Annotated in this window: 48 protein-coding genes and 2 tRNA genes (1 of these 50 running past the window's edge); 16 read left to right on the forward strand and 34 right to left on the reverse strand. The window is 43.1% G+C overall.

Annotated features, from left to right (window positions below; translation table 11 throughout):
- The coding region (locus PR799_RS16660; protein ID WP_272522883.1) for a DUF4116 domain-containing protein at positions 1–1,792 on the reverse strand (1,792 nt) is incomplete at its 3' end.
- Between the two features lie 345 nt (positions 1,793–2,137).
- On the opposite strand from PR799_RS16660, the gene ettA reads away from it, so the two are divergent.
- Entirely contained in the window at positions 2,138–3,805 is a 1,668-nt protein-coding gene (ettA, locus tag PR799_RS16665; RefSeq protein WP_154628348.1) for an energy-dependent translational throttle protein EttA, read from the forward strand.
- 43 nt (positions 3,806–3,848) lie between these two features.
- On the opposite strand, the gene nadR is transcribed toward ettA, so the two are convergent.
- From nadR to serB, 3 genes are all read right to left on the reverse strand, one after another.
- Entirely contained in the window at positions 3,849–5,093 is a 1,245-nt protein-coding gene (gene nadR, locus PR799_RS16670) for a multifunctional transcriptional regulator/nicotinamide-nucleotide adenylyltransferase/ribosylnicotinamide kinase NadR (protein ID WP_272522885.1), read from the reverse strand.
- A 132-nt stretch (positions 5,094–5,225) separates the two neighbouring features.
- Positions 5,226–6,608, reverse strand: coding sequence for a DNA repair protein RadA (gene radA / locus PR799_RS16675; RefSeq protein ID WP_272522887.1), 1,383 nt, complete (start codon positions 6,606–6,608; stop codon positions 5,226–5,228).
- 355 nt (positions 6,609–6,963) lie between these two features.
- Positions 6,964–7,941, reverse strand: coding sequence for a phosphoserine phosphatase (serB, locus tag PR799_RS16680; RefSeq protein ID WP_036950248.1), 978 nt, complete (start codon positions 7,939–7,941; stop codon positions 6,964–6,966).
- Between the two features lie 140 nt (positions 7,942–8,081).
- Between serB and PR799_RS16685 the strand changes: the two genes are divergently transcribed.
- Positions 8,082–8,843 (forward strand): AhpA/YtjB family protein, encoded by a 762-nt coding sequence (locus PR799_RS16685; protein WP_154628350.1) that lies wholly within the window; start codon positions 8,082–8,084, stop codon positions 8,841–8,843.
- Positions 8,844–8,856: 13 nt separating this feature from the next.
- Here PR799_RS16685 and PR799_RS16690 read toward each other — a convergent pair whose 3' ends face one another.
- Entirely contained in the window at positions 8,857–9,639 is a 783-nt protein-coding gene (locus tag PR799_RS16690) for an energy transducer TonB (RefSeq protein ID WP_272522889.1), read from the reverse strand.
- 165 nt (positions 9,640–9,804) lie between these two features.
- Between PR799_RS16690 and PR799_RS16695 the strand changes: the two genes are divergently transcribed.
- From PR799_RS16695 to PR799_RS16715, 5 genes are all read left to right on the forward strand, one after another.
- Positions 9,805–10,341, forward strand: coding sequence for an RNA polymerase sigma factor (locus PR799_RS16695; RefSeq protein WP_272522891.1), 537 nt, complete (start codon positions 9,805–9,807; stop codon positions 10,339–10,341).
- Entirely contained in the window at positions 10,341–11,342 is a 1,002-nt protein-coding gene (locus PR799_RS16700; RefSeq protein ID WP_272522893.1) for a FecR family protein, read from the forward strand. Before PR799_RS16695 ends, PR799_RS16700 begins: the two co-directional genes overlap by 1 nt.
- A gap of 118 nt (positions 11,343–11,460) precedes the next feature.
- Positions 11,461–14,235, forward strand: a complete 2,775-nt coding sequence (locus PR799_RS16705; protein ID WP_272522895.1) for a secretin and TonB N-terminal domain-containing protein — start codon at positions 11,461–11,463, stop codon at positions 14,233–14,235.
- 46 nt (positions 14,236–14,281) lie between these two features.
- Complete coding sequence (locus PR799_RS16710; RefSeq protein WP_272522897.1) at positions 14,282–15,988, forward strand: ABC transporter ATP-binding protein/permease; 1,707 nt, start codon at positions 14,282–14,284, stop codon at positions 15,986–15,988.
- Positions 15,978–18,767 carry a M16 family metallopeptidase gene (locus tag PR799_RS16715; protein ID WP_272522899.1) on the forward strand — a complete coding sequence of 930 codons (2,790 nt, stop codon included), beginning with the start codon at positions 15,978–15,980 and terminating at the stop codon, positions 18,765–18,767. The genes PR799_RS16710 and PR799_RS16715 overlap by 11 nt, the downstream gene beginning before the upstream one ends.
- A gap of 82 nt (positions 18,768–18,849) precedes the next feature.
- Here PR799_RS16715 and PR799_RS16720 read toward each other — a convergent pair whose 3' ends face one another.
- The 3 genes from PR799_RS16720 to PR799_RS16730 form a co-directional block, all read right to left on the reverse strand.
- Positions 18,850–20,109 (reverse strand): hypothetical protein, encoded by a 1,260-nt coding sequence (locus PR799_RS16720; RefSeq protein WP_272522901.1) that lies wholly within the window; start codon positions 20,107–20,109, stop codon positions 18,850–18,852.
- Positions 20,110–20,218: 109 nt separating this feature from the next.
- Positions 20,219–20,854 carry a hypothetical protein gene (locus PR799_RS16725; RefSeq protein ID WP_272522903.1) on the reverse strand — a complete coding sequence of 212 codons (636 nt, stop codon included), beginning with the start codon at positions 20,852–20,854 and terminating at the stop codon, positions 20,219–20,221.
- Between the two features lie 4 nt (positions 20,855–20,858).
- Positions 20,859–21,014, reverse strand: coding sequence for a hypothetical protein (locus PR799_RS16730; RefSeq protein ID WP_272522905.1), 156 nt, complete (start codon positions 21,012–21,014; stop codon positions 20,859–20,861).
- 223 nt (positions 21,015–21,237) lie between these two features.
- On the opposite strand from PR799_RS16730, the gene PR799_RS16735 reads away from it, so the two are divergent.
- Complete coding sequence (locus PR799_RS16735) at positions 21,238–21,738, forward strand: GNAT family N-acetyltransferase (protein ID WP_272522907.1); 501 nt, start codon at positions 21,238–21,240, stop codon at positions 21,736–21,738.
- 71 nt (positions 21,739–21,809) lie between these two features.
- Here PR799_RS16735 and deoD read toward each other — a convergent pair whose 3' ends face one another.
- The 11 genes from deoD to PR799_RS16795 form a co-directional block, all read right to left on the reverse strand.
- Positions 21,810–22,526, reverse strand: a complete 717-nt coding sequence (gene deoD, locus PR799_RS16740; RefSeq protein WP_006657106.1) for a purine-nucleoside phosphorylase — start codon at positions 22,524–22,526, stop codon at positions 21,810–21,812.
- Between the two features lie 83 nt (positions 22,527–22,609).
- The gene (gene deoB, locus PR799_RS16745; RefSeq protein ID WP_132496126.1) at positions 22,610–23,833 is read right to left on the reverse strand and encodes a phosphopentomutase; all 1,224 of its coding nucleotides are present in this window, start codon (positions 23,831–23,833) and stop codon (positions 22,610–22,612) included.
- A gap of 80 nt (positions 23,834–23,913) precedes the next feature.
- Positions 23,914–25,236 carry a thymidine phosphorylase gene (deoA, locus tag PR799_RS16750; protein ID WP_224060129.1) on the reverse strand — a complete coding sequence of 441 codons (1,323 nt, stop codon included), beginning with the start codon at positions 25,234–25,236 and terminating at the stop codon, positions 23,914–23,916.
- A gap of 101 nt (positions 25,237–25,337) precedes the next feature.
- Positions 25,338–26,117, reverse strand: a complete 780-nt coding sequence (gene deoC / locus PR799_RS16755) for a deoxyribose-phosphate aldolase (RefSeq protein ID WP_154602795.1) — start codon at positions 26,115–26,117, stop codon at positions 25,338–25,340.
- 458 nt (positions 26,118–26,575) lie between these two features.
- Positions 26,576–27,871, reverse strand: a complete 1,296-nt coding sequence (locus tag PR799_RS16760) for a NupC/NupG family nucleoside CNT transporter (RefSeq protein WP_154602796.1) — start codon at positions 27,869–27,871, stop codon at positions 26,576–26,578.
- Positions 27,872–28,166: 295 nt separating this feature from the next.
- Entirely contained in the window at positions 28,167–28,952 is a 786-nt protein-coding gene (locus tag PR799_RS16765; protein WP_154628360.1) for a TatD family hydrolase, read from the reverse strand.
- Positions 28,945–30,021, reverse strand: coding sequence for a patatin-like phospholipase family protein (locus PR799_RS16770; protein ID WP_272522913.1), 1,077 nt, complete (start codon positions 30,019–30,021; stop codon positions 28,945–28,947). Before PR799_RS16770 ends, PR799_RS16765 begins: the two co-directional genes overlap by 8 nt.
- A 142-nt stretch (positions 30,022–30,163) precedes the next feature.
- Positions 30,164–30,577 carry a BON domain-containing protein gene (locus PR799_RS16775; RefSeq protein ID WP_036950212.1) on the reverse strand — a complete coding sequence of 138 codons (414 nt, stop codon included), beginning with the start codon at positions 30,575–30,577 and terminating at the stop codon, positions 30,164–30,166.
- A 267-nt stretch (positions 30,578–30,844) separates the two neighbouring features.
- The gene (locus PR799_RS16780) at positions 30,845–30,988 is read right to left on the reverse strand and encodes a Hok/Gef family protein (protein WP_272522916.1); all 144 of its coding nucleotides are present in this window, start codon (positions 30,986–30,988) and stop codon (positions 30,845–30,847) included.
- A 761-nt stretch (positions 30,989–31,749) separates the two neighbouring features.
- A complete protein-coding gene (prfC, locus tag PR799_RS16790) occupies positions 31,750–33,339 on the reverse strand; it encodes a peptide chain release factor 3 (protein WP_036950211.1) in 1,590 nt (529 codons plus the stop codon).
- A gap of 185 nt (positions 33,340–33,524) precedes the next feature.
- Positions 33,525–34,595 (reverse strand): tartrate dehydrogenase, encoded by a 1,071-nt coding sequence (locus PR799_RS16795; RefSeq protein WP_272522921.1) that lies wholly within the window; start codon positions 34,593–34,595, stop codon positions 33,525–33,527.
- 96 nt (positions 34,596–34,691) lie between these two features.
- On the opposite strand from PR799_RS16795, the gene PR799_RS16800 reads away from it, so the two are divergent.
- Together PR799_RS16800 and PR799_RS16805 are read left to right on the forward strand one after the other, a co-directional pair.
- Positions 34,692–35,636, forward strand: a complete 945-nt coding sequence (locus PR799_RS16800) for a LysR substrate-binding domain-containing protein (protein ID WP_154627274.1) — start codon at positions 34,692–34,694, stop codon at positions 35,634–35,636.
- Positions 35,636–36,541 carry a helix-turn-helix domain-containing protein gene (locus PR799_RS16805; RefSeq protein WP_272522923.1) on the forward strand — a complete coding sequence of 302 codons (906 nt, stop codon included), beginning with the start codon at positions 35,636–35,638 and terminating at the stop codon, positions 36,539–36,541. Before PR799_RS16800 ends, PR799_RS16805 begins: the two co-directional genes overlap by 1 nt.
- A gap of 64 nt (positions 36,542–36,605) precedes the next feature.
- On the opposite strand, the gene PR799_RS16810 is transcribed toward PR799_RS16805, so the two are convergent.
- From PR799_RS16810 to PR799_RS16820, 3 genes are read right to left on the reverse strand one after another with little or no spacing between them, the layout of a single operon-like run.
- Entirely contained in the window at positions 36,606–37,559 is a 954-nt protein-coding gene (locus PR799_RS16810; protein ID WP_272522925.1) for a PDR/VanB family oxidoreductase, read from the reverse strand.
- Between the two features lie 17 nt (positions 37,560–37,576).
- Positions 37,577–39,025: an NAD-dependent succinate-semialdehyde dehydrogenase gene (locus tag PR799_RS16815; RefSeq protein ID WP_272522928.1), complete on the reverse strand. Its 1,449-nt coding sequence runs from the start codon at positions 39,023–39,025 to the stop codon at positions 37,577–37,579.
- 24 nt (positions 39,026–39,049) lie between these two features.
- Positions 39,050–40,177: an aromatic ring-hydroxylating oxygenase subunit alpha gene (locus tag PR799_RS16820; RefSeq protein WP_272522929.1), complete on the reverse strand. Its 1,128-nt coding sequence runs from the start codon at positions 40,175–40,177 to the stop codon at positions 39,050–39,052.
- A 291-nt stretch (positions 40,178–40,468) separates the two neighbouring features.
- On the opposite strand from PR799_RS16820, the gene PR799_RS16825 reads away from it, so the two are divergent.
- Positions 40,469–42,031 carry a BCCT family transporter gene (locus PR799_RS16825; RefSeq protein WP_154637941.1) on the forward strand — a complete coding sequence of 521 codons (1,563 nt, stop codon included), beginning with the start codon at positions 40,469–40,471 and terminating at the stop codon, positions 42,029–42,031.
- 74 nt (positions 42,032–42,105) lie between these two features.
- Here the strand turns inward: PR799_RS16825 and rimI are convergent, their stop codons facing one another.
- Both rimI and PR799_RS16835 read right to left on the reverse strand, forming a co-directional pair.
- The gene (gene rimI / locus PR799_RS16830; RefSeq protein WP_154627273.1) at positions 42,106–42,576 is read right to left on the reverse strand and encodes a ribosomal protein S18-alanine N-acetyltransferase; all 471 of its coding nucleotides are present in this window, start codon (positions 42,574–42,576) and stop codon (positions 42,106–42,108) included.
- Positions 42,545–42,955: a DNA polymerase III subunit psi gene (locus tag PR799_RS16835; protein WP_272522932.1), complete on the reverse strand. Its 411-nt coding sequence runs from the start codon at positions 42,953–42,955 to the stop codon at positions 42,545–42,547. The genes rimI and PR799_RS16835 overlap by 32 nt, the downstream gene beginning before the upstream one ends.
- A 134-nt stretch (positions 42,956–43,089) precedes the next feature.
- Between PR799_RS16835 and rsmC the strand changes: the two genes are divergently transcribed.
- The 3 genes from rsmC to PR799_RS16850 all read left to right on the forward strand — a co-directional run bounded on the left by rsmC (position 43,090) and on the right by PR799_RS16850 (position 44,658).
- Entirely contained in the window at positions 43,090–44,103 is a 1,014-nt protein-coding gene (rsmC, locus tag PR799_RS16840) for a 16S rRNA (guanine(1207)-N(2))-methyltransferase RsmC (RefSeq protein ID WP_154627271.1), read from the forward strand.
- 174 nt (positions 44,104–44,277) lie between these two features.
- Positions 44,278–44,363 (forward strand) — tRNA-Leu (locus tag PR799_RS16845).
- A 209-nt stretch (positions 44,364–44,572) separates the two neighbouring features.
- Positions 44,573–44,658, forward strand: a tRNA-Leu gene (locus tag PR799_RS16850).
- Between the two features lie 106 nt (positions 44,659–44,764).
- On the opposite strand, the gene PR799_RS16855 is transcribed toward PR799_RS16850, so the two are convergent.
- The 5 genes from PR799_RS16855 to PR799_RS16875 form a co-directional block, all read right to left on the reverse strand.
- Complete coding sequence (locus tag PR799_RS16855; protein WP_154627270.1) at positions 44,765–45,019, reverse strand: DUF1435 family protein; 255 nt, start codon at positions 45,017–45,019, stop codon at positions 44,765–44,767.
- Between the two features lie 152 nt (positions 45,020–45,171).
- Complete coding sequence (locus PR799_RS16860) at positions 45,172–45,702, reverse strand: GNAT family N-acetyltransferase (RefSeq protein WP_154627269.1); 531 nt, start codon at positions 45,700–45,702, stop codon at positions 45,172–45,174.
- A gap of 188 nt (positions 45,703–45,890) precedes the next feature.
- Positions 45,891–47,330 carry an alkaline phosphatase gene (gene phoA, locus PR799_RS16865; RefSeq protein ID WP_272522935.1) on the reverse strand — a complete coding sequence of 480 codons (1,440 nt, stop codon included), beginning with the start codon at positions 47,328–47,330 and terminating at the stop codon, positions 45,891–45,893.
- 196 nt (positions 47,331–47,526) lie between these two features.
- On the reverse strand, positions 47,527–48,132 hold the full coding sequence (locus tag PR799_RS16870) for a DUF3156 family protein (RefSeq protein ID WP_272522937.1): 606 nt from the start codon (positions 48,130–48,132) through the stop codon (positions 47,527–47,529).
- Positions 48,107–49,600, reverse strand: coding sequence for an APC family permease (locus PR799_RS16875; RefSeq protein ID WP_272522939.1), 1,494 nt, complete (start codon positions 49,598–49,600; stop codon positions 48,107–48,109). The genes PR799_RS16870 and PR799_RS16875 overlap by 26 nt, the downstream gene beginning before the upstream one ends.
- Before the next feature lie 397 nt (positions 49,601–49,997).
- Between PR799_RS16875 and PR799_RS16880 the strand changes: the two genes are divergently transcribed.
- The gene (locus PR799_RS16880) at positions 49,998–50,666 is read left to right on the forward strand and encodes a helix-turn-helix transcriptional regulator (RefSeq protein WP_154627277.1); all 669 of its coding nucleotides are present in this window, start codon (positions 49,998–50,000) and stop codon (positions 50,664–50,666) included.
- Between the two features lie 63 nt (positions 50,667–50,729).
- Here the strand turns inward: PR799_RS16880 and PR799_RS16885 are convergent, their stop codons facing one another.
- The 5 genes from PR799_RS16885 to PR799_RS16905 form a co-directional block, all read right to left on the reverse strand.
- Complete coding sequence (locus PR799_RS16885; RefSeq protein ID WP_272522942.1) at positions 50,730–52,223, reverse strand: aldehyde dehydrogenase family protein; 1,494 nt, start codon at positions 52,221–52,223, stop codon at positions 50,730–50,732.
- Between the two features lie 29 nt (positions 52,224–52,252).
- Positions 52,253–52,621, reverse strand: a complete 369-nt coding sequence (locus PR799_RS16890) for a cupin domain-containing protein (RefSeq protein WP_154627266.1) — start codon at positions 52,619–52,621, stop codon at positions 52,253–52,255.
- Between the two features lie 57 nt (positions 52,622–52,678).
- Positions 52,679–53,980, reverse strand: a complete 1,302-nt coding sequence (locus tag PR799_RS16895) for an NAD(P)/FAD-dependent oxidoreductase (protein WP_036950176.1) — start codon at positions 53,978–53,980, stop codon at positions 52,679–52,681.
- A gap of 348 nt (positions 53,981–54,328) precedes the next feature.
- Positions 54,329–55,075: a helix-turn-helix transcriptional regulator gene (locus PR799_RS16900; protein WP_154627265.1), complete on the reverse strand. Its 747-nt coding sequence runs from the start codon at positions 55,073–55,075 to the stop codon at positions 54,329–54,331.
- A gap of 255 nt (positions 55,076–55,330) precedes the next feature.
- Positions 55,331–56,317, reverse strand: coding sequence for a glycosyltransferase (locus PR799_RS16905; RefSeq protein ID WP_154602817.1), 987 nt, complete (start codon positions 56,315–56,317; stop codon positions 55,331–55,333).
- A 199-nt stretch (positions 56,318–56,516) separates the two neighbouring features.
- Between PR799_RS16905 and narX the strand changes: the two genes are divergently transcribed.
- A protein-coding gene (narX, locus tag PR799_RS16910; RefSeq protein WP_272522950.1) for a nitrate/nitrite two-component system sensor histidine kinase NarX crosses the window boundary here: on the forward strand, positions 56,517–57,671 show its 5' portion. Its footprint extends 624 nt past the window's final position; 1,155 of the gene's 1,779 nt are visible here — the first part of the coding sequence; it begins with the start codon at positions 56,517–56,519; its stop codon lies beyond the right edge, outside the window.

Below are 57,671 nucleotides of genomic sequence, written 5' to 3' on the forward strand. Positions count from 1 at the left end.
AATAAGGATTGTTTAGCATCGCTGAACGAACAACTTCCATGTTATTTTTTAATCTATCAGAAGCATATTCAAGCAAACTACCATTCTGTTTCACTGCAAGAGCCACTATATCTTCGTTATCTTTTAACCCATCAGAAACATATTTAAGCAAACGACCATCCTGTTCCACTGCAAGAGCCACTATATCTTCGTTATCTTTTAACCCATCAGAAGCATATTTAAGCAAACGACCATCCTGTTCCACTGCAAGAATCACTATATCTTCGTTATCTTTTAACCTATCAGAAGCATATGCAAGCAGACTACCATCCTGTTTCACTGCAAGAGTCACTATATCTTCGTTATCTTTTAATCGTTTAGACACATATCTAAATATGTTGGGATATTCAAGCATAAGCTTAGACACAACTAATTCATCATCTTTAATTTCATCTGATGCATAGGTAAATGAATCAGGATTGTTTAGCATCGCTGAACGAACAACTTCCATATCATTTTTTAATCTATCAGAAGCATATTCAAGCAGACTACCATCCTGTTTCACTGCAAGAGTCACTATATCTTCGTTATCTTTTAATCGTTTAGACACATATTTAAATATCTTAGGATATTTAAGCATAAGCTTAGACACAACTAATTCATCATCTTTAATTTTATCTGATGCATAGGCAAATGAGTAAGGATCATTTTGTATCGCTGAACGAACAACTTCCATATCATTTTTTAATCTAGCAGAAGCATGTATCAATGCAGTAGAATCATACTTAGATAGTTGAAGAATTTTATCTTTATTATCTATATCGGCTTTAGAAAATACAGTACCGTATTCTGTTAATAGGGTTGTCGACACCTGTTTTGAATAAAAGCTTCGAGGTACCTTTACTTCAGGTCTATAAATACCATTGATTAATCTATTAAGTGCCTTCTCATTTGAAGTAGAAAGTAAATACGCTCTATCTAACTGAGGTAATTTACGAAATAATTTAATTAGAGACAAACCTATACCAGTTTTAGTATCTTTACCTAAAAACATAGATTGTTTATTTGGCGTTTTTTCTAAATCTATCAATTTATAGCTTTCATCGCTTAAGCCTGGAATATGTTGCCGAACACGTCCAATTTTATCACTCAATTGTTCTCGAAGACTCATCCAAGCCACTTGTTCAAATACAGGCTGATCAAAACTAGTGCTATATATTGTATAACCAAAACGGCTTTTTCGCTTTTCAACCTCACTTCCTGGCTCTAAAGCAAAAAAGACGAAATCATCATTTGCAAGTTTATCGACATCATCTTTCGTTGAATTCAGCTTACAGAAATCTATATTTTTCGATTCCAATTTTTTCCTTGAAAATATTTCCAATGCCCCTGATGGTTTAATAATACTGGCGTTTGATGCATGTGTAACAATAAACGGTGTAGCTTGGACATACTTGAGAAATTCTATTTCTTGGCTATCTAATCGAGAAAGGCTTCGATATAATCCCCTTAAATTATCCTTCGATACTTTTTTCATATAATCAATACCAGTAACTAATTCATTATTAAAATCTTTCCCCCACATTTCACCGTGCGTAAACATATGACCATACGACTTATCAGAAATCACCTTACGCAAATATCGAGTTATAATATTAGACGATTTATTTTTAATTCTACTACCCTCAAGGTCATTCATACTCTGCATATAAGGAAAACATACACTCGAATTAGTTACCTTTATATTATCTCTATTATTTCCTATTTTTTCTTTTCGTGAACACTGATTAAAGCTAGATTCAATTTTTAACATATATCACCCTTATAATTAAATGAAAACTTACAATATCTATAATGTAACTATTGACATCTACATATTCTATTTATTAATGAGTTACAGGTATTTAATAAAATGATGACTTACCACCGATGTATCATTTTTATGGCTGATTTTGTAAAATAGCTTCGTTCTTCGAGGGAAGTATTGACATAAAAGCAAGAACAATTACAGTTAGGCACAATAATTTCAATACCTATCAAGATGAAATTATGAAGAAAAAACACTCACCCTTATGAGCACTTTTAGAAATGTTTTATACTAGCTCGATAGGTTAAAGAGTTTTCATATTTTTCTTATTAAAACAAAAGGTAAATCAAATTGGCTCAATACGTTTATAGTATGTATCGAGTGGGAAAAATTGTTCCACCGAAACGTCATATTTTAAAAAATATCTCTCTGAGCTTCTTCCCGGGGGCTAAGATCGGTGTTTTAGGTCTCAACGGTGCAGGTAAATCCACATTACTGCGCATCATGGCAGGTATTGACACAGACATTGAAGGGGAAGCACGCCCTCAACCCGGCATCAAAATTGGCTATTTACCACAAGAACCAAAACTGAATCTTGAGCACACAGTACGTGAGGCGGTTGAAGAAGCGGTAAGTGAAGTCAAAAATGCGCTAACTCGCTTAGACGAAGTGTATGCGCAATATGCCGATCCTGATGCTGATTTCGACAAACTGGCGAAAGAACAAGGTCAACTGGAAGCAATTATTGCCGCACAAGATGGTCATAACCTCGATAACCAACTGGAACGTGCTGCTGATGCATTGCGTCTTCCGGCTTGGGATGCCGTCATCGGAAACTTGTCTGGGGGTGAACGCCGCCGTGTGGCTATCTGCCGCCTGCTGCTGGAAAAACCAGACATGCTACTACTCGACGAACCAACCAACCACTTGGATGCGGAATCCGTGGCTTGGTTAGAGCGTTTCTTGCATGACTACGAAGGCACTGTTGTGGCAATTACCCATGACCGTTACTTCCTCGATAACGTTGCAGGTTGGATCCTTGAACTTGACCGTGGTGAAGGTATTCCATGGGAAGGTAACTACTCTTCTTGGTTGGAACAAAAAGATGAACGTCTGGCGCAAGAAGCGTCAACGGAAGCAGCTCGTCGTAAGTCTATCGAAAAAGAACTTGAGTGGATCCGTCAAAACCCGAAAGGTCGTCAATCGAAAGGTAAAGCACGTCTGGCTCGCTTTGAAGAGCTTAATAGCGTGGAATATCAAAAACGTAACGAAACCAGCGAACTGTTTATCCCACCTGGACCACGTTTAGGTGACAAGGTTATCGAAGTGGAAAACCTGAGCAAGTCTTATGGTGATCGCGTACTGATCGATAATCTGAATTTCTCTATTCCGAAGGGTGCAATCGTGGGGATCATCGGTCCAAACGGTGCGGGTAAATCTACCCTGTTCCGTATGATTTCCGGTCAAGAGCAGCCAGATTCCGGCTCAATCACCTTAGGTGATACTGTGAAGATTGCCTCTGTGGATCAGTTCCGTGATGCAATGGATGACAGCAAAACTGTGTGGGAAGAGATTTCCAACGGTCAAGACATCATGCGTATCGGCAACTTCGAGATCCCAAGCCGTGCTTATGTTGGCCGCTTTAACTTTAAAGGCGTTGACCAAGGTAAACGCGTAGGTGAGCTATCTGGTGGGGAGCGTGGTCGTTTACATCTGGCAAAACTGCTGCAAGTTGGCGGTAACGTACTGCTGCTCGATGAACCAACCAACGACCTCGACGTTGAAACCTTACGCGCACTGGAAAACGCCCTGTTAGAATTCCCGGGCTGTGCAATGGTGATTTCCCATGACCGTTGGTTCCTTGACCGTATCGCAACGCACATCATCGACTACCAAGATGAAGGCAATATCACCTTCTTCGAAGGTAACTTCTCTGAGTACGAAGATTACAAGAAACGCACTTTAGGTGCGGATGCGCTGCAACCGCACCGCATTAAGTACAAAAAAATGACCAAATAATTCGTTTATTACGATCGAAAACGGCCCCTTCGGGGCCGTTTTTTTATGCGGAAAGCGAATCATCCAGCATCAATAATTGCTGAACCAAAGAAACGCACTCTAAGAAACGCGAATCGTAGTCCGACGACTCCACATGCACAAATTCAATATTATTTTTCTTCAGCATTTCAATCAGTAATGTTTGAAACTCCATTCGGTCTTTATCACTGCCTAAGCTGCGCAGACCATCCGCTACCCATGGGGTATTATTTTCCAGCAAGATAACGAGATCAAAACGGTACTCATCAATCAACGCCTGCACAAAAGGGTGTTCTCGCCCTTCATAACGCAAACAGAATGCTTGCGTGGTGACAAAATCCGTATCAATAAATGCCACTTTATTCGCATATTTAATCGCAAAATCAATATATTGAGCATGACCTAACGCGATTTTATCGTAATCGGAATATTGCAGCGCCATCTCATCACCGCCAAGGTGGCTAAACACATAATCGCGCCCATATTCCCACGCACTGGTGGTATTGAAGATATTGGCCAACTTATTGACGAGGGTGGATTTACCGCTTGATTCGCCTCCTAACACCGCCACTTTACGCACAAAGAATGGTTTCACTTCAGTTGGAATATATTCCCAATAGCGGAATGGCGCTTGGCGAATTTGATTGCCGCTAATATTCATAAATGTGCGCTCAGGATCGATAAGTAGGGTTTCGATCCCAAGGTGTTTTTTATAGCGATGTACATCGTGAGGCTCACCGGAATAGATAAAGCTAGGGTTGATATTGTGCTTTTTCATAAAGCCTTTCATCCCATCGCTCCACACTTCCCAACCGTGAGGATACGGTTCAATCCCTTGCTCATCAAAGGAGTGAATATGGATATTTTTCTGATACTTAAAGGTTTGCAATAACCAACGCAGGCGGTCACTGACGGTTGGCTGTTGTGACATGGAGCTGTTCACAAACAGCTCTTTATCACGAGGCTCGTCGTGGCAGAGGATCACATGCAGTTCATCCACTTGGCTACAAGCCCGTTGAATCAAATAGATATGCCCCGTATGGAGTGGATAAAATTTCCCAAAAACGACGCCGATAGTTTTTTGTTGAAGCGGATACTCCAATCCTAAAAAACGATGAAGCGCCGCGATTTTGTGGGCGCTGGGGCTTTTAATTTTGTCGTTAATTAACTGGCTGAGATAGCCTTTGGTCATCTCTGTCGCATCAGCGACTTGCTGCAAGGTGTAACCTGCACCTTTGATGGCACTCTTTAGATACTCAAATTCAGCCATATTATTTGTCCTTTCGCTTTTATTCCCTTTTTAACAGAGAATATTTTCTCTCACTATCTCACCATTATCTAAATGATCCGTGTTGTCGTTAAGCACAAGCAAAAACGCAACAGCACGGGGCATGACGATAATTTAGAACTCATCGAGAATACTTAAAGCATCCGCCAACTTCTTCACCCCATACACTTTCATGTCGGCCGGTAACTTTTTCGGCATATTGGCATGAGGAACAATAGCACGCTTGAAACCATGTTTTGCGGCTTCGGAAATACGTTCTTGCCCGCTTGGAACTGGGCGAATTTCGCCTGCCAGCCCCACTTCGCCGAATACCACAAGGTCACGAGGTAACGGGCGGTCGCGGAAACTTGAAACTAACGATAATAGCAGCGCGAGGTCGGCACTGGTTTCCGTCACTTTCACCCCACCCACTACATTCACAAACACGTCTTGGTCAGACATTTGTAATCCGCCGTGGCGATGCAGTACCGCCAGCAAAATTGCTAAACGGTTCTGTTCCAGCCCAACCGCTACACGGCGTGGATTGGACATCATGGAGTGGTCGACAAGGGCTTGGATCTCCACCAGCAATGGTCTCGTACCTTCCCATACCACCATGACAGAACTGCCCGAGGTAATTTCATCTCCACGACTTAAGAAGATGGCGGACGGGTTACTGACCTCTTTCAAGCCTTGCTCCGTCATAGCAAATACGCCCAGCTCGTTGACGGCACCAAAGCGGTTTTTGTGGCTACGTAAGGTACGAAAACGGTTGTCGGCATCCCCATCGAGCATAATGGAGCAGTCAATACAGTGCTCAAGCACTTTTGGCCCCGCCAGCGAGCCATCTTTAGTGACGTGACCCACCATAATAATCGCCACGCCGCGCGTTTTCGCGAATCGAGTCAGATATGCCGCGGTTTCACGCACTTGTGCCACACTACCCGGCGAGGATTGAATATCCGCCATGTGCATCACTTGGATGGAGTCGATAACCATCAGCTTAGGCTGCTCTTGCTCTGCGGTCAGGCAAATTTGTTCAATACTGGTTTCCGACAGCATATTGAGTGAGTCAGTCGGTAGCCCTAGGCGATGAGCGCGCATGGCGACTTGCTGTAAGGATTCTTCCCCTGTGACATACAGGGTTTTCATCTCCCGCGAGAGTAAGCACATGGTTTGCAGCAGCAAGGTACTTTTCCCCGCTCCGGGATTCCCCCCGATCAGGATGGCACTGCCCGGCACAACCCCACCACCTAGCACGCGGTCAAATTCTTTAAATCCGGTGGTAAAACGTGGTAGCTCTTCGAGGCTAATTTCAGAGAGTTTTTGGACTTTACTGACGCCCGCCGTATTACCAGCATAGCCCGTCAGCCTATCCGTACGCGCCGAAGTCGTCGATGCCAAACGCACTTCCGTAATGGTATTCCATGCATTACAGGCACTACACTGCCCCTGCCAGCGCGGATAATCCGCCCCACACTCATTACACACAAATGCCCTTTTCGCACCTTTCGCCACAGCCACTCCTTAATCACCCAATAAAAAACACCAAACTCGTTAATTATCTATATCTTTGACTTTCTTTTTCTTAAATTCTTTGGTTTATATCTTCCACAAATTTTCTAAATAGTTCGGCGTTGTTGGTAGGCGGCAATTGAGGGTATTCCTAAGAGCATACACAAGTATGTGACTAGGATAGCCGAAAGCAGCCAACAACGTCGTAGCGTGAAATATGACGAAATTCCACCCATTTTCTAAATAGTTTGCGTTACGACTAGGCGGCAAGTGAGGATATCTCGGGGAGCATACACAAGTATGTGACCCGAGTAGCCGAAAGCAGCCAACAACGTCGTAGCGTAAAATATGACGAAAATTAGCGCTCTTCGTGCTTGAGCCCCCCACTGAGGACACATAGAACACCCATTAAGTCTGCGTGCTTAATCCCCACTTTCGCCCTTGCAAACACTTTGGGTTTCGCGTGGTACGCTATTCCCAGCCCTGCTTTTCTGAGCATTTTCAGGTCGTTTGCCCCGTCACCGATGGCGACGGTTTGCTCCATTGGGATATTCAGTTTTTCCGCCAATTTAACGAGGGTTTGTGCTTTGTATTTTGCATCGACAATCGCCCCTTTGACTTTACCTGTCAGTTTGCCATTTTTGACTTCGAGGTGGTTGGCAACAGCCGCGACCAGTTTTAATCGCTGGCGTAGGTTATCGGCAAAGAACGTAAATCCGCCGGAAGCAATAGCAATATGCCAATCCATCGCTTGTAGCTTACGAACTAAGCTGGTTAACCCCGGCATTAACGGCAAGGTTTCAAGAACTTGGTCAAGAATAGCCGCATCAGCACCTTCGAGTAGTGCCACACGCGCACGTAGACTTTCCGTGAAATCGAGCTCACCTTGCATGGCGCGTTCAGTCACTTCAGAAACTTGATCACCGACCCCAGCTAGACGGGCAATTTCATCGATACACTCGATTTGGATCGCGGTAGAATCCATGTCCATGAGTAAAATCCCAGGGGAACGTAAGCGTGGAATTTTTCCGAGTGGTACCACATCCAATTGGCTTTCATCCGCCAGTTTTTTGATGCGAGGGGTAATGCTGCCCGCGATGCGGACAACTTGGTAATCATCTATGCGCCAAGAGGAGACAATCACAATCGCTATCCCTAAACGCTGCTGGAAATCACTGATTCGCGCTTTATCTAAACCGCGACCATATAACAACCACCCAGTGTCCCCTGCACGATAATCCAATGGCATCACTTCTTCACCACTTAGCGATAAGGGTAAACCCGGCCATTTTTGAATTTCATCAGGCAGATAACAGTAGGTCAAACTCGTTGGCATGAAAATTAGCTCCTGTTGTGGATACAACTTTTTTATAATGTATACCCTGCATAAAATTACTATACTTAAATTTTCCAGCAAGTTAACGCTTCATGACTTTGCTAATTGCGATAAAACAGACAAAGAGCACGATTATTCCTATGAAACTCCCATTTAGGCTGCACAAAACCGTTATTATCATTGTTTGCGTTGCGCTGATAACCTTCTTAATGCACGGGGTTTCATACTTGGGATATAGCCAAAGTCAAAGCCGGCTGGAACAATTTAAGCAACTAACTCAAGTATTAGCTGAGCAAGTGGCATTCAGCTTATCCGATTATGTGGTTCCCGGCAGCAAAGATTTTAATTTAGAACGAATTAATGCCAATTTAAATCATCTAGCGAAAGATCACTATATTTTAGATGCCAGCTTGTACACGGCGGCGGGCGCATTAGTCACCCAAGTAGGTGAACCTGCCAGCGTTAAAGAGCGACTTTCCCTTGAGGGCAACACGGGACTACAAAATTTTCACTACCAATTAGTGATCCCAGTCCAAGGCGCCAAAGAACCTAATGGTTATTTGCGCCTTACCATTGATACCGAATCGCTCACTACCGACCTTCAACAAGCAGATAACACCACCAATATTATGCGCGTGTTCATTCTATTATCTTTATGTATTGGGTTTATTTTGGCGAATACCCTGATGCGCTTGAAGAAAAAGAAAGGTCAACAGCAATTGATAGTCGAACCTGACGAAAACACGGAAGAGAATGAAGATAAGCCCGAGGTGCAGAACAATGGGGCAAAAGGGGCGCTAAATACGCGTAGCCCCTTAAAATCACCACGCGCAAAAAGGCGTAAAGTGCCTAGCCCCCATCGACCAAGAAGGGTAGCGCGCAAGTTGTCAGAAAAGCAATAATAGCCAACTTTGTCTAGATTGACGTCGTATCAAACACGATCGGCGCAATTAGCTCCACTTTTCCGTTAGCTAACAAAGTCTCGGGTGGCATCGGAAATGGTGCAGCTCGTTCGATAGTGGCTAACGCTTCTTTATCGAGGATCTTGGTGCCAGACGAGTTAATCAAGCTGGCACTCACTAACTTGCCTTGGTTATCCACAATAATTTTGACTTGAGAAACGCCCGTTGAACGAAAACGCAATGCGGCGCGTGGGTATCGCTTTGCTTTCGCTAACCGTTGATGAACTTCACTTTCCCACCCATGATGACCACTGACTGGTGCAGCGGCACTGCTCGCAAAATTCGCACTGCTATTCGAAGCACTGCCAGAAGTTGGCACCGAAGTCACTTCTGATTCTTGAGTAGAAACGGGGGCTTCCTCCACCACTTTTTTCTCTTGAACTGGCTTTTTCTTTGGCGGACGTTTTTTCTCGGTAACGCGCGTTAATGTCCCATTATCAACTAGCGGGGTTTGTGGCAATTTTTCTGCTTTTTCCACCACTTCAGGTTCGACTTCTTCACGGGTTGCCATCTGCTGTTTGGGTGCATTATTGACTTCAGGCTCCTGCTGCTGTTCCAGTTGATAAAGCCCTAATTGTAAAGAGATTGCGGGTGGTAAAACGCCAGTTTTTGGTAGGTTTGATGTAAACCACCCAATAAAAATCATTGCCAGTATTCCATGGAAAACAAGACTTCCACATAAACCGCCCAGAGGACGAAAAATTGGGCTTCCCAGCTGCCCCACACTGCTGTTCATATTTTGCCTCACATCTTTATTTTTCGCTGATTATAGGCATAATACAAATCAAAATGATATTCATTATTATTAATAAAATAACAATAGTAACTACAAGGTATTGATTTAATTTATAAAGTCAATTTGAGCTAATTATTAAACTATTTTCACTTTTGACACCAGAAAATGACTATCGATAAATCCCTTGCCCGCAAAATCAGCGGCGCATATCAATCAACCTATGGTCAGCTTGTGCGATTTTTCCGCAGTCGACTAGGTAATAGTAACGATGCGGATGATTTATCACAGGATGTGTTTACACTATGGCTAAACCGTAAAGCGCAGGATCCTGTGAAGGAGAACCGTGCTTATCTGTTTAAAATCGCTAGCAATGTGCTAATTGACCATTGGCGACGGAGTCATCAACAGAGCCAGTCCCATACCTCGATTGATGACGTGGCGCATGAGCAAAGTTTTGAGCAAACCACCGCCGACCCTAGCGAAATTTTAGAGCACCAACAGCGGATTGTGCGACTTGGCGAGGCAATTGATCTTTTGCCTCCTCGGCGTAGAGAAGCCTTTTTGCTGTATCGCTTTGATGGCTTATCTCAAAGTGAAATTGCAGAGCGTATGGAAATTTCGATCAGTATGGTGGAAAAACATATCTCAGCTGCATTAGTGCATTGTAAAAAATATTTAGACGATCAGAGCAATCATCCGTAATGGAAAACAACCAAACCCAGCAGCCAAAAAATACTTCGTCAGTCGAGCAACAACGCATCGACGAAGACGCGGCGCTGTGGTTTACCCGTGTCCATAGTCAACGGCTGAGTGACCAACAATCTCAAGAATTTAAAACCTGGTTACGTGCTTCCAAAGCCCATGCAGATGCCTATGAAGCGATAGCCGGAATTTGGCAAGATATTGAAAAAGTTCCGCGCCCAGCACCTATCAAGCAAACAGCTTCAAAATTCGGTTTTTCATCGTTTTGGAAGCCTCTCGGTCATCTGGTTGCCGCCTGTTTTATCGCTGCCGTCCTGTTTTTACCTTACAGCCAGCTTCCGGCCATGTTGCTCAATAACATGACGCTGGTTTCCACTGACTCGACCAAAGAGGTGACGTTGTCGGATGGCTCTGTGCTGTTTCTCAATCGCGATACCCGCATTCGAGTCGCTTATGAAACGCCAATCCGCCAGCTCTATTTAGACCAAGGTTCCGCTTACTTTAAAGTGAAATCCAATCCGTATCGCCCGTTTGTGATCAACGTGGATCAGCGACGTATTCAAGTGGTGGGAACTGAATTTGAAGTGAATAAAAAAGGCGAGCAAGTCGCGGTCAATGTCAGCCAAGGCATTGTGAGCTTTCAAAGTGTCAACAGCCCAAAAGCCGTATTACTGCTTGCTGGACAAGGGGCACTAAGCCCGAGTATTAATGGCCAAATCGCACTCAATTCAGTCACCCCGCAAGAAGTGGCAAGATGGCGTTTTGGTGAGCTCAGCTTTGTGGATAAGCCCCTTGGCGAAGTTCTGTCTGAATTAAAAACCTATTCCGACTTTCAGGTTGAACTCTCTCCGAGCAATTTAGCCAACCGGAAAATATCAGGCCGCATTAACCTTCAACAACCAGATGCCTTTTTTCAGGCACTTCCCTCGCTCCTTCCTGTGCAAGTCGTGTATCAGGATAAAAATAACCTTTTGATTATCCAAAATAAAAAAAATAAATAAAAAATATTTTCATTTGCAGGTGAGGATAATTCTCATTTCACCCTCTTCTTAAGTAGCTTCATTTTTATTGAATACTTTTTAGCACATTTTTCGTGCAGCTTAAGAATAAGGGATATCCATGGCAATTCAATTCACACTCGGTCGATTCAAGCCGATTGCGCTGTCACTGGCGGTCACCAGTGCGTTAGTCAGCCAATCTGCTATCGCCCAAGAAATCACTTTCTCATTACCAGAACAAGGATTGGCAAGTGCGATTGATCAAATCAGTCGTCAAGGTCAGGTTTCACTTCTGTATGACAAAAGCCAGCTCAGCGGGCTGCGCGCTCCCGCCCTTTCTGGCAGCTATACCCCACAAACCGCATTACAAAAAATTCTTATTGGTAGCGGGTTAGAGCTGGTTAACGAAAACGGCATGTTGGTTATTCGTCCTCAAAACTTAAACCAAGGAACGCTAGTTTTACCTGAAACCCAAGTATCAGGCGTGGTACAAAATCACCCTGCCATGGATGTTATGTCTGCGCCGCAATATGTCACCTCAGAAGAGATCAGCCAAAAAAATACCGGTGACGGCAATATTACCGATTTAATGAAAACCAACCCTGCCGTGCAGTTTGCGAATAACGATAGCAACTCCATGAACCAAGGGGAAATTAAGCCTTCACGTATTTCTATTCATGGTTCCAGTAGCTACCAGAACGCTTATCGCCTTGATGGCGTAAGCTTCAACAATGACTTTGACCCTGCCGACAGTGGCTTAGGCGAAACCGCCACGCGACTGAGCAGCAGCGACCAAGGGATTTACATCGACAGCCGCTTGATTGATAGCATGGCAGTTTATGATAATAACATCCCAGTGGAATTCGGTGGCTTTACAGGAGGAACCGTTGAGGTAAACAGCCGCCGTTGGCAAGGTGAAAATAGCGCTCACGCGTACTACCGTTTAACCCGTTCTGGTTGGAATAACCTGTTCCACGATTCAACCCAAGCTATTGATACCACCAAGAACGATACTGCCAACCCAGCTCGTTTCCAGAATCGCTACGATAAAAATGATTTTGGTGGCTGGTTTGAATTGGGCGTGACGGAAAATTCAGGTGTGGTGTTCTCAGCGTCTCGCCGTAGTTCAACAATCCCGATGACGGTGACGGGGGGTGAAGCCTATGTTTTAGAAAATAATAAAATTGAGCCTATCTACTCTGACTCGGGTAAAAAAAATCAGCGTCGTACCTCCGATAACTACTTTTTGAAGTATTCGATGAATTTATCAGAGAAGAGCTCATTAGATTTATCAGCCAATTACGCCTCTTATGATAGCCGCTTATTTTCTTCATCAATCAGCAATTCTGGCTATGACTCCACCCATGATGGGTTAGGTTTGACTGCTGTCTTCAAGCATCAATTCGATTTAGGTCAATTTGAAGCAACCGCCAATACACAGAGTTTGAAAGATGACCGCAAGAATGACCAAAAATATTCGTTAATGGTTCGCGCATTTGAATTTGATGATGACTTTAACTACAAAGGTACCACGGAACGTAATAGTGGAGGACTCGGGGATTTAGAGTCGAAACAAAATACCCATAGCCTAAAAACCGTCATGCGTTTTAATCCGCAAGAAGATAGCTTAGGGTTAACTCACCAGCCAACCGCAGGGGCTGAAATCAATTACACCAAAGGAACTTATGTCCGTGACCATGATTATTTCCAATATACCTATTCTGGAAATCTTATGGGTGATGACTACTCTGGGAGCTTAACGAATATCAGCCGCTTTAAAAAAGGCAGCTACTCCGCGGATTACACCAATTACGCCATCTTCCTGGATGACAATATTCAATTTGGAAAATTAACCTTACGCCCCGGCGTTCGTCTCGATCGCGATGACTTTGTTAATCGCACCAACGTTGCCCCTCGCCTTTCAGGTACCTATGACTTATTTGGCGATAAGAAAACACTGTTGATTGCTGGCGCGAACCGTTATTACGGTCGTTCAATGCTAACTTATGCTCTGTATGGGGCTCAAAATGGTGGCATGCAAACATGTGCAGGATATTTCGAGCCATGTTCCCTGATCCCTGAAAATAATGAGTGGGACAACAAAAAAGACTACGAAGGGATCGACTCCCTTAAAACCCCTTATAACGATGAGCTAACCCTCGCGCTGCAACAAGAAATCTTATCGACGACTTGGCGCTTACAATATGTTCATCGTGAAGGCTACGACGAAGTTCGCACCCGCACCAAATACAACAGCCGCGATGAAGATAAACGCAGCATCCGTATGTACGACAACGGTGGACGTAGCTCTCACGATACCGTGACATTATCCGTCAACAACAGCCAACCGTGGGAATGGGCAGAGGCATCCCATGTCATGACCGCCTCGTTCACATGGCAGCAAAGCGAAAGTAATACACCAAAAGACTCTGGCTATAACTCATTCGATCCGGGTAACAAAGTTAACCTCAACAAAGTGTGGTACGACGGCAAAGTGATTGATTCATCAAAACTGCCATCAACCAGCTTTAACTCGCCAATTAAGCTTAACCTAGAAATGACCAGTGTTTGGGATGAGTATGACGTCACTTGGTACAACCGCCTGCAATGGTGGGGTTCTCGTGACCAAGCCGTCCGCTATGACAACGCTTACTACACCGATCCTGAGTATGGTCAGTTACGCAAATACACCAAACAAAACTTTGCGAGCAAATACACATGGGATACCCGCCTAGGCTGGAAACCTGACTTTGCTTACGGATTTGGTTTCTCGGTGGAAGTGAATAACGTACTGAATAATAAAAATATTGCAGACCGCTTTATGTTCAATGACCGCACTATCAAATCTTATGATCCGGGTCGTCAATTCTGGCTGCAAGTGAATTACGATCTCTAAGTGATAGCTGTGAGCAATGTCAAACACATAACCAAGAAATCGAGTCATGAAGACCATTAAACAATTTTTCTATTTAGTTAAACCTTTTTGGGGGCAGCGTGCTGCCCTTTTGTGCTGGGTGCTGCTGTTTGCCTCGTTAGGGCTAACCCTTTCTTCCGTTTGGTTCAATGTCAAAATGAACATGTGGAACGGGGATTTCTATAACGCCCTGCAAAAGCTAAACGGACAAGCACTGTATGGGCTGCTGCAATACTTTGTGATTTTAGTTAGTGGTCTGATTTTTGTGGTCGTAATGGGCACCTACCTCAAGCAAATGCTGATTATCCGTTGGCGCAAAGGCATGACTGAGCAAGTACTTGGTCGCTGGCTTTCCGGCAACAGCAAACACTATATGCTGAGGCTCGCATCCCAAGAGCCCGACAACCCAGACCAACGTATTGCGGAAGATATTCGCTTACTGATTGAATCCACGCTGAATCTGTTAGTCACTTTCCTGCATTCAATGCTGACATTGATCTCCTTTGCCGCGATTTTATGGACGCTTTCAGGAAGCCTCTCATTTAATTTCGCCGACAGCGATTGGATCATTCCGGGCTATATGTTCTGGGCCTGTATTATTTACACCATCATCGGGATCGCGCTAACCCAGCTGATTGGCTTCCCTCTGCGCCGCCTGCATATGGATAAACAGCGCCGTGAAGCGGATTACCGTAGTTCGTTAATCAATTGCCGCCAACATGGAGACGCCATCGCAGGGCAACGAGGTGAACCACAAGACCGTAAAGAGCTGATGACCCGCTTTAGCGAAATTATCCGTAACTGGAACCAGTTGATCCGCTGTGAACGTAATTTATCGTTTTATACCGTCGGTTATCAACAAGTGACCGCCCTCGCCCCTGTGTTGCTGGCATTACCTAAGTTTTTAGCGGGTGAAATTATGCTGGGCGGATTAATGCAGTTACGCCAAGCATTCACCAGTGTAGCAACCTCATTGGGCTGGTTTATTTTTGCCTATAAAGAGATTGCAGCATGGCAAGCCACCGTAGCGCGTCTGTATAACTTCGTGGTGTTATTGGAAAACGATAAAACCCCAGAAGCCACTATTAACGAAGATAGTAAACCATTAACAGCAAACTTGAGCCTGTTTACGGCAGATCATCGCCCACTGCTGAGCACCGTTGATCTTAGTATCAATAGCGGTGAGCTGATGTTGATCTCCGGTCGTTCTGGTATTGGTAAATCCACATTACTGCGCACACTCAGCGGCCATTGGCCATTCTTTGACGGAAAAATCACTCGTACGGATAACGTCGTCTGGATCCCGCAGCGCCTTTATTTACCGATAAGCCGTTTAGATAACTTATTGGCTTACCCACAAGATGCCAGCCAATTTACGGCTTCGGATCTGAAATATGCGCTAACCCTTGTTGGGTTGGAAAAACTTCATTCACAACTCGCTTTGGAAACCGATTGGAATAACCGGCTTTCTGGCGGTGAACAGCAGCGCATTATGTTTGCGCGACTGCTCCTGAATCGACCGAAGTTAATGCTATTGGATGAAATGACCTCCGCTCTTGATGAGCCAAGTGCCCTAGCCTTGCTGAATATGCTAAAAGCCCAGCTCCCCGCTAGCAGTATCGTTTTGGTTAGCCATCAAGGCTTTATTGATCAATTAGCTGACAAGCATCTGCGTTTATCTGAAACAACGCAAAATACGCCATTTATGACAGGAGCCCCAGAATATGCTTCGTAAAATTACATTGGTCGCCGTCGTTGCGGCTCTTTTAGGGGGCTGTGTTAACAGCACGCCTCGACAATCTAGCGAGCAAATATTGCTGCCAGTACGCCAAGATCTGCAACATTATCAACTCGATAATGGGCTGCAAGTTTATCTGCTTCAGCGCAATCAGCCAGGGGTTGAGCTGCGTTTATTGGTCAATGCAGGTTCATTGCAGGAAACCGAACAGCAACTTGGTTTAGCGCATTTTACTGAGCATATGGCTTTTAAAGGCACTCAACATTTCCCGGGTACCACCGGCTTTAAACAGTTAGAACAGCAAGGGCTGAAACTCGGTAGCCATGTTAATGCGATCACCAGCCTCAACAGCACCTTATATAAATTATCATTGCCAAATGCCACCCCAGCGCAAATCAGCACAGGATTACAAGTGATGGCGGATTGGGCGGCAAATATGACCTTCGATACCGAGGCATTTGAAAAAGAGCGCCCCGTCATTATTGAAGAGTGGCGCTTACGTCAAGGCATGGGCTATCGCATTAATGACAGCCTCGAAAAATTGCGTTACCACGGTAGCCGCTACGCAGAGCGTAACCCTATTGGCTCCCTTGATGTGGTTCGCCAAGCTCCTATTGAACAAGCCAAAGCCTACTACAAAACGTGGTATCAGCCTCAGCGCATGAGTTTATTGATTATTGGGGACTTCAGCGCATCAACCGTACGCAATGAAGTAAAAACCTTGTTTGCGTTACCGAAGCCGGAAAAAACTTCCCAAGATTCTCCAGAATGGAAGCGCTTTGCCGACTCCAACAATATGCTTGTTCAAGGGGTATTTGATAAAGAACAAGGCGCCCGCTACGTTCAGTTTTCACTGCAAAAAAATATTTCCGCACCGCTGAATACTCGCCAAGGTCAAACCGACGATCTGATGGATAATTTATGGTTAACCATCTTGAATCAACGTTTTTCCGTGATGGTCGATAATGGTATTTTGCCGTCCATTAGTATTAATGAACAAGGGGCAATGCTAGATAACCAACGCCTTCAGCAGCTGATGATTATCCACCCGAAAGGCAATGATTATGCGGGCGCCACCGAAATTCTGTTTACTGAGCTACAACGCTTAGCGAGCGAGCCTGTGACTCAACAAGAGCTGGATAGCGCCAAGCAAGGGATGTTGAAGAAACTTAGCCAACAAGCGGGTTCCGAGCAACGTTACAGTAATGAATACTTAGCAGGGCAACTGACCACCGCACTCGAATATGAAATGCCGATGTGGAACAAACGCCAGCAGTTGGATAATAGCTACCAATTAACAAAAGATATCAAGCCACAAGATTTGCAGCGTCATGTGGCTAGCCTTTTACAGGTCGCATCCCCACGCTTAGCGCTGATTGGCCCTGATACCGATGAAAAGGCGGTGAACAAACAAACCTTCAGTGAACAGTGGCAACGAATTCGCCAAACACAACCGGGCCCGTTCACGTTGCGCTCTCAAGCCATTAGCCTGAAGTTGCCTGCCGTAGCAAAAGGTACAATTACCGAGCAAGCATCACTCCCTATCGAAAAAACGGAACAGTGGACGCTCAGTAATGGCATCAAGGTGATTGTTAAAACGGATAAAAATCTCAAAGATGATATTCAGTTTAACTTACAGTTACCGGGTGGACGTTCCCTTGAAACGCTGCAAACCGCAGGCTTAACCGACTGGGCAATGAAACTGCCAGAAAGCAGCGGTTATGGCAATTACAGCGCCCGTGATTTGGCGTTATTAGCCAAACAAAATCAGGTTAGCGTTCGCCCTTATAGCGAGCTGCTCAACCACGGTTATCGCGGTAAAACCCCGGTTGATAATCTTGAAACGGCGTTGCAGTTACTGAATTTAAAACTGACCGCGCCGCAATTTAGTGGTGAAAAGCTGGAACAACACAAACAAGCTTTTGCGCTGAACTTGTCGAAAATGCCCGTTGAGCGTACATTCCTCGACCATATTAATCAGCAAAGTTACCAACATGGTGAGCTATTGGTGATTTCCCCTGAAGGAGCTTGGAAAACCTTTACCGCTCAGCAGCTTCAACAAGCCAACCGTCAATTACTCACCTCGACTTCAGATATGACATTGGTGATCACCGGCGCGATGAATGCCCGCGAGCTGAAACCACTACTGGAGCAGTGGGTTGCGACGCTGCCTGCCCATGATGGCAAACTGGCATGGCGCAACCAAGGGATCATGCCGAAGATGACGAGCTTTAATCAGCAATATCCGATCAGTAGCAGCGATAAGAGCATGATCAGCATTCAATTTGCAGCGCCCGCACAGTGGTCACAACAAGATCAACTTGCTCTGCAACTGATTGATACCATTGTTAGCCAGCGCCTACGTAGCGAATTGCGTGAGAAAGCCAGTGGTATCTATGCCCTGAGTTTCTCGCAAATGTTAGCGAAAAAACCACAGCCGTATTACACCGGACGCTTAAATTTCACCACCGCGCCAGAACGCGCTTCAGAAATGGTAACTTTAGCGCACAATACTGTTGCGCAGCTGCGCCAAACGGGTGTGACGGAAAAAGAGTTAACGGAAGCCAAAAATATTTGGCTCACTGAAAATGCGCAAGTCACGGATAGCGCAAGCTATTGGACTGAAGCCCTCGCACAAGTTGCGGCGGATGATGGGCAATATCAGCGCCTCATGCAAGAACGCGCGATGATTGAGTCCTTAACACTCCCACAGATAAATCAATTAGCTAGTAAATACTTAGGTCAAAATCAGAAAGTATTTATGATGACGCCTTAATCTGAGAAAGAATCAGCCCGTGAATACAGCGGGCTGATTTATTTGTTTTTCACCGTATTCTTAAAAAAGATAAAATTCATAATTAATTTTTGGAAAAAAATCTTCGTACATTATTAATTACTCTCTTGAACACATGTGAAATTATCTTTTTTAAACTTAAACTCTTCATTAACTCTTCTGCATCGATATTTTCTTTAGGTTTCAATAACTCGGATTTACTTTCAACACTGATTTTTTCATATCCCTTCAATTCGTTTATTCTATCTCTCGAATAAGCCGTTATGAAATCATTAACCTGCTCAGCAATATTTTTATGTGTATAATTTGATATTTTCTGCATTAATTCGGATGAATACTTTTCAATATTTTCAATTGGTTCTTCTTTCAAGCAATCTATAATTGCCATTTTAAACTCATTTAACTTACGTGGTGTAATATCTTGTAATGAATTTACGGAATTTATTGCATACCAAAATCGACCTATCGGACTTTTATTTTTTCTAATATAGACTTCATGTTTATCCAAATATTTATTAATAATATTATTAATTTTTTTACAAACCAATTCATTATCGTATTTTTTTAGTATTCCCTGTGCATTAAACATTTCTCTTTCAAAGAGCTCAGGGTTTTTACTTGACTTTAACTCATTAAATTTCGCCTTAATTTTAGACTTAATCAATTTTAATGACCTATACGAAATCCCATTGAAAATCACTTTAATTTTAATTGCTTCCTCTATCGTATGACTAGGAAGAATTTTTTGAAAATCAGATTCTTTCTCACTTAAATTCAGCTGATTTAATTTATCTTTTATTATTGAAACCCCTCTGGTAAAACTATTTGCCTTCTCACCAACGACTTCATTCTTCGGTTTATCAATCAATTCGTCACAATGCTCCATTTTTTCTATAATGACATCATTTGTAGTATCACCCTCTATTGGTGTGGTTTTTTTTATTGAATTATTAGAAAAATCATCATCACATGCTTTTCGAGTAGCCTCTTTAGCAAGAATATCTTTTCTTTGCTCCATTTTTATTTTTTTAGTAGAAAGTGGCTGTTCAATAGGTAGAGAAAAACAATTTTTACTTGCTTCCATACCTTTATTAAAATACTTATCAATTTTTTCTTTCGCTTTCCCGCTCGCAGCTATGCTCCATGCTTTAGTTATTTCTTCCCAGCCTTCCGCGCCATTGTTTTTGGCTGCTTTAATTTTATCGATGATAATATAGCTTTTCCTTTCGAAAACCTTTGGGTTTTTGATTATCGCCTTTACCATGTCATTCAATGAACAGTCCACTAACGCAGCAGATTGAGATTTATTTTGAAAAATCTTCATATACATTCCTTTTTGAATAAACTATCTTTGCTTTAAAAAAATAGCTTATTCTTGGTATACATTAAGAAATAAGCTATATTGAGGGTGGTTAAATTACTTCATTAAAAACTTAGTTAAATGAACTTTTATGAACTTTATAAGCATCGCGTAAACCCAATTCATTTTCTCTAGTTTTAAATTTCATTTTTAACAGATAAAGTGCTTTAATTAATTCTTCAGTATCCTTTTTGAAACTTGACAAGTTATTTTCATTATCTTCTTCCATATCAACATCCTCAATCGAAGGAAGAGGATTATTATTTTTACTAAGTACACTCTCTTTACATTTTGTAGATATTAATTGATCAGCTTTCACCGAGCTTATAAAATCAACTTGTTCTGTGTCCAGTTGCATTTTTTCAAAGAGCATACCCTTATCAGTTAACTCTTTCTCTTTTTTATTTTCAGTCAATTTCATTTCAGAATTAATATTCTCTTCACTACGATAAATATCAATACCGAATTCACTATCAATAATCGCACTAATTTTTCCACGTACAAGTTCATTAGCACTTTTCGTTTTAGATATAATCTCTTTTTTAATTCCCACACTATCTAGGAAAGAATATTTCTTATTAATTTTCTTAAATTTATATCTCATTTTTCTTAATGTTTTTACTGAAACATCTTCACTACCTAATTTACATTCAACGGCCTCAACGGCTGAATGATGGTTTCTGATAATTTTTGCGACAAACCATTTCATTGATTTAATCAAGCTTATTTTGAGCAGATGAAATAAAGTATCCAATCGTTTTATTCAATGCACTCTTGAATCCGGATTTTTTCTGAGCATCATGATTCACTTCCTTATTTAAGAATATATTATTATTATTTTCAATTGAACTATTTTTAATAAAAGACATACTCACTACCTTCGTTTAAATTAAATAAAAATAATAATATATCCCTCAACTTCTTTACGATATCAAATATCGCTACTTATATATTTTCTATATAAAAATCAATATTCCCCGCATTAATATTCCCCGTATTAATATAAAGAGGCAAGCCATTTACTTCATTGACATACATTGCTTTTAATGTGATTAATATTCTTCTCAAAAACGATAATAAAAGGAAAAGTTTGTGAACAACGTAATAATACGTAGAGCCACCTTGGACGATGTCCACGCTATCACACAAATGCATGCTGATTACTCCGCTTATGCCAACACTTTGCAACTGCCTTATCCCACTGAGAAAACGTGGGAAGCACGGCTGGGTGCCAATGATCCGCTGGTGACTCAATTTGTCGCCACACTGGATAATGTAGTGGTTGGGCTACTTGTCGTGCATCAACCTGCACAAATACGCCGCCGACATGTGGCGAGTTTCGGTATTACAGTGAGCCAAGCTTTTCAAGGCAAAGGAATTGGTTCGAAATTAATGCAAGTTATGGTGGATTACTGTGACAATTGGCTCAATGTTCACCGCATTGAATTAGAAGTATTTGCCGCTAATGGTAGCGGCTTAGGTCTATATGAAAAGTTTGGCTTCAAGCAAGAGGGCATTTTGCGCGATTATGCATTTCGTGATGGTCAGTATGTGGATGCTATTGTGATGAGCCGAATTAAATCAAAAAGTTAAGCCGATTTATAAATCAAAAATGCCACTTTTAAAGTGGCATTTTTATATTCAGATTAAAGCTGAATCAACGATTATTTATCGCCTAACAAAACTGAATCCAGCGCGATTTCAATCATTTCATTGAACGTAGTTTGACGCTCTTCTGAAGTGGTTTGTTCGCCAGTTTTGATGTGATCAGAAACGGTACAGATAGTCAGTGCACGAGCACCAAACTCAGCAGCAACACCGTAGATACCTGCAGCTTCCATTTCCACACCGAGGATGCCGTATTTTTCCATTACTTTAAACATGTCTGGGTCTGGAGAATAGAACAGATCCGCAGAGAACAGGTTACCAACACGAACGTTTACGTTACGCGCTTTTGCAGCTTCAACCGCGTTATGCACTAAGTCATAATCTGCAATTGCCGCAAAATCATGGTCTTTGAAACGCTGACGATTTACTTTAGAGTCAGTACATGCCCCCATACCGATAACCACGTCACGCAGTTTCACGTCATCCATTACTGCACCACATGAACCCACACGGATCAGCGTTTTAACGCCAAAATCAGTGATCAGCTCTTTTGCATAGATGGAACATGAAGGAATACCCATTCCATGACCCATAACGGAAATTTTACGACCTTTATAAGTTCCTGTGAAACCTAACATACCGCGTACGTTATTCACTTGGCGAACATCTTGAAGGAAAGTTTCTGCAATGTACTTCGCGCGCAGTGGATCACCCGGCATCAGTACGACGTCTGCGAAATCACCCATTTCTGCATTAATATGTGGAGTAGCCATTTGTATTCCCTTTTAATCATTAAAATTGTGCACAATAAATAAGGCAGTTTCCTGCCTTATTTTCAAATCACCCTATCGCAAGCTTAAAACATCGGCTTACCGTATTCCATTGGTGATAAATCAAAATAATTCGCGACTGTCTGGCCAATATCCGCGAACGTTTCACGGTGACCTAAAGAACCTGGTTTAACTTTTGGTCCGTACACCAGCACTGGGATGTGTTCACGAGTGTGGTCTGTACCCGGCCAAGTTGGGTCGCAACCGTGGTCAGCGGTTAAGATCAGAATGTCATCTTCTTTAACCAGTTTCAGCATTTCAGGTAAGCGGCTATCGAATAACTCTAATGCAGCAGCATAACCGGCAACATCACGACGATGACCGTATGCTGAGTCAAAATCGACAAAGTTAGTGAAAACGATAGTGTCGTCACCCGCAATTTTCATCTCTTCTAAGGTTGCGTCAAACAGCGCGTTGATGCCCGTTGCTTTGATTTTTTTGGTAATACCAACGTGAGCGTAGATATCGGCAATCTTACCGATAGACACCACTTCACCTTGTTTTTCTTCCACTAATTTTTGCAGTACGGTTGGCGCTGGTGGCTCAACCGCTAAGTCATGGCGGTTACCCGTACGCTCAAAGTGACCCGCTTTGTCGCCAACAAATGGACGCGCAATCACACGGCCGATGTTGTAACCACCTTTAGTTAACTCTTCACGGGCAATTTCGCACAGCTCATACAGTTTGTCTAAGCCGTAAGTTTCTTCATGGCACGCGATTTGGAATACAGAGTCCGCAGAGGTGTAGAAAATTGGCTTACCCGTTTTCATGTGTTCTTCGCCCAGTTGGTCGAGGATCACAGTACCTGAGGAGTGGCAGTTACCTAAGTAACCCGGTAAGTTGGCTTTCTCTACCAGTGTATCCAGTAATTCTTGTGGGAAGCTGTTTTCATGTTTCTCGAAATAGCCCCAATCGAACAGAACAGGAACGCCCGCAATTTCCCAGTGACCTGACGGTGTATCTTTACCTGAAGATAACTCACTCGCATAACCATATGCACCGATAATTTCTGCATTTGGATCCAGACCCGCAGGGAATTTTCCGCTTGATTCTTCCCCTGCTTTTCCTAAACCTAATTTTGTTAAGTTAGGCAGGTGTAATGGACCTTTACGGCCTTTGTCTGCTTCCCCACGAGCACAAGCGTCTGCGATATGACCCAGTGTGTTCGAACCTTCGTCGCCGAATTTATGGGCATCACCTGCAGCGCCGATCCCGAAGGAATCCAGTACCATGATAAATGTGCGTTTCATATTTATTCTCCTGCGATACAGCTTATCTGTTCATCGCGTCATCTAACCCGCACCCTTCAGTGAAAGATGCGGATATCGGTTTATTCACTAATTTGACGATAGACCATTGGTGTCGCTTCTGGGGCTTTATCCCCAATAATCATAGCAGCACGAACTTCTTTCGCCGCCTCTTCCCATGATTTTTCGCTATTGGCATGAATGATCGCAAGTGGGGTTTGGGTATCAACTTTGCTACCTAATGCTGCGATATCACTTAAACCAACGCTGTAATCGATAGGATCAGAAGCTTTACGGCGACCACCCCCTAACGTTACCACAGACATACCCAGTGCTCGTGTGTCCATTTGTGTGATAATGCCCGCTTGTGGTGCGTAAACGGCTTTGCTGAGGACGGCAGTTGGCAGATATTTGCTGTAATTTTCAACAAAATCTTTCGGCCCTTTTTGTGCCGCAACCATACGACCAAACACTTCCGCCGCTTTGCCATTATCCAGTACCGCTTGTAATTTTTGACGGGCATCATCACGATCCGATGCCAACTTACCAGAAACTAGCATTTCCACACACAGCGCCATGGTGACTTCAAACAAACGTGGATTACGGTATTCGCCCGTCAGGAACTGTACAGCTTCACGGACTTCAACAGCATTACCTGCGCTAGATGCCAGTACTTCGTTCATGTCAGTTAATAACGCGGTAGTATTGCAGCCTGCGCCATTGGCGACTTGCACGATAGATTCAGCCAATTGCTCTGATTTTTCGTAGGTTGGCATAAATGCACCAGAACCCACTTTAACGTCCATCACTAACGCATCTAACCCTTCGGCTAATTTCTTACCTAAGATAGAAGCGGTGATAAGCGGAATAGAATCCACGGTTGCCGTGATATCACGAGTCGCATAGAAACGCTTGTCAGCAGGCGCTAGTGAGTTGGTTTGACCAATAATCGCCACGCCGACATTTTTGATAATGTCGCGGAAACGTTCATCATCAGGGAAAATATCAAACCCAGGGATAGCTTCGAGCTTATCAAGGGTTCCACCGGTGTGACCTAAGCCGCGACCGGAAATCATCGGAACATAACCACCACATGCAGCAACCATAGGTCCTAACATGAGTGAAGTCACATCCCCCACGCCACCTGTGGAGTGTTTATCCACGAGTGGACCATTAAGATTCAGTGATTTCCAATTTAATACGGTACCGGAATCACGCATCGCTAACGTTAGCGCGACACGTTCAGGGGTTGTCATATCATTGAAATAGATGGTCATTGCCAGGGCTGCAATCTGACCCTCAGAAACCGTGTTATCACGCACACCATTGATGAAGAAGCGGATCTCTTCTTCGCTTAATGGTTTGCCGTCACGTTTTTTACGAATAATTTCTTGAGCGAGAAACACAATAGGCTCCTTAATTCACATCGAATTCTTCGGCTAAATAGTCACGGCTGTTGCCCAAGTCAGATAGGGCAACAGTCTGATGTCACTAATAATTGCGATTATTAATAGCTGCTGGAGGATTTTTTAACGTCAAATCCCAGTGTATTTAATAAATTCGCTAATAAGCTAGATGCACCAAAACGGAAATGGCGAGCATCAGCCCAGTTATCGCCTAAGATTTTGCTTGCTAAGGCTAAATATTGTGCTGCTTCTTCAGCGGTACGAACGCCGCCAGCAGGTTTGAAACCAACACTTTTCGCAACGCCCATATCATGGATGACTTGCATCATGATTTCTGCGCTTTCTAAAGTGGCATTCACAGGCACTTTACCCGTGGATGTCTTAATAAAATCAGCACCTGCATTGATTGAAATTTCAGACGCTTTACGGATTAATGCGGCATCTTTTAGTTCGCCCGTTTCAATGATCACTTTCAGTAATACATTTGCAGCCGCGCAAGCATCTTTACATGCTTTCACTAAATCGAAACCGATTTTTTCATTACCAGCCATCAGTGCACGGTATGGGAATACAACGTCAACTTCATCCGCACCATAAGCAATGGCAGCTTTAGTTTCAGCTAAAGCAATCTCAATATCATCATTACCATGTGGGAAGTTGGTGACGGTCGCAATGCGGATATCTGGCGTTCCTTGGTCACGTAAGGTTTTACGTGCAATAGGAATAAAACGAGGATAAATACAGATAGCAGCGGTATGACCTGCTGGGCTTTTTGCCTGATGACATAAGGCGATCACTTTTGCGTCAGTGTCGTCGTCATTTAACGTGGTTAAATCCATCAGGGTCAGTGCGCGTTGCGCTGCTGCTTTTAAATCAGTCATATAACTCTCCAACGATGTTAATTCTTTCAGAACGATACGTTCTTTGTTGGCGAGCGGGCTTGTTCCATAAAGATGCTAGTTAGGTTTTCCAAACTCAGCAGCTGAGATCCATCTCACCGCACGATGCCCTAGAGCCAGTTGACTCTATGAACTATCAGTTCCGTGGCAACTTACTGTTACCTATTTGACCACGTAACTGGGGTATTTTATGCGCTACAAATCACATTTATCGACTGAACGTTACATTATTAAATATATATTCGTGAACGATATCACAATTTCACGAGCAATTGCTCACTCTTTATCAGCCATTATACAGGCTGCAACCTTCTCGTCTTAAATTGATTACGTTAAGAATAGTTGAAAAAGTAAGAGTTACGATAAAAACCAGAAAAAGAATATCGCAGAAGAAAATGACAGCGGAAAGACAAATCGCCTTTCCGCTGCAAACAGGGGGATTACATTGCGGTCATTGCAGCTAATGTTAAGAAGAAGCCTGCAATCGTTGCACTCATTAAGTTAGAGAGTGTACCCGCCATAACGGCTTTCATACCTAAACGAGCTACATCACTACGGCGATTTGGTGCCATTCCACCTAAGCCACCCAGCAAAATTGCCACAGAAGATAAGTTCGCGAAACCACACAGTGCGAAGGAAATAATCGCTTTAGTATGATCAGACAGAACTTGTTTGCCCGCCGCGATCACATCCGCATCGGCTTTCATATATTCACCGAAGTTCATGAAAGCAACGAATTCGTTCACAACCACTTTTTGCCCAATGAAAGAACCGGCAATTGTTGCTTCGCTCCACGGCACACCAATCAGGTATGCGATTGGGGCAAATACCCAACCTAGTAATAATTCAAGGGATAATTGCGGATAGTCAAACCAGCCACCCACACCACTTAAAATACCGTTAATTAACGCAATTAATGCGATGAATGCCAGTAACATTGCACCTACGTTCAGAGCCAGTTGCATACCGGATGCTGCGCCAGATGCGGCTGCATCGATGATGTTAGCTGGACGATCTTCTTCTGCCACTAAATCTTTAGCATCCACATTATCTTTAGCAACTTCAGTTTCAGGAACCATTAGCTTAGCAAACAGTAATCCACCCGGCGCCGCCATGAAGGATGCAGCAATCAGATATTCCATTGGAACACCCATTTGCGCATAACCCGCTAATACTGAACCCGCTACAGACGCTAAACCACCACACATGATGGCAAACAGTTCAGAATTAGTCATGGTAGAAATATAAGGGCGAACAACCAGAGGCGCTTCCGTTTGACCAACGAAAATGTTCGCGGTTGCAGACAGTGATTCGGTTCTTGAAGTTCCCAGTACTTTTTGCAGACCACCACCTAGAATTTTGATGACCAGTTGCATGATGCCGAGGTAATACAGGACGGCAATCAGAGATGAGAAGAAGACGATGATAGGTAATACACGGAAAGCAAAGATAAAGCCGCCGCCGCCAAATAATTCAAACATTTTATCGGAAACTAAACCACCGAAGATGAAGCTCATCCCATCTTGACCGTAACCGATAACTTTAGAAACGCCGTCAGACATGCCTTGTAAAACGCTACGTCCCGCAGGGGAGTAAAGAACGAATGCGCCGATAGCGACTTGGATTAAAAAAGCACCGCCGACTGTACGAAGTCTAATTGCGCGACGATTGCTGGAGAAGAGAACGGCTATCGCAATAAGCACCGCCATCCCAACAATACTCAAAATGAGTTGCATGGAAGTATCCCTGTTCACTTAATTCTAGGTTAATGTATAAAGAAACTCGCAAGATTCCACGAATCTTAGTTCGATGATTATAACCAGTCATCATTAATAACCCCCAACATTCATCACAAATCCAAAGTGCAATAAGCAACATAAATTCAAATATTGTGACGAAACTCACAATAGAGGATCAGTTTCGTCTGGAAAGGCACTAATGCGATAGTCGAAGAGATAAAAAGCTGAATGGATTTACTCGGATAAATACATAAAATACTTAAGAAATAATTATTAATCGGCTAATTATAATCTAAATTAGATTAAATAACGTCCGGCTATTGTTGTAAAGTTGTTGTGCTATTTCATCCGGAGATTCGTGGCGCAGCTCACACAAAGACTGAAATACCCACTGAATACGCTCTGGTCGATTAGGTTCACCTTGAAAACCGGATACAGGCATATCCGGTGCATCTGTTTCAAACACAAGACAACTTAGCGGGAGTTGAGCCATCACTTGGCGAGTTTTATTCGCGCGCTCATAAGTAATTGTCCCCCCGACGCCAATGTAATACCCCAGTTTCACAAAACTTTCGGCTTGAGAAAGGCTGCCAGCAAAACCATGCACTACACCACGTGCAGGGACTTCGTAGCGACGTAACATCGCAACCAATTGGTCATGAGTTTTTCGTGAATGCAAAATAACGGGTAAGTCAAACTGCTTAGCTAACTTCAACTGGCGCTGAAGCAATATTTGTTGCCTTTCAAATTGAGGATCTTCCATATAAAGATCAAGCCCAATCTCTCCTACTGCCACGCATTTCTGGCTTTTGCGCATCAGAAAATCCGTCAATTTTTCAAAGTGTGATTCTTGAAACTGGCTTAAATATAGTGGGTGAAATCCCATTGCTGCGTGGAGTTGAGAATACTCATGCGCTAAATTCCAGATGCGTTGAAAGTTATCCTGACTCACCGCAGGAATAATAATATCCGTAATTCCACCTTGCTTCGCGGTTTCTAGGCTTTCTGTAAGTGCCTCACTGAACGGGGGAAAATCAAAATGACAGTGAGTGTCGATAAATTGAATATTATCACTCATGAGCAGGATTGCCTTGCAGGGCGCTAGCACTTGCTGCCTCGGCCGTCTTTCCTGCTAATAAAGACTCTCGCTGATCTTCCCTATGCATCAATTCTAATGAGTTGGTGTTCTTAGAAAATCGACTGAAATCAGCATCATTACTCGCAAACTGTTGAGCTAATGCTGCAATAAAGTAACGTCCACAGCGTCGTCCGACATGGTAATCTTGATTTAAGGCATTAATTTTACTGCCTAAAGCACTGCTTTTCAGTGGTGTCGGTGGGTATATTTCAAAAATCTGCACGCCATCGGGTGGATTTTCGATGAATTCCTGCGTTTTTCGATAGCTCTTCAAGTGAACTTTTAGCATGGCTGCCATGCGTTGCAGCGCCGAATTATCACCTTCAAGCCAACGAGTCATTCGTTTTACCCATTCGGGCGTAAAGTACATCTGAGAAGGTACAGTGCGGATCACAACAATTGTATCCGCTCCACGCCGATAAGCTTCCTCTACAGGAATCGCGGCGCTTATCCCTCCATCGTGGTATCGCACGCCGCTATATTCTACGCCAGTTCGATAGAATCCTGGAATGGCGCTGGAAGCACGAATGATATCCAACCAAGAATCCGCATCTGGCTGCAAAAATGCAGCGGAAAAATCATCGCTACGACTGGCTCCCATATAGAATTCACGGCCAGAATTTAACAATTCAAGCCCTGCATCCATATTAAGTGGAAACTCTTTCGCCGTCGTTTCAATCAACCAATCAAGGTCAATTAAGTTTCCTCCACGAATAAATCTTAGCGGGTTAAAAAAATTAAGATTCGTGGTATAGCGAGTAATCACTCGGCGGGCATATCCGGCTTGACCACAAATATAAGCGGATAAATTTTGGGCGCCCGCAGACGTCCCTATCATCAAATCAAAAGGGTTAAAGTTTTCTATCAGAAATTCATCCAATACACCGGCCGTAAAAATACCACGCTGACCGCCACCTTCGCAGATAAGGGCAGTTTTTCTTCCGTTAATTTCATCAGAAAACGCGAGTGGCTCAATCGTGCCTAAAGTGACAGGAACATGCTTTCCCATAGTAACCCTTTCTCTATATTGACGTGTCTCTAAACAATCTCACAATAAATCAGATTAAAACAAATGATTCTCATTAAACTGTTTTTCTCAGGAAGAGCAAATAGCAAAATGAGCTTTCGACTGAAAGCTCATTTAAAATAAATTACTTGTTCGTCAGAACTAAACCATTCTGTACTGATTTTACCCCTTTCGCGGTTGATGCAATCTGTACAACTTGATTTATCTGCTCACTAGATTTGAGAAAACCAGAGAGGTAAACCACACCTTGAACAGTTTTTACTGACACGCTATTACTTGGGAGCCCACTGGTACCTAAGAGTTTGCTTTTAATATCCGCAGTAATGGAAGAATCATCGATATAGGTATCGGTACTTTTCACACCACTTGAGATGGCATTACCTGTATCTTTGCCTGCCATTTCAACAGTTTTAGCTGCGCTGTCCCAAGTTTCTGAAGCTTGTTTTTTCAAGGCGCTATCAGATGATGAACTACAAGCAAAAAGTGCCCAGCTCAACCCAATGACACCTAAAGAACGTAAAACGGCGATCTTTTTCATTGGAACCTTCCTCTTGGTATGATTAATAAACTAACAATGTCATAGCCTAAGTAAAAAGTAGATAAAAATAAAGTCAAATAACTCATCTTCAAGAGTATGACCCAAGGTAATTTTCACTTTTGAGAGAAAAACTCTTAATTGGATGATTTAAATAAGAAATTAAGAAATAACTGTCTAATATCTCTCAATGAGAAAAACAGAAAAAGGGTGCCTGTATCACCTAACCCACAATCAGAGAGAAATGTGGGGGATTACTCCCCCACCAGACTACTCAACGCACAATAGAGTAGCTTGAACCATTGTGTTTCCACTGATTACATTGACCGAACAAAGTCGGTCTCGCAGCAACAGTGAAAGGCACAACACCGTGGCACACACGGTCATTAGCCCGATAAGAGCAAACTTGGTCATTCCTCTTGACTCCTGTACAAAAAGGAGACAGAATCCAATTGTCGGTTGGAGACTGCCTCGAGTTACTGTTAATGGAACTCGGGGCTTTCGTCTTTTTGGTCTCACAACTTATTGTTTACTTGAAGCAATCGTCTGCTTGAACCAAAATGATCCAAGCACCCACCGCCATCATAGCAGCATGCTCACCACAGAAAAATATCGATTCAATTAACTAACCAACTGATATTACATTCATTTTTAATGATTATTATCATTAATAACTATTAATTATGATAATAAATAGGCAATGGGATTTTTGAAGGGTTATCTAACTTGAAAAAGGGTGCCTGTATCACCTAACTTACAATCAGAGAGAAATGTGGGGGATTACTCCCCCACCAGACTACTCAACGCACAATAGAGTAGCTTGAACCATTGTGTTTCCACTGATTACATTGACCGAACAAAGTCGGTCTCGCAGCAACAGTGAAAGGCACAACACCGTGGCACATGTCGTGTTGGAGACTGCCTCGAGTTACTATTAATGGAACTCGGGGCTTTCGTCTTTTTGGTCTCACAACTTATTGTTTACTTGAAGCAATCGTCTGCTTGAACCAAAATGATCCAAGCACCCACCGCCATCATAGCAGTATGCTCTCCACAGAAAAATATCGATTCCATTATTTACCATATTGAATATATTGATAATTAATAGAATAAGTAACAAAAATGGCCAACTCAGTTGACCATTTCGATATAAATGAACTAATTAGAAATAATGATTAGTGTTCGCGCGTTTTGCGGAATCTCACTTCAGGATAACGTTCGCTGGTTAAGTTCAAATTAACCATTGTCGGCGCAATATAAGATAAATTGTCACCGCCATCTAAGGCTAAGTTCTGCTCATTTTTGCGCTTAAATTCTTCGAATTTCTTCACATCATCGCACTCAACCCAGCGAGCGGTAGAGACGTTAACCGCTTCATAAATCGCTTCAACGTTATATTCGCTCTTCAGGCGGGAAACCACCACGTCGAACTGAAGCACCCCTACCGCACCCACAATCAAGTCATTATTGATTAATGGACGGAAGACCTGCACAGCGCCCTCTTCGGATAACTGCACCAAACCTTTCAGCAACTGCTTCTGCTTCAGCGGATCACGCAGACGAATACGACGGAATAATTCAGGCGCAAAGTTCGGGATCCCGGTAAATTTAAGCTCTTCACCTTGGGTGAAAGTATCCCCAATCTGGATAGTCCCGTGGTTATGCAGACCGATGATGTCCCCTGCATAGGCATTCTCAACTTGAGAACGGTCACCCGCCATAAAAGTCAGCGCATCAGAAATCACAACATCTTTCTTAATACGCACTTGGCGCAGTTTCATCCCTTTTTCATAGGTTCCCGAAACGATACGCATAAAGGCAACACGGTCACGGTGTTTTGGATCCATATTCGCCTGAATTTTGAAAACGAAGCCTGTAAATTTCTCTTCAGTGGCTTCCACTTCACGCACATCCGTTTTACGTGCTTGCGGTGCCGGTGCCCACTCAACGAGACCATCAAGCATATGATCCACACCGAAGTTACCCAATGCAGTACCAAAGAATACAGGGGTCAGTTCACCCGCTAAGAATGCATCGTGGTCAAATTCATGGGAAGCCCCTTGAACTAACTCCAGCTCTTCGCGAAGCTGAGAAGCTAATTCATCACCAACAGCCGCGTCTAATTCAGGGTTATTTAACCCTTTAACGATGCGAACTTCTTGAATTGTATGGCCTTGACCTGTTTGATACAAAATGGTTTCGTCACGCAGTAAGTGGTAAACACCTTTGAATAACTTACCGCAGCCAATTGGCCATGTGATTGGGCAACAAGCAATTTTCAGCTCATTTTCCACTTCATCTAACAGCTCCATTGGGTCGCGAATATCACGGTCCAATTTGTTCATAAAGGTCAGAATTGGCGTATCGCGCAGGCGAGTAACTTCCATCAGTTTACGAGTACGATCCTCAACCCCTTTACCGGAGTCGATAACCATTAAGCAGCAGTCAACGGCGGTTAATGTACGATAAGTATCTTCCGAGAAGTCTTCGTGTCCTGGAGTGTCTAACAGGTTCACTAAGCAATCATTATAGGGAAATTGCATCACAGAGGTGGTGATTGAAATACCACGCTGCTTTTCCATTTCCATCCAGTCTGATTTAGCATGCTGGTTAGAACCGCGACCTTTTACCGTTCCCGCACGTTGAATTGCGTGTCCGAAAAGTAATACTTTTTCAGTGATCGTGGTTTTACCGGCATCGGGGTGAGAAATAATAGCAAACGTTCTACGGGTGCTAACTTCATGGAGAAAATTCTGATCTGTCATTTAACCGTTCTTTTCGTCTATATCCAGATTTGTATGGGCATCAGGAAGAGGCTCGAGATGGCTCTAAGCGCAGCAAATCCGTATTGTTAATCGTAATTGGCGGTTATTTTCGCAGATCTTGGGGTTATAAACAATCAGAGCCTGAAATGTTAGGCGCTCCACCCACAGGATGGAGCCCAATAAACTTACACCGACGCAGCCACTAACTGAGCAATTTCCAGCCCCAATTCTTGTGTGCTGGCGTTTCCGCCCATATCGCGAGTCAAGTGACGACGTTCTCGAATCGCCGTTTCAACCGCTGACATAATCGTATCGTGCATTTCTTGGCAACCGAGATGCTGCATCATCATCGCTGCCGCCCAGATAGTCCCTATTGGGTTGGCAATATTTTTCCCAGCAATATCTGGTGCGGAACCATGCACAGGTTCAAACATCGATGGGAACTGTTTTTCAGGGTTGATATTCGCGGACGGTGCAATCGCAATCGTCCCCGTACATGCGGGTCCAAGGTCTGACAAAATATCCCCAAATAAGTTTGAGCCCACAATCACATCATAAAACTCCGGCATCCTCACTAAGTTAGCTGCAAAAATATCAATGTGGAATTGGTCAACTTTCACATCCGGATACTGTTTTGCCATTTCAGCCACACGGCTATCCCAATACGGCATTGAGTGAAATAATCCATTGGATTTCGTGGCTGAACTTAAATGTTTTTTATCGCGAGAACGGGCAAGTTCGAAAGCATATTTTAAAATTCGGTCAGTCCCTTTGCGGGTAAAAATACTTTGCTGGGACACCATTTCATCTTCCGTCCCTTCATACTGAATTCCACCAATTGCAGAATATTCGCCCTCTACGTTTTCACGCACTACATAAAAATCAATATCACCCGGTTTTTTATCCGCCAGCGGGCATTTAATCCCTTCAAATAAACGGACCGGACGCAGATTCACATATTGATTAAAAGCACGGCGAATTGGTAGTAATAAACCCCATAAGGAAATATGGTCTGGAACTCCAGGGAACCCAACGGCACCTAAGAAAATAGCATCAAATTTTTTCAGTTGTTCTAAACCATCTTCAGGCATCATACGCCCTGTACGGTGATAGGTTTCACACGACCAGTCAAAGTGTGTAAAGTTAAGCTTTACACCGTGCTTTTGTGCTGCTGCCTCTAAAACACGTAATCCTTCAGGGATCACTTCCGTTCCGATTCCATCACCCGGAATGACTGCTATATTGAATTGTGCCATTTTCAACGCCCTTATTATTATCTATGCATGTTCTCCAGTTTATGGCTTGCTGTGATAAAGTATAGGCATGAACTGTAATCCCTAGGTTTACAAACTATGAACAAGCTACCTTTGCTTGAAGATATCCGTGTATTTGTCACGGTCGCCCGATTGATGAGCTTCTCCCAAGCGGCTGAACAACTATTAGTATCTCCAGCATATATATCGAAACGCATTAAGTTACTGGAAGAAAACTTAGGGCAAACGCTGTTTTTCCGTAATGCTCGCGCCATTCAATTGACGCCAGAAGGGAAAATTGTTCTGCGTAGTAGTGAGTTGTTACTGGAAGAATTGGAGCGTATGCAGGGAGAGTTACAAGCTTGTCGCGAAGAGATCCGCGGAGAACTGCGCATCAGTTGCAGTACAGGCTTTGGTAGCACCTACCTGAATCCCTTTATTCTAGCATTACGTGCTGATTATCCGCTTTTGGGTATTGATCTGACACTAACAGATCGTTCTGTCGATATCATCAGTGAAAATATCGATTTGGATATCTGTATTGGCGGCACCATTTCCGAGCAATTTATTGCACGCCGGTTAGCCCGCAATAGCCGAGTGCTTTGCGCCTCTCCCGCGTATATTCAAAAATATGGGCAGCCTTCTTTACCCCAAGAACTTGAACAAAAACACTTGTGTATTGCCATCAAAGAGCGCAATCAAGCTCCCGCAATCTGGAAATTAGAGCACCAACAAGAAAGCATGACCATCACGCCGAACAGTAAATTAATGGTCAATAACGGCGAAGTCGCCAAACAATGGTGCCTCAGCGGTGAAGGGATTTTATTACGTTCACTTTGGAGTGTACTCCCTGAACTTCAGTCAGGAAAACTAGTGCGCGTTCTACCGCAATGGCATCAAGGTGCTGATGTTTTTGCTGTTTATTCACGTAGTTTACGTAATAGTGCTAGTCTTAGAGTTTTCATTGAAAATCTTGAAAAGTATCTCGCCACCCATTTACCACCCATCTTTGGGGATGAATATAACCAATTGGATGCCCATTAATGACCGAACCAGAGACTTTTAAAGAGCGCTTACTCAAGCTATTGAAACAGAAAAAAATGAGCCAGTTAAAAGTTGGGGAACAACTTGGCGTTTCCCGTACTGCTGTCAATAAGTGGACAAAAGGCGGCATGATTGACGAAGATAATCTCAATAAGCTGGCTGATTTACTCGATGTCGATAAGATTTGGCTCAAGTATGGTGAATACACGCAATCCCAACATTCGCTATCTGGAGTAGGCGGCACGCGCAATATCAATGAAGTGCATTTACAAGAATCGGCGGAGATCGTCACTTGGGAATGGGATTTATTGACTGGTGAGCTGAATTATTCCGATAACGTTGAAGCGGTGTATGGCATAAAAATTACCACCAACGAAGATTTCTGGGCGTTAATGGATCCGACATCCAAAGATAAGCTGGTCAATGGTTACTCCAAAATTATTAAAGAAGGTGGCGCCCATGAGATGGATTTTAAAATCAACTGGGAAGGTGACTACCGTTGGATCACATCCAGAGCTGCTGGCGTCAAAGGCCCTAACGGCAAAGTCACAAAATTAGTTGGGATCAGCTTGGATAATACTGAGCGTAAAAACAATGAGTTACGTCTGCGAAAAATCAAGTGCTACTTTGATGTGCTACTGACTCACTTCCAGCACTTAGTTGCCTTTACCGATACAGCCGGAGAAATCCTCGCCAGCAATCTTAAAAGCCAATCAACAGATATTGATTATTTAGCCTTACAGCGCCTTCTTTATCAATTAGCCATTAATCATAAAACGTGGCTCGACGATGTTATCCAAACAGGCCGTGGGCAAATTGTGTTTCAGGACAAGCAGATCACCGCCTATCATCATCTTAATGATGAGCATCAATCCTTCTTAATGTTTGAATTAAAACCATCATAAATAACAGTAAAAACCCCAGTGATTAAGCTGGGGGTTTCGCGGCGATAAACCTAAGAAATCGTGATTATAAATCTAACACCAGCCGTTTTCCTTTCGCCCGAGACACACACAGCATCATGGTTTTTTGCTCCGCTTTCTCATCATCGTCCAGATACAAATCGCGATGGTCCGCTTCCCCTTCCAAAATTGCCGTTTCACAGGTTCCACAAACGCCATTGCGGCACATGCATTCCACTTTTATGCGCTTATCCGCTTCGATAACCTGCAAAATAGATTGGTCTTCCGCAACCTGTATACTGAATCCTGAACGCTGAAAATGCACTTCAAAAGAGTCTCCCTCACTCGCCACTTCGCCAAAATTTTCAAAATGCACTTGTGCGCTGCCAAGGTGTTGATTGCCCTGTTCAATGGCTTCATTAATCAGTCTTTCAGGGCCGCATACATACACATGGCTATTTTTAGGTTGGGATTGAATTAATGTGGTAACGGACATCCGTTGGCCTTGGGATTTATCATAGGTGAATAAACGAGCACCAATACGCGCCTGCAATTCATCAACAAACGCCGCCGTCGCTTTATCACTGAACCCGTAATGAAGCTCAAAATCCATTCCTGAGTGCTCAAGCTCATACAAGTAGGATAAAAATGGCGTGATCCCAATCCCTCCTGCGATCAAAATATGTTTGCTGTCCTGCTCTTGCGCTAATGCGAAAAAATTTTGCGCAGGGGATAAATAGAGTGCATCCCCCTGCGCAATGTTATCGTGCATGAAAACAGAACCCCCTTTCGAGTTCTGGTCACGCAAAACAGAGATACAGTAACGATCGCACTGCTGAGGGTCGCTTATTAATGAATAAGCTCGTTGTAGTCCAGCTTGTTCATCCATGTGAACCGTGACATGGCTCCCCGCGCTAAACGGGCTAAGTTGCCCTTCTTGCGCCACGAATTCAAACATTTTAATGGTTGGGCTGACCTGTTCAATTCGGCTAACATTCACCGCTATTTTTTGTTGGCTCATCACAGTTCCTTTTTCCGTTACGCGATATCAAGGCACAGATATTTGATGCTTAAATAATCATCGATACCATAATGGGAGCCTTCTTTACCTAACCCCGACTGTTTAACCCCACCAAACGGAGCCACTTCGTTAGAAATCAAACCGGTATTGATCCCTACCATGCCGCTTTGCAGCTTTTCAGCCACTCGGTAAATACGGTTTACATCCCGAGAAAAGAAATAAGCGGCTAAACCATAAATAGTGTTATTGGCACGGCGAAGCACTTCATCTTCATCACTAAATCGAATTAATGTCGCTATAGGGCCAAAGATCTCTTCATGAACGATATCCATTGAATCATCGGCATCCACCAGCACTTTCGGGTTGATAAAGTGACCGTACTCCTCAATTTCAGAACCTAATGCCACTCGGCGTGCGCCTTTAGCAAGAGCATCCTCAAGAAGTTGATTCATTCCATCAATCGCCTTCGTGGTGATCATCGGCCCAATATCGACCCCGGCATCCACACCATTGCCGACTTTTAACTTGGCAACTTGCGCTACAAACTTGCGTTCGAATTCATCAAAAATGGCATCATGAAGATAAAAACGGTTAACGCAGACACAAGTTTGCCCACCATTGCGGAATTTGGCTTGAATAGCGCTAGTGACTGCTTTATCAATATCCGCATCGTCAAAAACAATAAATGGTGCGTTTCCGCCTAATTCAAGCGACGTTTTCTTGATAGTCGATGCGCACTGCTCCGCTAATACACGCCCCACTTGGGTGGAGCCCGTAAAAGAAAACTTACTGATCAGTGGATGTTTGGTCAGTCTTTCCCCCAGAATACGAGATTCCCCGGTGACCACATTAAAAATACCCGCAGGGATCCCCGCTTCATCAGCAAGTTGAGCCAATGCTAATGCGGTAAAGGGTGTTTCGGTGGCCGGCTTGATGATGATACTGCACCCTGCTGCAAGTGCCGGCGCCGCTTTACGCGTGATCATCGCTGCAGGGAAATTCCAAGGCGTAATCGCGCTGCACACGCCAATGGGTTGCTTGATCGTAGAAAGGCGATTTGTTCCAACGATTTGTGGAATCGTTTCCCCATAAACACGCTTACCTTCCTCTGCAAACCACTCAATAAAAGAGGCTGCATAACGAATTTCGCCTTTTGCTTCATGCAGCGGCTTACCTTGCTCAAGGGTCATCAGCAACCCAAGATCATCAATATTTTCCTCAATCAATTCAAACCAACGGCGCAAAATAATTGAGCGCGCTTTCGCGGTTAATTGGCTCCATCCCGCCATCGCGGTATGAGCTTGCTCAATGGCTTCATCAACCTGTGTCGCTGTTAGGCTGGGGATTGTCCCCAGCACTGTTTGAGACGCCGGATTGGTCACGGGAATTTTGTTCTCCGTTTCTACCCAGCAACCATTGATATAGCAGGCTTGGCGAAATAGCACAGCATGTTTTAACCTGTTCATCGTCACGTCTCCCATCCCTTGCGATTATTCTGTGTGAGCGCCAGCCACAATTTTGTGGAAGTGGGCAACACCGTGCTCGCTGATCCCACTACGTTGTCTATCGGCCATAATGCGTCCTTGACCACGATACCCACGGGAACGCAGGCCTTTTTGTACACTCTCCACCAAACGCAAATCTTCAGGGCGGAATACCGTGCGGTACCATTCCACTAAATTTTTCTGATATTCCGTCAGTTCTTCATTCAAGAAATAGATATCGTAATGCTGCAATGTCTCGCCCGCATTCACCGGGAATTCATAAATCACGGTCATAAAATCGCCGCCAGGAGGCATATTAAACATGGTGCTTGGCCAAATCCAAAAACCAAAGAAGCGCGGGTCTAATACTGACTCATCGAACTGATAAGAGGATTCAGAGGGCTTGGCTTTACCGATTTGTACCGTCCAATTATCTTTAAGCAGATGCTCATACACATTCACATCCACAGAACTGGCAAAGCTAACGTGGTTAGTCGGGCAGTGATAGCATTCAATGTAGTTATCAACGATGGTTTTCCAGTTAGCCGGAGTATGGCTAACAAAACGCGCTGCTAATTTCAGGTCATTGATAACCGAGCACGCTTCTTCCATTTTTTCGGCTAAACCGGGTAGCTGCTCTTCAATTGGTTGAGGCACACCGTCCGTCAGGTTTACATAGATAAAGCCTGCGTGTTCAGTCACATGGAAAGAACTTAATGACATCGCATTCGCTTCAAAGTTATTCACATTTTCGCAGTTAGTTGCATGTGCCAACTGCCCATCCAACTTGAATGCCCAAGCATGATAAGGGCAGGTAATCACGTTTTTCATTTTCCCGCCATCACCGCTAATCAACTGATGACCACGATGCGGACAAACGTTATAAAATCCGCGCAAAACATCATCACGACCACGAACAATCACAAGGCTTTCACCAATTAATTGGCGAGTAATATAAGCATTTTTTTCTTTTACTTCACTCACATGACCAACACAAACCCATGAGTTAGCAAAGATTTTTTCTTTTTCAAAATCAAAAATGTCTTCGGATGTGTAATAACGTGCAGGGATAGTCCATGCATTATCTATATCAAGGTGATCATTAATCGAAATGACTTTAGCTGCATTGCTCATAATTGCCCTCTCACTTGTAAACTTATAGTTAACATCTTTTAGGCGGATGTTAACGAAGATCGCAATAATGATCAAACAAAATCTCAACAGGTTTTACAAATAAAATTATTTATAATTTAATTCAATACCTTGCATCGTAATTTAATAATTTCAATGTTAATACTTGGTTAATTAATTGTTGACTGAGCAATCTTTGCATGGCTATCCTCTGTAAACCCAAAGTAAGCATCACCTGCAAAATAACGACTCAACAAAAGCGATAATAAAGAAGTGAGCAACTGGAGAAGAGGTATGATGAATCATAAAAGGTCTGTATTTTACGTATCCCTCGCCTTTAGCCTGATCCTTATAGGCTTAGGGGCTTTTATTCCCGACAAACTGGAAACATTTTCACACTCGGCCCTGAGCTTTATCTATAACAACTTAGGTTGGTTTATTCTCGGCGCCGTTTTCATTTTTTTTAGCTTCTGTATGTACCTGGGATTTTCGAAGTTTGGTCATATTCGCTTAGGCGATGATAATGACAAACCGGAATACAACACGGCCACTTGGGTCGGTATGCTGTTTAGCGCATCGATTGGGATCAGCTTGGTATTCTGGGGCGTCGCCGAACCCGTTTCTTACTATATTAGCCCGCCAATGGGACCAGGAATGACGGAGCAATCCGCAAAAACAGCGATGCAATATGTCTACCTGCATTGGGGCGTTTCGGCTTGGGCTTGCTATGCCTTAGTCGGAGTTTCTTTAGCCTTTTTCCAGTTCAGAAAAAAATTGCCCTCTTCATTAAGTTCCGTGTTTTATCCATTAATTGGCGATCGTATCAAAGGGTCAATTGGAAAATGGGTGGATGTACTGGTCGTGTTATCCATAGTGATTGGTATCGCTACATCCCTCGGGTTTGGTACGTTACAAGTCAACAGCGGAATGCATTATCTGTGGGATTTGCCTGTTAGTATTTATATTCAAATCGCGATTATTGCCGTTGTGACTGTTATTTATATCGCCTCGACCATTTCAGGATTACAGGGCGCCATTAAGCACCTTTCGAACCTCAACATGTTGCTTGCCTTCGCATTAATGGGGTTTATTCTGTTTGCCGGCCCAACACAAACTATCTTGAAAGTACTGTTCCAAGGTATCGGGGATTACATGCAAAATTTCGTCAGCATGTCATTTCGTACTGAGCCTTATAATGATGGTTCGTGGATTGCTAACTGGACACTGTTTTATTTCGGCTGGTGGATTGCATGGGCGCCATTAGTGGGTAGCTTCGTTGCGCGTATTTCCAAAGGTCGTACAATCAAAGAGTTTATGATTGGTGCCGTATTTATTCCGGTGTTAGGTTCATTTGCTTGGTTTGCGGTGATGGGCGGCTCAGCCATCCATATCATCCAAAATCTCGGTGAAGTAGCCTTAGCGGATGCAGTCAAAACCGATGTCACGTCTGCACTGTTTAAATTCTTAGATTATTTCCCAGCACCAACGTTAATCAGTATCTTAGCCATGGTCTTGGTGATGGTGTTCTTTATTACATCAGCAAACTCAGCGGTATTCGTCTTAGGTATGGTCAGTGAGAATGGTAATCCAAATCCAAGCCATGTGACCAAAACTATCTGGGGAGTGGTCATTGCGGCGATTGCTATCGTGCTTATCATGACGGGAGGACTCACTGGTTTACAGTCCGCACTTGTCGCCACCGCAATCCCACTTTCGGTGTTAATGTTGATTATGTGCTACTCAACCTATAAAGGTCTGAATGAAGAAGTCAAAGCAACGACCAAAGTCAAAAGGAGCCTGAAAGAAAAAGTTGGGCGCTTGAGAAAACCTATCTTCACGGAAACAGAGAAATCGTAAATGATAGGCTCGTGAAGGTTATAAAAAACCACGGTGGCTTCAGGGCTACCGTGGTTTTTCTTTAGAAAAATGTATTACGCTTTTTGACTAAACATATCTTCACTGAACAAGGTTAATGCCAGTACTAACGCATCTTCTCGGCCTGTTTTCGTTGGATAATAATCTTTACGCACAGTAGCCTGTTGAAAACCGAGTTTGTCATACAGATGAATGGCAGAGGTGTTCGATTCTCGCACTTCCAGCCATAGCGTTGAAATTCCTCGATTAACAAGGTCGTTAATTAATCTTTCCAATAACATACGCCCATAACCACGCCCTTGAAAATCAGGATGAATGGCAATGTTAAACAGCGTAGCTTCATCTAATACATACTGAGTTATTGCATACCCAACAATTTGATTATTAACTGATATTTTTAGATTATGGTACTTTTCACCTTGGTTTCCATAAAAAACTCGCTCAGTCCACGGAAAATCATGGCTTAACTTTTCAATTAAGAAGGCTGTAGCGAGATCAGATTGTTTGAGTGTTGAAATTTTCATCATATTGATAAATTTGTTTCCATAGTGCCTGTTTAGCATTGCTGCTTGCTATCAGTTCAGACAAAACAGGAGAAATAAATGTGACTTTTGAACCTTCGGGATGAATGCCATCCCCTATCACCCAACAAGGTATTGTTATTGGTGTTGGAATGAGTTTGAGCTGATCGGAATTAATGCATACAACGTCAATCTCATCGATCTTCATTGTGAGAAAAATATCTTTTAGCAGCTGGCTGTTTAAATCAAGGTTCTCATCAGTGATAATAATAAGCTTAGTCGACTCAGGAATGCGTACACCACGTTCACCACGTAACACAGCCGGATTTCTCACCATCCATTGAGTGATCCCCATTTGTTCTAAAAGTCTGTCACGTCGTGTCATTGCTTTACCCAGTCGTTAGTTAACAACCACATCTTATCAAAGGGGATTAATAGCGCCAACAGAGCAATGCTATTTATCTTTTTTCTGGTAAGGTAGTCCGCGTGGTTATATTCATTTTAGGAGATAGACAGAATATGTCATTACTGACACCCGCCAGCGAAGTTATTCAACGCCATTTAGAGCACTTTACCGATCGTCATGTTCTTTTGGCAGGCGATATTCAGGATGAACTGGGCGCAATTTTAGAAGCCGCCAGCGTGCGCGTGCTCACTAACCAGTACCATCGCTGGAAAAACTTACAGCCGGCATTGGGTGAAAATGTTCTGTTTTCTTCAACAGCAACTGCGGAATTCGTTAAACCTTGCGACACCTTAATTTACTTTTGGTCTAAGAACAAACAAGAAGCCGCGTTCCAACTTGATGACTTATGTACCCATCTTGCTGCTGGCAGCCAAATTTTTATCGTCGGCGAAAATCGCAGCGGCGTAAAAAGTGCCGACGCGATAATGGAAGGGATTGCGACACTGCAAAAAATTGACTCCGCACGCCGCTGTGGACTCTATTATGGTGAACTCGAGCAACCAACCGAATTTGATATTAAACGCTGGTGGCGTAACTATCAGGTTGATAACGTGAAAATTCATGCGCTTCCAGGTGTATTCAGCCATAACGAGTTAGATATCGGCAGTGATTTACTGCTTTCCACATTGACTGAGCCAATGAGCGGTAATGTGCTTGATCTGGCTTGTGGTAACGGCGTACTCGCTGCGGTTATCGGCTCACAAAATCCAGATGTCACCTTAACTCTGAGTGATGTCAGCGCATCCGCGATTGATTCCGCTACAGCAACATTAGCAGCCAACAACCTCACCGGTAAAGTGATCCCAAGCGACGTCTATTCCGATGTTGATGATAAATTTGATTGGATCATTTCGAATCCACCGTTCCATGATGGGATCAACACCAGTTATAACGCGGTAGAAACACTGATTTTCCAAGCACCTAAGCACCTGAAAAAAGGCGGACGCTTACGGATCGTAGCGAATGCGTTTTTACCATATCCTGATCTGCTGGATAAAGCGTTTGGCGGCCATGTGGTTCTGGCTAAGACAGGTAAATTCAAAGTTTACGAAGCCATTAAGCGCTAAAACAACGAAATTATCTCATTGTCGATTTTGTTTCTAACGGTCAACTTTATAAGTTGGCCGTTTTTTCATCAAACAAAATTACGCCGATAAAAATTTATTGACGTCTGCTCAAATTAGCCTAAAATCCGCAGCGTACTATTGATGCATGAGCAATTATGCAAAAGAGTTAGTATTGCGAGGGTGGCGGAATTGGTAGACGCGCTAGCTTCAGGTGTTAGTGTCCTATGGACGTGGGGGTTCAAGTCCCCCCTTTCGCACCACTTCCTCTTCATAATTTCAATTATCTATGCGTTGACTGCTCTTCGCTATCCGTATCACATAGTTATCTATGCTCAACGGAATAGCGGCGTTTGTCGCCTTTGTCTAATTGAAATTCTTTTGAGTAAGAAAGCTCATATCATAATTTCAATTATCTATGCGTTGAGCATGATGTAGACAAGTATCAATAGAAAGAATTTTGACAGTATTTGCGAGGGTGGCGGAATTGGTAGACGCGCTAGCTTCAGGTGTTAGTGTCCTATGGACGTGGGGGTTCAAGTCCCCCCTTTCGCACCACTGTTAATGATTCGTAGCCTTAATCTTCAAAAATTCAATCTTCAGATATTCAATTCTCAATAGCCATTCACGCAATATTCCTAACCTAGATATCGCTTAGATAATCTTAGCTTCGCATAATAAAAATCAGTAAAAAACACGCTAAAGACATCACCGCTGGAATAATGAGTAAACGCCGTGAACCTCGATTAAACAGCATGCCTGCCGTCGCAATCATCAATGTGATCATCGCCACTTTCAGTGGATCAAACCCCATATTGCTCAGCAAATACATAATACTCAGTAACACCACCGCGAAGACGCCCCACAAACCAGCACCAATACGCCGCAACCCTGTTGCTTTTGATACGCTAGTTCCCATAACGCCTCCCATTTATAGCTAACGAGTTTTTGGCTAACTCTTAATTAGCCTATAATTTTGCTAAAGATGATAATGATTATCAATAATATCTGCGTTTCTATAAAAATCAATCAAATTTTTGTGGGGAAAAATATCTCCCCACGGTGAAAATATCACTCAAAAATACAAACAAAGTGAATATCTTCAGGCTCTAGCGCAAACAGTTCAGGATCTGGCTTTTCGAGCAGTTCACAACCCATATATTGATAAAAATGCACCGTATTTTCGGAAGGGGTTGCAGAAATATACAACCCACCCGCGCCTTTCTCCAACGCCCTCTGCTGACAAAGTTTGAAAAGCTGGCCGCCCAGCCCTTCACCACGATATTGGTGACTAACATGAAGGAAAGAAAGTTGTAGCAAATCTAACTTTTCCCCGCGCCATACATTATCTAAACTGGCTGCGGCGATTAGGCTATCTTCATCAAAAACCCCAAAGAAAACAGCCCCGTTATCATAGCTAGCAAGTAAATACGGTGTATAAGCATCCGTTTCACCTTCAGGCCAACCTTTCATATCAAACCGCTGGGCAGATAACACTAATGTACCCTGCTGGTGAAGATAAAGATGTTCAATCAATTCAGTTCTATCAATCAACCACACATTTGGGATCTCATCCCGCGTGAGTTCACGTGTTATTCTCATTTTTATTGTTCTCTTAATACTTATATAAAGGCTATATAAATCGGATAGATAGCGAGCATACAGGCTACACAATAAAAAAGAAATCAGGGCATAAAGAAGGAAACTTAATGAGGATTTATTGGACTTTATAAACAAAAAAGTTCTCTGCAGCATCCTGCCACAGAGAACTTTTAACTACAGGGGTTGGTTTATTGCTTCAATCCCATCGCATCGCGCATGGTAAAGAACAAATCGGTTTGGTCGGTCAGACCCATCACGTTCGCGGCATGTGGACCATAAGCTGCAACACGTAGCTGAGCACCTGTATGCTCCTGTGAATCTTCTTCTTCAGAGTTACCGTAGTTCACGGTCATCACGGTACCGTCTTTTGTGATCAGCGCTTGAGTTAAGCCTGATGACTTAGTTCCGTCTGGAATAATTTGACTTGAATGAGAGTGGTCAGCCGTCACGATAACCAGCGTATCACCGTGCTTCTTAGCGAAATCTAAGCCAACTTGTACCGCTTGATCCAGCGAGACAGTCTCGCCGATTTGGCCACATGGGTTCGCTTTATGATCCTGTTTATCGATAGATGCGCTTTCAACCTGTAAGAAGAAGCCATTCGGATTTACTTTCAGTAAATCAATCGCTTTTTCCGTCATTTGCGCTAATGTCGGTGCATTCGGGTCTAACTTAGAATTCGGTTTACACTCTAAAGCTGCATTATTTAAGTTGCCGTGATAAGTGGCTTTTGGACCTTCCCACGCCACGGTCATGTTGCCATCATGGAACAGGCCTAACACTGGCTTATCTTGGTTAGCTTCTTTGATTGCATCGAGTGACTTAGCATCACGAACGATAGTGAATCCACGCTCTTCCGCTTGTTTTTCCAAGGTTTTCCCTTTGTAATCACCCGCTTTAGCTTCCTGCTTAAAGCTTTTCGCACCACCACCTAATGTGACATCGGCGCGGGTGATCATTAGCTGTTCAGAGATAGAACCACGACCGCCATTTTCTAATGCATTCGTTGCACATTTTTCGCTGGTTTCTTCTGGGCCGTAACATTTACGCCCCGTCACGTGAGAAAACTGAGCCGCTGGCGTTGCATCTTGGATTTCAGATGTCGTCACGTTGCCCGTTGCTTTACCATTACGTTTTGCAATTTCAATCAATGTGTCATGGTCGTTACCAAACACATCAATCCCTAAAGCGCCGTTATAGGTTTTCACACCGGAAGACCATGCCGTTGCAGATGCCGCAGAATCAGTGACATAGTCTGGTTTTTGTGTTTTCTTGTCTAATGCGTAATGGGTGTATTGCCCAGTGATTGGCAGTGCATCGATTCCTTTAAAGAAACCGCCAGCGCCTTCTGCATAGTTACGTGCGACAGTAATTTCAGAATCACCCATACCATCACCGATAAATAAAATAACGTTCTTTGCTTGACCATTATGCAGTGCTGCTTTCATGATATCCGTCTGTTCAGTCGATAAACGGCGAGCACCACCAAATTTAGTGATATCCCCTTTTGCAGCTCGACTTTCTGAAACTGCATCATTTTTATCCGCGGCATAAGTTGGGATTGCAGTTCCTAGAATTAACGTACTTACGGCGACGGCTAACATCGATTTTATAAAATGACCTGTCATAAGTTTTATCCTTGCCAATCAATAAGAAGAGTAAATAAGTATGCTTCGAATAGTTGACCAGCATGCTAGAGCAGCCAGATGACAGTTGAATGACGGTTTTATGTCGATATAAAGATGATTGTCATAAACATAGATACCATTAGCATGACAACCCTAAATGCGAAACGCCCAATCTGAGCGTTATCGAGGAGAAAAATTATGGCTGAGAAGCCTGTTGGTTCATGAGCTGAGAAATCAGCTGTAATGCACTTAACAAGCGATGACGCTGCTGCTCAGTCAAACGTAAATAACGCCTAGCAGCAGGGATCCGACTAACCATTTCCGATGCGGTATAAGGCTCAATTTCACACCGCCAAACCCCATTTTTGACAGCAATATGACAATGAGTGAAGTCTAGCTCTTCGAAAGTTTGGCGGATCACAGGGTACTGCTCCAAACTTTCGACCAAAAGTTTCCCATCCGTTTGTTGTGTCGTGAACTGAACGTGTTTTTTCCGCGCAGATCCTGCGGTTTTCACATCAATCTGTGCCATCAGCGCACTATCACATTTACCGGAAACTGCAAAACGGCTATGCACAATAAACGCCATAAACAAGGTTTTTACACGCTCAGTCACTTCCACTTTAATGCCTTGAGGCAATTGGATGAGGAGCACTCCAGGTGCCCCCCATTCACAAATATAAGGGGCGATATCTTTCTCTATCCGATTTAACGTTAACCCCGCTTGATACCCTGTCGGGAGGCGCTTTTGGGTTAACTTTTTCCACCATGATGACTTAGGCAAGGTTACGTAAAGGCTCAAGTTCCACCTCCTCTGCATTGTCATCTTCAAATGAGTTGGATAATACTTGTTCAACCGGAACAGGTTTAAATGGATTCACTCTCTGCACTAACACGGTCCAACCTAATGCATAACTCGCGGTTAATCCCAACATAATGGCAAATGGGATATACACATCCGCTTTATTCATGCCCGGCGGCGTGATGTAAACAATCGCTAGGATGATCCCCACACTCGAAATAATTTGTGGGATAGGGAAGAATGGTGAGCGATAAGCACGATGTAAATCAGGTCGACGAATACGCAATAGCACCACAGAAATCGTCACTAATAAGTACGCCGTTCCCCACGAACACACCGCCGCCAGAACCAGTGAAATAATACGGTCTAAATCCCCTTGGATAGCAAATGCGTGCAAACATGGGATCATCACCGCCACTAAAATACCGAACACAGGCGTTTTAAAGCGAGGGTGTAAATAAGCGAATACCTTTGGTAATGCACCATCTAACGCCATACCGTAAAGAATACGCGGAACTGCTGCCATTAAGGTGTTGATGGTCGCCCCACCCGCCAGCAATAATGCAATCCCAATCCAGTATTTACCGAAGTCACCCATGATTTGCCCAGCAAACGCAGGAATGGCCATTGGCGTTTCTAATAGACTCACACCATTTTGTGGATCGACAATCACGTTTTCGACTTGGTTAGTCAGTGCTGCACCAAACAAGAACATACAGAATGCTACGCCACATAAACCAATCGCCATCGCACGCGGGATCACTTTGGCTGAATTTTTAATTTCAGGCGCCATCGGTGTCACTAATTCACAGCCGACAAACATAAACATCGCCATTCCCACAAAGCTAAGAACAACGGTCGGGTCAGAAATATTCAGCCCTTGACCAAACCAGCCTTCTGCGGAAACGTGAAATGGCATCAGCAGCCCGCAAATACTGAAAATCACTAGCGTGCTCCACATTGCAAAAGTGAGCACCACTTCCACCTTACCAAAAGCTTCGATACCAAATGCATTCAGTAAGCCGAATGCCACGACTAAACCAACACCCACCATCCAAGAGGAGTTGTTGGTTTCCAGCACTGTATTCAGGCTTTCAAAGTTCACTAACGCCATAATACCGGACAGAATGGTCTCTGCGGTGCCAGCAAAAACGTGAACAATTAGATAGGCAGACAGCGCCCCTGTAATCGCCCAAAAACGACCCATACCGCAGGAGATATAGTCGTAAACAGAACCGGAGGTTGGTAAAATTGCCGCCGCTTCAGAGAATGTGGTTAATTGAGCCTGCATCATGATAAAGCTCAGTAAAACAGCTAAGGCAAAAGTATCACCGCCGATCCCAAAACCACTGGTTACAGTGAGGATCACAGGGCTTGCCATAATCACGCCAACCGAACTGGCGAGCGTGGTTGGAAAGCCGACCTTACCTTTTTCAATATGTGATGTTAATTTTGAGGATAAATTCATTTTGCTTCCCTCTCTCTGCTCACAGCCCGAATTGTGAATTTTTTGTAAAAACGAAGTGACTGCATTCTCACTATAGAAATAAGCACAAACATGTCGCCATCGTCCTTTAGAACGATACCCAGAGAGAGGGGCGCGCGCAGAGCCCAAGACGAAAAGTACCCTTTAAAAACTCAAGTAATATAATAATCATTTAAATATCAATGGTTAGTTAAAAATCACCTCATTAATATATTAACAAATACACTGCGAAAGATACCCAAAGGCAGCCAACTACCTCTAAGCGATAAAAAACAAGTTTTGAATAGTGTAATCAAGCTCACGTTATTAACATGTTTACTTTATGTTAACTGAATTAAATTGCATGATAGTAAACTGTATATTTTGATGGGGTATGATGATGGTTCAACCGCTATTTAGTGAGAGTCAACAGGGCTTAATCGACTGCTGCCTAAATACAATTGCCCATATCATTCCGATTTCTGCGGCGGTTTATTATCTGGTGAATGAACACTGGCAGCCAGAAAACCATGTCCTGTATGGGATTTCCGCGCGTATGCATGAAGAGTATCTCTCGGCCTTTTCCCAGCACGATCCCTTACATCCCGACCATTTTCGCGGGGAAGATCTCCGTTTAGTGAAGATGCCGGTGGAAATGCGTCAGCACGATCAAACCTTCTTCCATGATTTTATGCAACCGAACCATATCGCGGATATGGCCGAGATTTTTATTCGCCGTAAAAATAAGATTGTGGCGGGCATTTCGGTGCTACGAGATACGCCATTTACCCCCCAAGAAGTGATGAGGCTCAATGCAATCTTACCGATTGCGGAGCTTATGACGTTCGATGTACGCCCCGATTCACTGGTTTCCTATACCCCGAAAGAGCAGGAAATCATTCACTTAGTGCGAGAAGGCGCCAGTAATAAACGTATTGCGCTGCTATTGGGCGTTTCGCTTTCCACCGTGAAAACCCATCTACGCAATATTTTTACCAAAGCCAATGTGAGCAACCGGACAGAGTTAGTTTCCTCCGGATTTATTCTCCGCCAAGATAAAATTCTATAAAAAATCCCGGCACATTGACCGGGAAAACTGTTGCTTTACAGAAAAAACAAAACCACTAACGCTCTAATAACGCACCATGACGGACTTTAATTCAGTGTAATGTTCAATAAATGCACTACCAAATTCACGACCAATTCCTGAAGATTTAATACCACCGAAAGGTACTGCTGGGTCAAGGAAGGTGTGCATATTCACCCAAACGGTACCGGCTTCAATTTGTGAAACCATACGCATTGCTTTGCTGAGATCATTTGTCCACACACTCGCAGCCAAGCCAAACGGCGTGCTATTCATCATCGTAATCAGCTCTTCTTCATCATCATAAGCTAAGAAGGTACCGATAGGACCAAATGTCTCTTCTTTCATTAACACATCATCTGGACCATTTGCGCGAATAATCGTAGGCGGTACAAAGTAACCCGCTCCAGCAATTGGCTGCCCGCCATAGACAATTTCGCTACCATCTTGGCGTGCTTTTTCAAATAGGCTTAAGATCTTATCGTAATGGGCTTTATTGGCTAATGGACCCATTTCTGTGGTTTCATCCAATGGCGAACCAATCTTCATCGCCGATAAACGCGCTTTTAGCGCATCCAGAACCGCATCCATCAATTTAGCTGGAATATAGAAACGCTCTGCGGCTGCGCAGATTTGCCCTTGGTTTAAATAACCTGCTTCAATGATGCCGCTCACAATCTTATCCACGGATAAATCCGCTAAGAATGCCGCACCATTTTTACCGCCCAATTCTAATGTGACGCGAGTCAGTTTACCTTCCATTGCAGAGCGCCCTACCGCCAATCCAGTCGGAACAGAGCCTGTAAAGGTCACTTTCGAACAAAGTTCATGGCTGATTAAAGCAGGTCCCACTTCGCGACCGCCACCATTAACGATGTTAATCACGCCATCGGGAATACCCGCTTCTTTAGCGAGTTCAGCCACGCGTAGCATGGTCAGAGGGGTAAACTCACTTGGCTTCAGTACAATCGTGCAGCCACATGTCAATGCGGCGGCTAATTTCCAAATGGAAATCATAATGGAGAAGTTCCATGGAATAATCCCTGCAACCACCCCGACAGGCTCACGCTGGGTAAATGCCGAGTATTTTTCGCCATTAAATGATGGCAAAGAAACATTCAGGGTTTCACCGCTAATTTTGGTTGCCCAGCCCGCAAAATAACGTAAAAACTGCGCCGCTGATCCCACTTCCAGAAAACGTGATAACTGAATGGTTTTCCCAGAACTTAAGGTTTCTAATTGCGCTAATTCTTCTAAGTGTTTTTCGAGCAAATCCGCTAAACGATTCAAACAGTTGCCTCGTTCCATCGGTGTGGTATTTGCCCATGAGCCTTTAAATGCGGCATATGCCGCATTCATCGCTGCATCAACTTCTTCACGAGTCCCTTCTTTCACTTTCGCAATCACTTGCTCGGTGGCTGGATTCACGACTTCAAAATAAGCATCTCCCTTGCCAGAAACAGGCAATCCATTAATAAAATGACCGTGTTGACGGTTCAAGAATTCTCTCACTTCTGGTAACAGGGTTAACTCACTCATCGTTATCTCCACCTCGTTAATTTATCGAATTACGCATTCACGCAGGCTAAATAGTGTTTTACAAAACGTGGTGCGCTGATTTCCCATAGCACTTCAGTGCCTTTAGCTGCAAACCAAGTGTCGCCTTTGTGGTATTCCACGGTGACACCTGTTTTCACGTCGGTTAATTTCACCGAACCTTCATGGACAGTTGCCATTTCATCAAATGGGTAAACCATCTTAAATTTGCCTGTTGTACACGCAAAAATACCGCAAGTCAGATTATCTGTTGGCTCGCCGTGGATCATCGCCACGCTGGCTTGTGGGTCGCCTTCAACAACCACAGAACCTAAATTGCTTACGCTACCAATGTTCAGTAATTCAGGAAGTGCTTTGTTTAACAGTAATGGGCTGATCATCTTTCTTACCTTCTATTATGTAATAAAATCAAAAATGGACATTAAATTTAGGAAAACTTAGCGACGACCTTGCCAATATCCTGATAACTGATGCCAACACTTGGCAAGTGACACAATGGCATTGCGCATGCTGTCTTTCCCCATGATGTCAGCATGAGGAATCGAACTCATCAGGTCATAGCGGCTGGAGCCTTCAACCATCCCCTCAGCAAGCACCTTGCACACGATCTGGCTCGGTGTAACACCAAAGCCCGAGTAGCCTTGCACGTAGAACACGTTTTTATGACCTGGGATCGTGCCAATTTGCGGGAACAGATTGGCACTGCACGCCATTGGGCCACCCCATGCCAGCTCGATTTTGACGTCTTTCAGGTATGGGAAAACATTCAGCATCAATTTACGGTTCCACTCTTTCAAGTCAGATGGAATGTATTCTAAAAAGTACGTCGAGCTACCAAATAGCAGGCGATTTTCATTGGTCACACGATAGTAATCGATGACTGGGCGAATATCGCTGTATGCCCCACGAATTGGGCTAATGCGTTCAATCAGCTCATCAGAAAGCTCTTCTGTCATTAACTGATAGGCATAGGTGTTAATTGTTTTTGGGTATAACGTTGGCTCAAGACCATTCAAGAAACCATCACACGCCCACAACATTTTTTTCGCTTTTACGGAGCCCATCGCGGTACGAACCGTTACCGTATCGCCATACTCAACATTTAATACTTGGCTGTTTTCAAAAATTTTTGCGCCATATTCACTCACTGCTTTCGCTTCCCCCAGTAACAGGTTAAGTGAGTGAACATGCCCGCCGCCCATGTGTTTGATCCCACATGTATAAGCGTCAGATCCGATGATCTGTTTTAAATCTGAACCTGTATAAAATTCAATTTCTTCATCTGGCGCGACGGCCTTAAAATCCGCCAGCCAACTGCGCAGGGTTTTCTCTTGGCGCTTATTGCTACCTAAATAGGCGTAACCATGGCAAAAATCCGCATCAATATTGTATTTGGCAATACGGTCACGCATGATCCCCGCGCCCATGTTGCTCAGTTTAAAAATCGTTTCTAAACCTTCAGAACCAACATGCTTTTTAATCGCGTCTAGGTCATGACCAATACCAGCCATCACTTGCCCACCATTGCGCCCTGTGCCGCCATAACCAAGATGACGACCTTCCAAGATAGCAATGTTGGTAATGCCCTTTTCACACAATTCCAATGCTGTATTAATCCCTGAGAATCCCCCCCCAATGATCACGACATCCACATCAATGTCTTCTTTCAAGGTTGGAAAACGCAAGTCATATTTTTTGGTTGCTGAGTAATAAGTTAATGATTCTACTTGGTTATTCATAATGGATACCTTATATAGTATCTTGCAATAACCTTGATTATCTTAACCAATCATTAACAGTTACATAGCCCTTTAGGGATATTCGAAACATAAAGTTAACATTTGTGACGTGGATACAATATTTACTTATAAACAAAATTAAATCAATTTAAATCTTTTATGTTTAAATTCAAAAAGATAAATATTTATTATTATATTAATAGAAAATATTACATATTCTGATAAAGAAAGAAAACAAGGAGTGTTTTACTACTGAGAGTAAATTGTAATTAATTGAAAAATAAAACTTATTTTAACGACCCAGTTTAACTATCTGATATATACCAGAAATAAACTAACCCCACTCAATTACTGTTTTATTGGAGTCATTAACAAATTAAACAATTCAACTTGAGAGTTGATCTCTAATTTTTGATAGATATTCTTACGGTGATTTTTGACGGTGCCTAAGCTAATAAACAGCGCTTCGGCAATTTGCGGGGAACCTTTACCTTCCAAAATTAATTCAACGACCTCACACTCTCTTGGCGTCAAACCAAAGCAAGTTTGTAAGTCCGTATTGCGGTAATGGCTAGAGACTGAATTCGGTACCACTTCCTTATGTAACCGAGCAATACTTCGAATAATATCAAAGGCTTCTTTTAATGATTTCTGCTTACTTTCATCTGAAAGAAAAGGCTGATCTTCATTACCAAAGAAAATACCTAATTGTTTATCGGCTGATAGCTCCAGCAGCAGCCCCGCCTCATCACACCAACCCGTCTTCCGATAAAAATTAAGATAATAATCCGTATGATAAAATCCTTTTGGTGCAACTTCTTTCAATGTTAGCACCTTCGAGCTGCCGCCTTTTTGTAGCTCTTGATAGAAAGGATCCATCAGATAAGCGCCACGCTGATAAATGCGATTGATACTGTCGCTATTACGCTTTTCAACTTTTGACAAAAAGCGCGGTGCGCCTTCTTTTTCGAAGGCATAGATAATAGCGTTATCAAAAGCCACAAAAGAGGACAGCCATGACAACAAATTGGGGTAAAACTGGTTAGTTGCCACGGAGTCAATAAGGTCAGGTAATTTATGCAGATAATGATCCATTCAGCCCTCACTCATTAACTTATTAATAATTTATCACCATGTATATTCAGGTGAACTATGACCCTATAAAGACCATATTCTGGGAGGAAGCTCAATTTTTTTGTTATTAATATGTTAATTAACTCACATTATACGCCATGATAATTAATAATATTTTATCAATTATTTAATAATTTGAAGGGATGTGGGGCGAAGTAGAAGATAGGGAAAGTGGAAGATTGGTAAAAAAAGCAGCCCCGAAAGGCTGCTAGAAAACTATTTATTGATAATGGCTTTCAATTTGCTGTAACGACGGATCAAACGCCATTTTAATTTCAGCGTTGTGGCATGCTTCCAAACAATATCCCAGTAACCTTTATCAAAAAACAGCTGAACCATCTGCTTTTGCGTTTCTGGTGACTTAATGGCTAAGAGCGCTAAAACAACCCCTAAACCTTCTTTCCCCACCTGCCATAAGCAGGCCGGTGCTTGTTTCACTTCCTCAGGATGACGTTTATAGATATCCATCAACATATCCAAGATCTTCAGGTAGGTATTGATCTTACGTACTGAGCGCTCATCTCCGGTTAAAGAGTGAGAAACAGATTGGTTATGGATCAGATATTCATAATATTGTTCATTGATAAACTGCACGCGTTTGGCAACCAGCAGCATTTCTGTCGTCCAAGGAATATCTTGGTGGTGCAATCTAGGCTCAAAGGTAAAATTATGTTCTCGAATTAATGACAAACGATACAGATTCAGCCATGTTACATGGAGAAATTTACGGGAGCTCAAGCCAATTTGTAGCCATTGAGGCCCCGTAATCACGCCAGTAGAAGGCACTTTATTCGGTGGGAAAATAGCCTTCGGAGCATCTCCATTAGTGTAAACATAAGTACCATTACACGTAGCTACGTCCAGATCACCCGCTAAGGCAATCTCTAATAAGCGACCATACATTCTGGCATCAATTTCATCATCAATATCAGGGAAAGTGATGTATTTCCCTGTTGCGACAGCCATTCCGGTATTACGCGCAACGGAAACACCACCATTTTCCTGAGTGAGTACTTTGAAATTCTCAAACTTATCTTCGTATTGACGGATCACGGATTCGCTATCATCTTTTGAACCATCGTTCACAACGATCAGTTCCCAGTTTTCGAGCTTTTGAGCAATTAAGCTGTCAAAAAAATGGGGTAAAAACTTTTCGCCGTTATAAACAGCAACAACGATACTCAATACAGGCTGAAGGGACATGTTTAACCTTATGCTAATCAATTGATTATTATTGCCCTTAAAATACCGTATTTTATGTTTTTATTCATTAATAATGCGGGATCTTCGCGAAAGTAAATAAATTCAATTCAATACTCATGGTCAAAATAGGTATACTCCAAAATGACATCATAAAAAATAATGTCATTCAGGATAATAAACACGTTTAGGAAGAGGAATCATGCCGCCACTCAATCGTCGCTTCTCAATTATCAACCAGGTTATTGGGTTAATGCTGCTTATTGCTGTTTTGGGCATTATCGGTATGACGATTTCCAACCGCATGATCATCAGTGTACAAGGCAACGCGCATGCCATTAACACATCAGGCTCCTTGCGTATGCAAAGTTACCGCCTACTTTCTTTAACGCCCATAAACCAACATAACCAAAATTACCTTGATGAGTTAGAGAAAGACTTACTCAGCCCCGAGCTCACCCAAGTGGTTAAAATTGAAAATCTCACACCTGAATTTAATAAAATACATGAATTTTGGCTGAATACTTTAAGACCCGCACTCACTAAGGCATCTTCGCCTGATGATGCTCGCTATGAAGTCATTACTTTTGTTAACATGCTCAATGAGTTAGTTCATAACATTGATGATAAAACTGAGAAAAAAATCGCTTACGTTGCGATGACTCAGTTGATTTTTATTAGCTTAGTCTTTTTGCTGTTGATGGGGACAATCTGGCATTTGAGACGAAAAATTTATTACCCATGGATGAAGCTGCTTTCTATGGTTAATGCCATTGGGCGTAAAGATTTTACTCAGCGCTATCCCATGAAAAATAATAAGCAAGATGAGCTCAATGCCCTAGGTGAAACCCTCAATCATATGTCTGATGAGTTGGCGCAAAGTTACCACCAACTCGAAGAACGTGTAGCAGAAAAGACCGCAGACTTACTCGCTAAAAACCGTGTTTTGTCATATCTTTATCAATCAAATCAAATATTACACTCATCGGAAACACTTTATTCAAGATTACAAAAAGTTCTCGCGGAGCTGAAAAACATTACACAGTTAGAAAACTTGCGACTCAAATTATATGAAGATAGCAATGAACAATATTTCCATGAAATCTCTTATGCCACGACCAATCTCGAAATAGATAAAGCAAAGCTATCTTCTACTAATCAGCATCCATTAAACAATAATTCAGCAAAAGAATATCAAACGTTACAGTGGGATCTCTCTGATAATATGCACCGATATGGTGTGATTATCGGTGAAATTGAGCAAAAACAACCATTTTCTGATGAAAAAAATAGATTGGTTCTTATGCTCGCGAAGCAGATTTCAGGTATGCTCACCATGGAGCAACAGATAGAGCAA

Origin of the sequence: Providencia sp. PROV202 (assembly GCF_028479565.1) — a bacterium.
Taxonomy (GTDB): domain Bacteria; phylum Pseudomonadota; class Gammaproteobacteria; order Enterobacterales; family Enterobacteriaceae; genus Providencia; species Providencia zhijiangensis.

Bases quoted from the DNA above. Each gene is read 5' to 3' on its own strand.
- nadR (WP_272522885.1), bottom strand. From the start codon at position 5,093: ATGGCTGAATTTGAGTATCTAAAGAGTGCCATCAAAGGTGCAGGTTAC.
- serB (WP_036950248.1), bottom strand. From the start codon at position 7,941: ATGCCAACGAGTTTGACCTACTGTTATCTGCCTGATGAAATTCAAAAA.
- PR799_RS16685 (WP_154628350.1), top strand. From the start codon at position 8,082: ATGAAACTCCCATTTAGGCTGCACAAAACCGTTATTATCATTGTTTGC.
- PR799_RS16690 (WP_272522889.1), bottom strand. From the start codon at position 9,639: ATGAACAGCAGTGTGGGGCAGCTGGGAAGCCCAATTTTTCGTCCTCTG.
- PR799_RS16695 (WP_272522891.1), top strand. From the start codon at position 9,805: ATGACTATCGATAAATCCCTTGCCCGCAAAATCAGCGGCGCATATCAA.
- PR799_RS16700 (WP_272522893.1), top strand. From the start codon at position 10,341: ATGGAAAACAACCAAACCCAGCAGCCAAAAAATACTTCGTCAGTCGAG.
- PR799_RS16705 (WP_272522895.1), top strand. From the start codon at position 11,461: ATGGCAATTCAATTCACACTCGGTCGATTCAAGCCGATTGCGCTGTCA.
- PR799_RS16710 (WP_272522897.1), top strand. From the start codon at position 14,282: ATGAAGACCATTAAACAATTTTTCTATTTAGTTAAACCTTTTTGGGGG.
- PR799_RS16715 (WP_272522899.1), top strand. From the start codon at position 15,978: ATGCTTCGTAAAATTACATTGGTCGCCGTCGTTGCGGCTCTTTTAGGG.
- PR799_RS16720 (WP_272522901.1), bottom strand. From the start codon at position 20,109: ATGAAGATTTTTCAAAATAAATCTCAATCTGCTGCGTTAGTGGACTGT.
- PR799_RS16725 (WP_272522903.1), bottom strand. From the start codon at position 20,854: ATGAAATGGTTTGTCGCAAAAATTATCAGAAACCATCATTCAGCCGTT.
- PR799_RS16730 (WP_272522905.1), bottom strand. From the start codon at position 21,014: ATGTCTTTTATTAAAAATAGTTCAATTGAAAATAATAATAATATATTC.
- deoD (WP_006657106.1), bottom strand. From the start codon at position 22,526: ATGGCTACTCCACATATTAATGCAGAAATGGGTGATTTCGCAGACGTC.
- deoB (WP_132496126.1), bottom strand. From the start codon at position 23,833: ATGAAACGCACATTTATCATGGTACTGGATTCCTTCGGGATCGGCGCT.
- deoC (WP_154602795.1), bottom strand. From the start codon at position 26,117: ATGACTGATTTAAAAGCAGCAGCGCAACGCGCACTGACCCTGATGGAT.
- PR799_RS16760 (WP_154602796.1), bottom strand. From the start codon at position 27,871: ATGCAACTCATTTTGAGTATTGTTGGGATGGCGGTGCTTATTGCGATA.
- PR799_RS16765 (WP_154628360.1), bottom strand. From the start codon at position 28,952: ATGAGTGATAATATTCAATTTATCGACACTCACTGTCATTTTGATTTT.
- PR799_RS16770 (WP_272522913.1), bottom strand. From the start codon at position 30,021: ATGGGAAAGCATGTTCCTGTCACTTTAGGCACGATTGAGCCACTCGCG.
- PR799_RS16775 (WP_036950212.1), bottom strand. From the start codon at position 30,577: ATGAAAAAGATCGCCGTTTTACGTTCTTTAGGTGTCATTGGGTTGAGC.
- PR799_RS16780 (WP_272522916.1), bottom strand. From the start codon at position 30,988: ATGACCAAGTTTGCTCTTATCGGGCTAATGACCGTGTGTGCCACGGTG.
- prfC (WP_036950211.1), bottom strand. From the start codon at position 33,339: ATGACAGATCAGAATTTTCTCCATGAAGTTAGCACCCGTAGAACGTTT.
- PR799_RS16795 (WP_272522921.1), bottom strand. From the start codon at position 34,595: ATGGCACAATTCAATATAGCAGTCATTCCGGGTGATGGAATCGGAACG.
- PR799_RS16800 (WP_154627274.1), top strand. From the start codon at position 34,692: ATGAACAAGCTACCTTTGCTTGAAGATATCCGTGTATTTGTCACGGTC.
- PR799_RS16805 (WP_272522923.1), top strand. From the start codon at position 35,636: ATGACCGAACCAGAGACTTTTAAAGAGCGCTTACTCAAGCTATTGAAA.
- PR799_RS16810 (WP_272522925.1), bottom strand. From the start codon at position 37,559: ATGAGCCAACAAAAAATAGCGGTGAATGTTAGCCGAATTGAACAGGTC.
- PR799_RS16815 (WP_272522928.1), bottom strand. From the start codon at position 39,025: ATGAACAGGTTAAAACATGCTGTGCTATTTCGCCAAGCCTGCTATATC.
- PR799_RS16820 (WP_272522929.1), bottom strand. From the start codon at position 40,177: ATGAGCAATGCAGCTAAAGTCATTTCGATTAATGATCACCTTGATATA.
- PR799_RS16825 (WP_154637941.1), top strand. From the start codon at position 40,469: ATGATGAATCATAAAAGGTCTGTATTTTACGTATCCCTCGCCTTTAGC.
- rimI (WP_154627273.1), bottom strand. From the start codon at position 42,576: ATGATGAAAATTTCAACACTCAAACAATCTGATCTCGCTACAGCCTTC.
- PR799_RS16835 (WP_272522932.1), bottom strand. From the start codon at position 42,955: ATGACACGACGTGACAGACTTTTAGAACAAATGGGGATCACTCAATGG.
- rsmC (WP_154627271.1), top strand. From the start codon at position 43,090: ATGTCATTACTGACACCCGCCAGCGAAGTTATTCAACGCCATTTAGAG.
- PR799_RS16855 (WP_154627270.1), bottom strand. From the start codon at position 45,019: ATGGGAACTAGCGTATCAAAAGCAACAGGGTTGCGGCGTATTGGTGCT.
- PR799_RS16860 (WP_154627269.1), bottom strand. From the start codon at position 45,702: ATGAGAATAACACGTGAACTCACGCGGGATGAGATCCCAAATGTGTGG.
- phoA (WP_272522935.1), bottom strand. From the start codon at position 47,330: ATGACAGGTCATTTTATAAAATCGATGTTAGCCGTCGCCGTAAGTACG.
- PR799_RS16875 (WP_272522939.1), bottom strand. From the start codon at position 49,600: ATGAATTTATCCTCAAAATTAACATCACATATTGAAAAAGGTAAGGTC.
- PR799_RS16880 (WP_154627277.1), top strand. From the start codon at position 49,998: ATGGTTCAACCGCTATTTAGTGAGAGTCAACAGGGCTTAATCGACTGC.
- PR799_RS16885 (WP_272522942.1), bottom strand. From the start codon at position 52,223: ATGAGTGAGTTAACCCTGTTACCAGAAGTGAGAGAATTCTTGAACCGT.
- PR799_RS16890 (WP_154627266.1), bottom strand. From the start codon at position 52,621: ATGATCAGCCCATTACTGTTAAACAAAGCACTTCCTGAATTACTGAAC.
- PR799_RS16895 (WP_036950176.1), bottom strand. From the start codon at position 53,980: ATGAATAACCAAGTAGAATCATTAACTTATTACTCAGCAACCAAAAAA.
- PR799_RS16900 (WP_154627265.1), bottom strand. From the start codon at position 55,075: ATGGATCATTATCTGCATAAATTACCTGACCTTATTGACTCCGTGGCA.
- PR799_RS16905 (WP_154602817.1), bottom strand. From the start codon at position 56,317: ATGTCCCTTCAGCCTGTATTGAGTATCGTTGTTGCTGTTTATAACGGC.